The organism is Jiella sonneratiae, from assembly GCF_017353515.1.
In the GTDB taxonomy this organism is placed as follows: Bacteria; Pseudomonadota; Alphaproteobacteria; order Rhizobiales; family Rhizobiaceae; genus Jiella; species Jiella sonneratiae.
The window spans coordinates 1-55,058 of the sequence record NZ_JAFMPY010000025.1 but is presented as its reverse complement, the minus strand read 5'-3'; the positions used below and the strand labels follow the sequence as shown (position 1 = coordinate 55,058).

The following is a 55,058-nucleotide window of genomic DNA, read 5'->3' as shown; positions in this document are numbered from 1 at the left end:
AGGCGCGGCACGGCGACGCCGCGCTGCCGGAGCTTTCTCTCGTCGACATGCGCCGCCACCCGCCGCTGCGCGGACACTTCGTCTCTCCGGTGCTCAAGACCTCCATCCGCGAGGCCTTCGCGCGGGGCGAACAGGCGCTGCTCTTCCTCAACCGGCGCGGCTATGCGCCGCTGACGCTCTGCCGGGTCTGCGGGCATCGCTTCCAGTGCCGCAACTGTTCGACCTGGCTGGTCGACCACCGCCTCCGGGGCATCCTGCAGTGCCACCACTGCGGCTTCTCGATGCCGCGGCCGGAGGCCTGTCCCGAATGCGGGACGCTCGACCATCTCGTCGCCTGCGGGCCGGGGGTCGAACGCATCGCCGAGGAGATCGTCGAGGATTTTCCCGAGGCCCGCACCATCGTGCTTTCCTCCGACATCGCCGGCGGCCCGCGGCGGCTCAGGCGCGAGCTCGAGGCCGTCGCCGACGGCGAGACGGACATCGTCATCGGCACCCAGCTCGTCGCCAAGGGCCATCACTTCCCGAAGATGACGCTGGTCGGGGCGATCGACGCCGATCTCGGCCTTGCCAATGGCGATCCGCGCGCCGCCGAGCGCACCTTCCAGCTGCTGCATCAGGTCACCGGCCGGGCGGGGCGGACGGGGCTGGCGAGCCGCGGCCTGATCCAGACCTACCAGCCGCAGCATCCGGTGATGCAGGCGCTCGTCGCCGCCGATCCCGAGAGCTTCTACGAAAGCGAGATCGACGAGCGCCGCCGCTCCGGCCTGCCGCCCTTCGGCCGGCTCGCCGCGATCATCGTCTCGGCCGACAGCCGCAAGGATGCCGAGAGCCACGCCCGCGAGATCCGCGCCGCGGCGCCGGAGACGGCGGAGATCGAAATGCTCGGGCCGGCCGAGGCGCCGCTCGCGGTGGTGCGCGGGCGCCATCGCTTCCGCCTTCTCGTCGAGGCGAGCCGCCGCGCCCCGCTGCAGGCCTATCTGCGCGAGACGCTCGCGCGGGCGCCGCGCCCGCGCGGGTCGGTGCAGCTGCAGATCGACGTGGACCCGCAGAGCTTTCTGTGAGACATGCGGTAAACGCATGAGGGGGCGAAGTTCTGGGAGGGTGCCCGAGATGGCGAATCTGCGACGCGACCTGAAGCTGGCAATGGCGGCGTCTGCCGTGCTGATCACCGCAGTCGGCGCCTTTGCGCAGGGGCAGGGGCAAGGGCAGGGGCAGCCGAAGGCCGCGGCGACCGGCGGGATCGATCTCGAGAGTTCGCCCTTCGCCCCGCCCAAGCCCGGCCAGAGCCAGGACCCGTCCTCGGGGCTGACGCCGCGCGGGCTCACCCTCGGCGAGCTCGACTGGGCGCCGATCGCCAGCCGCTGCACCTTCGTGCGGGCCGGCGGCGGAAACGGCGACGCGGCCGATGCCGGCAAAACGGAGCCCGGCAAGGGCTTCGGCCGCTTCGTCTTCGTCACCATGGTGGCCGACTCCGCCGGCGAGGGCCAGCCGCTGGAGCGCGGCTACGTCATGGCGAACGGCCTGGTGCGCGAGCTCGAGCGCGGCAAGACCTCGGCCGGCAAGGAAAAGTCGGTGGTCACCAACTGGCGCGCCGCCGGCGAGCCGCGCATTTCCGTCGGCCTGATCCTCACCGGGACCGCCAAGCTCAACGACCAGACGCAGTATACCGGGACGATGACGGTGTTCTGGGGAGACAAGAAGGAAGAGGTCCCGGTCCGCGGCAGTTGCGGGTAACGCGGCAGCTGCGGACGACGGACGTCTCATACGGTTTCCGGCAGATCACGTCGTGATGCCGGTAACAAAGACGCTCATCCGCCGCACGGGCTTGATACGAGCCCCGCTCTGATCGAGCGGATCTCGTCTCACGGCTCCGGTCGAATGCCCGCGATCCTTTCCGCAAGGCCCGACGCGCTATGGCAAAAACAGGCGGACCGGAGGCGGGGGCCTCCGGTCCTGTCGGCACCGCCGGGCGAGGGTGAACCCGCAGCGCCAAGGGAAAAAGCATTGGAACAAGGCTCGGGGGATTAAAAAGTCCTCGGGCGGCACAGGCCGCCGCGTCGGTCATGGCGCGGCGCCTCCGATGCCGTTCGCCGGGCGGCGGGGAGCGGGATGCCGCCGCGGGCTACTTGGCGGCGACGACCGACAGCGCCGCCATCTGCTTGCCGCCGGTCTGGTACTTCACCTTCACCCGCTCGCCGGTCTTGTAGGACGTCGCGGCGAAATCGGCAGGCAGGGTGAACTTCTTGCCGTTGGTCAGCGTCAGCATGTTGGCGGCGGTGTCGATCGACTTGATCTTGCCGGTCGCGACATGCGTCGAGGTCTTGGCGGCCACGTGCTTCATCGGCGTCGCGCTCGACGTCGCGGTGGCGGACTTGCTGCTGCCCGCCATCGCGTCGCTCGACATCGTCGGCGAGGCGGCGAAGGCCGAGGTCGCGGCGATCAGGCCGGCTGCCAGTGTTGCGGAAAGGGTGAGACGACGCATGGGTTCATCCTCGTCGATGGCCGGCCGTGCGCAACGGGGCGCGATCGAACCGGCCGCATCGAAGCCGTCAGGTCGCGTCGCGTCGCGGCCTCGCAAAAGAGTGCCGCCGGCGCTTCCCGGCTTCGCCCCAATCGCTACGACCGCCGCTAACGCCGGGCAAATTAAGAACAAATAATCTTCACCGGCCGCAAAACCTCCGCAATTCCGAAGAGGGGCGATGGATCGGCGCGTCCGGTGCGAAGGGGAATGGGAGGGACTTCCGCACGTTCCTTCATCGTCGGTCGGGAAGTGGACTTGCCCCGGGAAAGTGGAGAGCGATTTCGATTTTTGGCGACCTCTTTCTGGCATTGCAGCGGGCTGATGAAGTCGGGCGCCGAATGGCGTCGGACGGGATTGCAGAAGCCGTCGAAGTGAAGCATCGGCCGATCGCCACGGTGGCCTGGGCTCGGCTGTGGACGATGGTTCGCCAGACCATTGCGGCCTTCAGCGTCTCGAAGCACGTCTCGCCCAGGGCGTTATCGAAGCAATTTCCCGGGCCGGACATCGAGATCGGGACAGCGTGCTTGTTCAACTCGGCCAGGTAGTCGATGGAGCAGGAGTGGCTGCTGCGATCGCTGCGGTGGATCAGCCCTGCCGGCGGCCTGCGAAGGGCAATAGCACGATGCAGAGCGGCCACGAGATCGGAGGAACCCGATGCGCCACCTCCTGTCATATGCGTTGGCAGCCAGTTCCAGCGAAAACCGCGTTGACACCCACGAAGCCAGCTTCTAAAGGTCCGGCCGTGCCCAGGTGGCGGAATTGGTAGACGCGCACGGTTCAGGTCCGTGTGCCGCGAGGCGTGAAGGTTCGAGTCCTTTCCTGGGCACCATTTCCCTGTCCGAGACGGTCCAATACGGTCCGGATAGCAGCCAAAACTCCGCAAAAGCTGGATTTCTTTTCCGCATTGTCCGGGTGGTGTGTTGGTATGATCCTGCCCCGAAAAGTGGACGGGGTCAGCCGCCATACGTTCCGTGGGTCGTGTCCCCGCCCGTTCTCTAATCGCTTTGGTCAAGAGCTGATCTCATCGCTGATCCTTGTGCGTGCCGGGCTCTTGGGTTCTCTCCGCGGTCACCGTAGTAGGCGCCGCATGTTTGCGTTCAGGGTCGGGCGGATCGAAGTGGTGTGCGCGGTCATGGCCGCAGTCCTCGGAACGATCTTGCCCTCGCCGCGCGTCCCGGCTGGACGCATTCGGGTGTGGCGAAGTCAGCGTTGCGGATCTGGCACGTTCAGATGGTAGCCTGTTCCCGGAATGGCATTCCGGTGCGCCACATGGCGTGCAGGGTGACGGCCAGCTTCCTTGCCAACGCGACCTTTGCCTTCCGCGGTCCGGTTCGTTCCGCGATGGCCTTGGCCCAGTCGCGCAGGCGCCCGCCACCAAGATTCCGGCAGTAGATTGCGTTGGCCGCCTCGAAGAGGCATTTCCTGGTGAAGGCATCGCCGCGCTTCGAGACGCGCCCGTTCCGGCTGATCTCGCCTGACTCGTAACGGCGCGGCGTCAGGCCAAGGTAGGCCCCGGCACTCGACGAACGACGGAACCGCCCGGCATCGTCGAAGGCCGCGACAACCGCCATCGCAGTAATAGGTCCGACGCCCGGTGTGGTCATCAGAAGACGGACGGTCTGGTGGCGTCTGGCAATCACCCGAATCCGGCGATCGAGATCGGCTATCCTGGCCAGGATGTCGCGTCGGGCGCGCATCAAGGCCTCGAAGATAGGGACGAGCTCGGGCGAAACCGCGAGATCCCTCGCGATGATCTCCTCGGCGCGGCGCTTGAAGCCGCCGACCCGCTTTCCGAACATCACGCCAAAGGTCTTCAAAAGCCCCCGGACTTCATTCTCCAGCCGGACGCGCATGCCGACCAGCGTGTCCCTGGCCGTCAGTAAGGCGCGGGTCACGTAGGCGTCGTGGCTCTTGATCTGCACGGCCCGGAACCAGCCGGTCCGGACGATCTGCGCGAGGCCACGGGCATCCAACCTGTCCGTCTTGTTGGGCATCATCTTCAGCACGCCATTGGCATGACGGGCATCGAGGCAGACGACCGGTAGACCCCGCTCAGTCAGCGCGTTCCAGAGCCAGACAGCCAGCGGACCCGTTTCCATGCCGACGCGTCCTATGTCCTCCGGCTGCCGTGCGAGCCATGCCGAGATCGCGTCGGGGCAGGTCTGCACCTTGGCTTCTGCCAAGACCGTTCCCGCGCCATCGACCACGCAGATCGCCGTCAGGTCTTGTGATACATCAAGAGCAGCAAATACAGTCATCGTCGCCTCCATGTTCGGCGCCCGGCGACACACCGAGCTGCAGTCATCCTGCACTACGATATGCAGTGTCGGGGACATGGCGATTACGCTAAGTGGTGTAGCTCGGCGGTAGCGTCGCCGATCACGTCCGCGCCCTTCATTGCGCTGTAGGACGGGATTGGCGGCGCGGTGGTCACCAGCGGTTTCCGGGTAGGCTTGGGTTGCGAGACCTAACCGCAACCGGAGATCCCCTGATGACCGATGACATGATGAGCCTTCGTAGCCTTCTGGAGAAGACCCCGGACGCCGATCTTCTGCGCGAGATGATCGGCTTTGCCGCCGAGCGTCTGATGGAGCTGGAGGTTGGCGCTGCGACCGGCGCTGGCTATGGCGAGAAGAGCGCCGAGCGCCTCGCCCAGCGCAACGGCTACCGCGACCGAGATTGGCAGACGCGTGCCGGCACGGTCGAGCTACGCATTCCGAAGCTGCGCAAGGGGAGCTACTTTCCAGGTTTCCTGGAGCCACGACGCATGGCCGAGAAGGCCCTGACCGCTGTCATTCAAGAGGCGTATGTGCAGGGCATCTCGACGCGCTCGGTCGACGATCTCGTCAAGGCGATGGGCATGACCGGCATCTCGAAGAGCCAGGTGTCGAGGCTCTGCGAGGAGATCGACGGCAAGGTGAAAGCCTTCCTCGAACGGCCGATCGAGGGCGACTGGCCCTATCTCTGGATCGACGCCACCTATCTGAAGGTCCGTCGTGGCGGTCGTATCGTATCGGTCGCCGTCATCATCGCTGTCGGCGTCAACACCGACGGCCGACGCGAGGTGCTGGGCATGGAAATCGGCACATCCGAGGCGGAGCCGATCTGGACCGAGTTTCTGCGCAAGCTGACCCGCCGTGGTCTGCGCGGCGTGAAGCTCGTCGTGTCCGATGCGCACGAGGGCATCAAGGCGGCCGTCACCAAGGTTCTGACGGCGACATGGCAGCGATGCCGGGTGCACTTCATGCGCAACGTGCTGGCCCATGCCGGCAAGAGCGGACGGCGCGTCGTGTCGGCCTTCATCGCCACCGCCTTCGCTCAGGAAACGCCCGAGGCCGCCAGCCTGCAATGGCGTTCCGTCGCCGACCAGATCCGGCCGAAGGTGCCCAAACTCGCCGCCATCCTCGACGACGCCGAGCCCGACGTGTTGGCCTACATGACCTTCCCCAGAGAGCATCGTGCCAAGCTGCACAGCACGAATCCCATCGAACGGCTGAACGGCGAGATCAAGCGGCGCACCGATGTCGTCGGCATCTTCCCCAATGACGAGGCCATTCTGCGTCTCGTCGGCGCTTTGCTGCTCGAGCAGAACGATGAGTGGGCCGTTCAGCGGGCTAGGTATATGACACTGGAATCCGTCGCTCCCTTGAGCGATGATCCTCTCATCAGCCTGCCAGCCGTGGCCCGCTGATCAATCCGGCCTAGCCGGAACCGCGGTGCGACGCCGTCAGCTACACCACGACAGGGGACACGAACGTTCCGTGTCGGCCGGTGATCTGAATCCTATCGCGGAATGCAGGCGGTGTGCATTCTCGAAGCCTTCGATGTCGGCGAAGAGGTTGCGGCGCGCTTCGTCTCTCGTGGCGTAGACGCGGTGATGCACGCGAGCAGCTGAGCCTTTCGCAGGTGCGAAAAATCGTGTATGGGCTCGCGCGAGCCTCGATCGCTACAACCCCGATCGCCGAGAATCTGCGCCCTGCCGGCCGGCGGGGCTCTTTGCGCGCCCGAAAGACACCGGATATTCCCATGAAGCTTCGCAATATCGCGATCATCGCGCATGTCGACCACGGCAAGACCACCCTCGTCGACAAACTTCTCGCCCAGTCCGGCACGTTCCGCGACAATCAGCGCCAGGAAGAGCGGGCGATGGATTCCAACGACCTCGAACGGGAGCGTGGCATCACCATCCTCGCAAAAGCGACGTCGGTCGAGTGGAAGGACACCCGGATCAACATCGTCGATACGCCGGGCCACGCCGACTTCGGCGGCGAGGTCGAGCGCATCCTCAATATGGTCGACGGCGCGGTGATCCTCGTGGATGCGTCGGAAGGGCCGATGCCGCAGACCAAGTTCGTCCTCGGCAAGGCGCTGAAGGTCGGCCTCAAGCCGATCGTCGCGATCAACAAGATCGACCGTCAGGACGAGCGGCACAAGGAAGTGCTCGACGAGATCTTCGATCTCTTCGTCGCTCTCGACGCGACCGAAGAACAGCTCGACTTCCCGGTCCTCTACGGCTCGGGCCGCGGCGGCTGGATGGCCGAGCAGCCGGAGGGGCCGCAGGACCAGGGTCTCACCCCGCTGTTCGATCTGATTTTGAAGCACGTGCCGGAGCCGGACACCGCCGGCAAGGACGAGCCGTTCAAGATGATCGGCACGATCCTCGAGGCCAATCCCTTCCTCGGCCGGCTGATCACCGGACGCATCCAGGCCGGCTCGATCAAGCCGAACCAGGCGGTCAAGGTGCTCGGCCGCGACGGCAAGCAGCTGGAATCCGGCCGGATCTCCAAGATTCTCGCCTTCCGCGGCCTCGAACGCGTCCCGCTGGACTATGCCGAGGCGGGCGACATCGTCGCCATCGCCGGCCTTTCCAAGGGCACCGTCGCCGACACCTTCTGCGATCCGCAGGTCGCCGAGCCGCTGCACGCCCAGCCGATCGATCCGCCGACGGTGACGATGTCCTTCATCGTCAACGACTCGCCGCTCGCCGGCACCGAAGGCGACAAGGTGACGAGCCGCGTCATTCGCGACCGCCTGTTGAAGGAGGCCGAGGGTAACGTCGCGCTGAAGATCGAGGAAGCCGCAGACAAGGATTCCTTCTACGTCTCCGGCCGCGGCGAACTGCAGCTCGCCGTCCTCATCGAGACGATGCGCCGCGAAGGGTTCGAACTCGGCATCTCGCGGCCGCGGGTCGTCATGAAGGAGGGCGAGAACGGCGAGATGCTCGAGCCGATCGAGGAGGTCGTCATCGACGTCGACGAGGAGCATTCCGGCGTCGTCGTCCAGAAGATGTCGGAGCGCAAGGCCGAGATGGTCGAGCTGCGCCCGTCGGGCGGCAACCGCCAGCGCCTGGTCTTCCATGCGCCGACCCGCGGCCTGATCGGCTATCAGTCGGAGCTTCTGACCGACACCCGCGGCACGGCGGTCATGAACCGCCTGTTCCATTCCTACCAGCCCTACAAGGGCGAGCTCGCCGGCCGCAACAACGGCGTCCTGATCTCGTCCGAAGACGGCGAGAGCGTCGCCTACGCGCTGTTCAATCTGGAAGACCGCGGCCCGATGGTCATCGATGCCGGCGTGAAGGTCTATGCCGGCATGATCATCGGCATCCACACCCGCGACAACGACCTCGAGGTCAACGTCCTGAAGGGCAAGAAGCTGACCAACATGCGCGCTTCCGGCAAGGACGAGGCGGTGAAGCTCACCCCGCCGATCCGAATGACGCTCGACCGGGCCCTTTCCTGGATCCAGGACGACGAGCTGGTCGAGGTGACCCCGAAGACCATCCGGCTGCGCAAGCTCTACCTCGACCCGCACGAGCGCAAGCGCTTCGAAAAGAGCCGCAAGGCCGCCTGACGGCGTTCGGCGGCGGTTCCGCCCGAAGCGTCCGGCCGGCCGCACGTTTCGGCCGGCCTTTATTCGCGGCTTTTGCACTGCGACATCTTGCCTCGCGCCGGTTTCTCGGCGTTAAGAGGGACTGCGCCAATTGGCGCGGTCGACGACACAATTTGCAAGTGCCACGTTCATGCAGGACAGGTTCTGCCGGCAACAGGGCGAGGTGAAAACGGAAGGTCGCAATGGACGACGTTGACGGCAGGCTTCGGCTGGACGAGCAGCTGTGTTTTGCGCTCTATGCCGCGACGAACGCCGTGACGCGGGCCTATCGGCCGCTTCTCGCCGAGCTCGACCTGACCTATCCGCAATATCTGGTGATGCTTGTTCTGTGGCAGGACGGCCGGTCGACCTCGCGCGACATCGCATCCCGCCTGCAGCTCTCGGCCAACGCCATCAGCCCGCTGCTCGATCGGCTCGAGGAAACCGGCCTGATCGCCCGCATCCGCGACAGCGCCGATCGCCGCGTCGTCCACATCGAGCCGACCGAACGCGGCATCGCGCTGGAACGCGCCGCCTATGACGCCCAGCAGGTGGTTGAATGCCGCACCGGGCTCGAAGCTGGCGAACTCGGCCGCCTACGGGACGAGCTCGCGGCGATGGCGGCCCGCATGGCCGCACAGGGGACGGCGAAGGCCGACTGAGGCGGCGCCGGCGGACCGGAGATGACGCGGGGACCGTTCAAACCCCGCACCGTCGTCTTCAGTTCTTCGGCCCGTCGATCCGCGGCGGGGCGACGGGGTCCGAAGCCGGAAAGGTCTCGTCGAGAGCCTCGTCCAGCTCCTCTTCCTCGTGCCTTGCCTCCTCGGCCGACTTGTGTGTCTTCCTCTCGGCCGCAGGATCGTCGGCGGGTGCGCCCCGTCTTTCGGGCGAATGGGTGTCGATGCCGGTCATGGCGGGCTCCGTGTCTCAAATACACGACCCGAAACGCGTCGACGCGGCGAGGGTTCGGCAATCGCGCCCGGCCAACCAAATCTTCATCGACGCGCGGTCCCGGCGCAATCCGGCGAAGTCTGGCCGATCCGTCGGAACGCTTGGCATCGAGACAGGCCGCCGCCGCGCCGGCGCTAGTGGTCCGATTCCGACATTTGGTACCGTCCTGTGAAGACCGCGACACAAATGTCGGAATCGAAAGGCCAATAGCCAAGTATATGATCCTAGTGGATTTTTCGAATTTGACATTTGATACGACGCCTCACCCGATCGGGACTCAAATGTCAAATTCAATCCACTAGTCGGTTCGCCCGCCGCGTCGACCGGACGCCGCCTCAATCAGTAGCCGGCGCTGCGGTCGACGACGTTGCCGAGCGGCTCGCCCCGTTCCTGCGCCGCGATCTGGCGCATGATGAGCGGTGCCAGGGCATCGGGATCGGACAGCGCCGCGGCATGCGGCGTCACGAAGACCTTCGGATGCGACCAGAGCCGGGACTGGGGCGGCAGCGGCTCGACGGTGAAGACGTCGAGCGACGCCTCCATCAGGCGGCCCTCGTCGAGCGCGGCGAGGATTGCGGCCTCGTCCTGCAGCGCGCCGCGGCCGGCATTGATCAGCACCGGCCCGCCGAGCGGCGTGTCGCGCTTCAGCCTGGACAGCAGTCCGGCACCGATGACGCCGCGGGTGTCGGCGGTGAGCGGCAGCAACACGACGAGGATGTCGGTTTCGGCAAGGAAAGGCCCGAGGCCCTGTTCGCCTGCGAAGGTCGCGACGCCAGCGACGGTCTTTTCGCTGCGGCCCCAGCCGGCCACCCTGAAGCCCATCACGCGCAGCTTCTCGGCGGCGTCGAGGCCGAGGACGCCGAGGCCCATGATGCCGACGGTGATCTCGCGGGCCGCCGGCTGGACACGCTCGTGCCAGATCTTCTGCGTCTGCTGCTGGCGGTAGGACCGGCCGCGTCGAAGATGGTCGAGCACACGCCAGACGACGTATTCGCTCATCCGTTCCTTCAGGTCGTCCGCGACGATGCGGACAATCGGCACGTCCGGCAGCTGGCGATCGGCGAGGATGTGATCGACGCCGGCTCCCAGCGAAAACACCGCCTCGAGCTGCGGAAGCGTCGCGAGGAGGCCGGGCGGCTGCTTCCAGACGACCGCGTGGGTAATCGGCTCGCTGCCGGCGTCGGCGGGATCGAGGACGATCAGGCGCTCCGGGGCGGCGTCGTGCAGCGCCTGCCACCATCGCGACGGGTCGAAGCCGGTGACGGAGAGGAGGATGGCCATCACGTGCCCTCCTGATCGTCGAAGAGCGTGCCCTGCAGCGCCTGTGCGCGCGCTCTGCCCTTGCGGGCGAACCAGTGGAGCCCGGTGATCAGGAAGCCGTTGAGGACGCGGCCCTCGTCGACCGCGGCGAGGATGTCGTCGACCGGCGCGAGGATCGGGTGGATGTCCTCGTGCTCGTCCGCTTCGCCGGCTTTGTAAGCAAGGTTCGAGGCGTCGACGATGGCGAGGTAGAAATTCGCGTGTTCGAGCAGCATGCCGGGCGAGGGAAGCAGCGAGAAGCAGCGCTCGATCGCCAGCGCCTCGAGGCCGGTTTCCTCCGTCAGCTCCCTCGCCGCCGTCTCGTCCGCCGTCTCGCCGGGATCGACGAGGCCGGCCGGCAGTTCGATCGCGGCGCCGTTCGGCGTCAGCTTCGCCGCCCCGAGCCGGAACTGGCGGATGACCACGATCGAATCGCGCCTGGGATCGTAGGGAATGATGATCGCGACCTCGCCGATCGTCAGAAATTCCCGCTTCATGGGACCGATCGGCCGGCCCTCGCCGAGGCGGGCGTGTCTGAGTTCGGCGACGCTGTAGTCGCGAAAGCCGCTGTAGACGGTTTCTTCGCAAAGAAATTCGACGTCCAGCGGCTGGTCGCGAAGCTGGTCGCGATAGTGTCCGCTCATTCCGAAACCACTCCCGTCGGCGCCGCCTTGATGTCGAAGGCGGCGGCCATCAATGCCTTCGTGTAGTCGGTGCGCGGACGATCGAAGATCTCCGCCGCCGGTCCGCGCTCGACCACCACGCCGTTTCGCATGACGATCACCTCGTTGGCCAGCGCCCTGACCACCTTGAGATCGTGGGAGATGAAGAGATAGGCGAGGTCGTGCTTCTTCTGCAGGTCGCGCAGGAGATCGACGACCTGCGCCTGGACGCTCATGTCGAGCGCCGAGGTCGGCTCGTCCAGCATGACGAAACGCGGATTGAGGATCATCGCCCGGGCGATCGCGACGCGCTGGCGCTGGCCGCCGGAGAACTCGTGGGGAAACCTGAAGCGCGCCGCGGGATCGAGGCCGACCTCGCGCAGCACCTCGACGACGCGGGCGTCGCGCGCATCCGGCGACAGGTTGCGTTCGTGGATCGACAGCCCCTCGGCGACGATGTCGGCGATCGACATGCGCGGGCTCAGCGAGCCGTAGGGATCCTGGAAGACGATCTGCATCTTTTCGCGCAGCGGCCGCATCGAGCGGAAGGAGCGGTCGTCGATGCGCTCGCCGTCGAAGCGGATCTCGCCCGTCGAGGAGATCATCCGCGAAAGCGCGAGGCCGAGCGTCGTCTTGCCGGAGCCGGACTCGCCGACGACCCCGACGGTCTGGCCGGCGCGAAGCGTCAGGTCGATGCCGTCGACGGCCTTCACGTAGCCGCTGGTCCGGCGCAGCAGCCCGCTCCTGATCGGAAACCAGACCTTGAGGTCCTTCGCCTCCATCACCACCGGGGCGTTGGCGTTGGCCGCGGGCGGCCGGCCCTTCGGCTCGGCGGCGAGGAGATGGCGCGTGTATTCGTGGCCGGGCGCCTCGAAGATCCGCCGCGTCGGCCCCTCCTCGACGATCTTGCCGCGATACATCACGCAGACCCGGTCGGCGATGCGCCGGACGATGCCGAGATCGTGGGTGATGAACAGCATCGCCATGCCGTGCTCGGCCTGGAGCTTCTTCAACAGTTCCAGGATCTGCGCCTGGACGGTGACGTCGAGGGCGGTGGTGGGCTCGTCGGCGATGAGGAGATCGGGATCGTTGGCGAGCGCCATGGCGATCATCACGCGCTGGCGCTGGCCGCCGGAGAGCTGGTGCGGATAGGCGCCGAGCCGCTCCTCGGCGTTGCGGATGCCGACCTGGGTGAGGAGTTCGAGGGTGCGGGCCCGCGCCGCCTTCTCGCTAAGGCCGCGATGCAGCTTCAGCACCTCGCCGACCTGCTTCTCGATCGTGTGCAGCGGGTTGAGCGAGGACATCGGCTCCTGGAAGATCATCGAGATGCGGTTGCCGCGCACCTTGCGAAGTTCCTTCGTGTCGCCGCCGATGAGGTTTTCGCCCTCGAAATAGATCGCGCCCGTCGGGTGGCTGGCCGCCGGATAGGGCAGGAGCTTGAGGATCGACAGGGCGGAGACCGACTTGCCGGATCCCGACTCGCCGACGAGGGCGAGCGTCTCGCCCTTGGCGATCGAAAAGGAGACGCGGTCGACGGCGAGCGTCGCCTTGGCGCCCTGGCCGAAGGCGACGGAGAGGTCGTCGACGGAAAGGAGGGCGTCGGATGCCGATACGGATGCTGTATTGGCAGTAATCACGCGAGGAACATCCTTCCGTTGATCGGCACGCATGGATCTGTCAGTTCGACGGGGCGGGCAATCAAGGCCACTGGTCCATATCACCCACATCGTTTGCCGAGATGCGCTTCGCCGAGGCCGGAACACGGAGGCGCTCGTCCGAGGAGACGATGACGTTGCAGTTGCGCGCAACTGCCGTGGCGACATGGATCGCATCGGGCGTCTTGTTGCCGATCGCTGCGCGCAGCTCTGCAGCCTCGCGCAGAATGTCGCGCGTTATCGGAACGACGGTCAGGGTCTCGTCGCTGACCAGAAATTCGTCGTAGGTTGCGACGAGAGCGTCGTCTCCCTGACGCAGGGGTCCGACAAGCACCTCCGAAAGTGTCAGTTCGCTGGTGAAGAGTTCGGCCAGGCCGGGCTTCACCATCTCGAATACGCGCACGACCGTGTCGTGATCGTTCTCGACAAAGCTGATCAGGGCGTTGGCGTCCAGATAGACCCTCCATCGCGGCATCGTCAGTCCCACTCGTCGCGAAGGGACCGGACACGGGCGACGGCCTCCTCGACCGTCGTCTTCTTGTGAGCGGCGATGCCATGGAACCGGAGGTAGCGGGGGAGGGGCGCGCCGGTCTCGACGGTCACGCGCACCCGCTCTCCTGCGCCGATGCCGCGCCGAACCTCTTCCGGCAGGTTGTCCACCGGGTAGTCGTCGACCACGATTTTGGTCTGTTCGCTCATGAGGTCATCCTCCGCGCCTTACCTGAGGCTCTTCCTCGGGTCGAAGGCGTCGCGCACCGCCTCGCCGATGAAGACGAGCAAGGATAGCATCAGGGCGAGCACGATGAAGCCGGAAAAGCCGAGCCACGGCGCCTGCAGGTTGTTCTTGCCCTGGGCGAGCAGTTCGCCGAGCGACGGCGAGCCGGGCGGCAGGCCGAGGCCGAGGAAGTCGAGCGCCGTCAAGGTGGTGATCGAACCCGAAAGGATGAAGGGCAGGAAGGTCAGCGTCGCCACCATGGCGTTGGGCAGGAGGTGGCGGAACATGATGGTGAAGTCGCCGACGCCCAGCGCCCGTGCGGCGTTGACATATTCGAAGTTGCGGGCGCGCAAGAATTCCGCCCTGACGACGCCGACGAAGGCGACCCAGGAAAACAGCATCATGATGCCGAGCAGCACCCAGAATCCGGGCGGCAGCACGGCGGCGATGATCAGGAGCAGGTAGAGCACCGGGATCGACGACCAGATCTCGATGAAGCGCTGGAAGAGAAGGTCGACCCAGCCGCCGAAATAACCCTGGATCGCCCCGGCCGAGACGCCGATCAGCGCCGAGCCGACGGTCAGCGCGAGGCCGAACAGCACCGAGATGCGGAAGCCGTAGATCACCCGGGCGAGAACGTCGCGCACCTGATCGTCGGTGCCGAGCCAGTTCATGTTGCCGATGGTGCAGCCCGGGTCGTCGACGCCCTTCGGATAGCCCTGGCAGCGCTCCTCCTTCGACAGCATCCAGAAGGGCGGCGAGGGGGCGGGCGTCGGCGGCTCGAGGTTCTTGGTGTCGTAGGAATAGCGGATCGGCGGCCAGATCATCCAGCCGTTCGAGTTGATCTCTTCCTGGTTCACCGGATCGCGGTAATCGGTGACCGGCAGGAAGCCGCCGAACACCTCCTCCGGATAGTCGACGAAGACCGGATAGTAGAAGTCGCCCTTGTATTCGACGAGGAGCGGCCGGTCGTTGGCGATGAATTCGGCGAAAAGCGTGAGGATGAACAGGATGCCGAAGATCCAGAGCGACCAGTAGCCGCGCCTGTTCGCCTTGAAGTTCCGCCAGCGCCGCTGGTTGATCGGCGACAGCCGCGGCCGCTTGACCATCTCGCCTTCCGGGGCGAGCTGGGCGATGCCGCTCGTCTGTTCGCGGGCGATCTCGGCCGCCCGTTCCTCCGGCAGCTCGCGGCCATGGTTTTCCTGCTTCAGGCGGTCGCGGAGAGCGTCGTCCATCATCAGACCTCCCGCCGCAAGGCTCTGGCCGAAAACCGGTTGCCACTTTTCGCAGCCATGCTCAGACCTCCCGCTTCTCGAAGTCGATGCGCGGATCGACCCAGGTGTAGGTGAGGTCGGAGATCAGCGTCGTCAGGAGGCCGATCAGCGAGAAGATGTAGAGCGTCGCGAAGACCACCGGATAGTCGCGCTTGTAGATCGAATCGAAGCCGAGATAGCCGAGGCCGTCGAGGGAGAAGATCGTCTCGATCAGCAGCGAGCCGGTGAAGAAGGCGGAGATGAAGGCCCCCGGAAAGCCGGCGATGATGATCAGCATGGCGTTGCGGAAGACGTGGCCGTAGAGCACGCGGTGTTCGGAAAGGCCCTTCGCCCGGGCCGTCGTCACATATTGCTTGCCGATCTCGTCGAGGAAGGAGTTCTTGGTCAAAAGCGTCGTCGTCGCGAAGGCAGACAGCGACAGCGCGATCAGCGGCAGGGTCAGGTGCCAGAAATAGTCCGGGATCGTCCGGGTGATACAGGCCCCGGCGTCGAACTTCGCCGACCAGGGCGCGCACCAGGCGCCGCTCACCCCGTCCGACAGAAGGCCGCGCAGCGGGAACCAGTCGAGGAAGGAGCCGCCGGCGAAGAGCACCATCAGCAAAACGGCGAAGATGAAGCCCGGGATCGCATAGGCGACGATGACGATGCCCGACGTCCAGACGTCGAAGGTCGAACCGTCCTTCAGCGCCTTGCGGATGCCGAGCGGGATCGAGATGAGATAGGACAGGAGCGTGATCCACAGGCCGAGCGAGATCGACACCGGCATCTTTTCGAGGATCAGGTCCCACACCCCGATCGAGCGGAAGTAGCTCTCGCCGAAGTCGAAGCGGGCATAGTTCCAGATCATCAGGGCGAAGCGCTCGAGCGGCGGCTTGTCGAAGCCGAACTGCTGTTCGAGCTTCTTGATGAAGGCCGGATCGAGCCCCTGCGCGCCGCGATAGCCGGAATCCTGGCTCGACGCCGAGGACGAGCCGAAGTCTGAGCTGACGCCGGACACGCGGTCGGCAGCGCCGCCGGCTTCGCCCCTGAGGCTCGCCACGACCTGCTCGATCGGCCCTCCCGGCGCGAACTGCACGACGACGAAGGAAATGGCCATGATCCCGAGGATGGTCGGGATCATCAGGAGCAGTCTGCGAAGGATGTAGGCGCCCATGAGGGGTCTTTTCGTCTCCGGTCGTCGCCCGCCGGGTCGGCGCGGGGCGGCAGTCAGCCGTGTTTCGCCCTTGTAAACCATTCCGGCGGCATGGCGCAAAACCGCGCCGCAGCGGGCGCGATCCTGACCGCGCCTTGCTTGCTCAGGCCTTGCCGAGCGCCTTCGCCTTGTCGGGATCGATCCACCAGAGCCGCTCGACCGGCCAGCCGTAGTCGGGTTTGGGCTCCTTGAATCCGAAGATGTCCCAGTAGGCGGCGCGACGAACGTCGGTGTTGATGTTGGGAAGCCAGTCGAGCCGCCAGCGCAGGACCCGGTCGAGGACGCGAATGGCCGTGACGAGTTCCTCTCGGCTTTGAGCCGCGCCGGCTTTGTCGATCAGCTTGTCGACGGCGTCGCTCGCCATGCCCGGATAGTTGTAGCTTCCCGGCCTGTCCTTGGAGTTCGATCCGAAGAACAGGGCCAGACTTTCCTTCGTCGGTGTTGCGCCGAGCGAAAAGGCCGCGAGGATCATGTCGTAGTCGAAGCGGTTGACCCGTTCCTGATATTGGGCGGCGTCGACGAGGCGGATCGAGGCATCGAGGCCGATCTTGCGCAGCGTGTCGAAAAACCGCGAATAGACCCGCACCTGCTCCTGGCCGGTAGTCAGGAACTCGATCTTGAAGACTTCGCCGTTGGCACTGGCCATCTGGCCGCCCTTTTGCTTCCAGCCGGCCTCGCCGAAAAGACGGATCGCCTCGCGCATTAGCTTGCGGTCGAGACCCGACGCATTGCTCACGGGCTGGGTCCAGACCTCGCCGAAGACCTCGTCTGGAATGCTTCCGCGAAGCGGCTCGAGCAGCTTGAGCTCCGCTGCGGACGGTTCGCCCATTGCATGGAATTCCGAACCCTGGAACGGTGAATCGGAGTGGATACGCAATCCGAACAGGAGATTGGCGTTCGTCCACTCGAAATTGAAGCACATGTTGATCGCACGGCGTATGCCGGCGTCAGCGAAGCGCTCACGCCGCTGGTTGAGCGCCCAACACTGGAAGCTCGGCAGCTTCCCGTCCGGAAACTCGCGCTTGACGACGGCGCCGCGCCGGACGGCGGGGAAGTCGTATCCGGTCGCCCAGTCCTTGGTCGTAAACTCCTCGCGAAAGGTGATGACCCCCTTTTTGAAGGCCTCGAATGCCGGCTGGCGATCGCGGAAGAAGTCGATCCTCAGGGTCTGGAAATGGTCAAGGCCGCGGTTGAAGGGCATGTCCTTCGCCCAATAGTCGTCGCGCTTTTCGTATTCGATATAGCGGCCATATTCGAAACGGCCGATCTTGAAGCCGCCGCTGCCGGGGATGATCTCATTGGCGATGTCGGTGAGTTTGCGGCCGTCGAAAAAGGCCTTCGGAATGATCGGCATTCCCAAGGCAAGCAAGGCGTCCTGGTAGCTCTGACGCTCAGAGAATATCAGCCGGACGGTGTCCGGATCGTTCGCAACGATCTCGTCCAGCTCGCGGAGCGTAACCTGAAGGCTCGGATGGCCGTCCGCTTTCAGCGCTTTGTAGGTGAAAACGATATCCTCGGCCGTCACCTTTGCCCCGGTCGAGAACAGCGCCTGCGGCCGCAGGCGAAACTTGAAGCTGCGCTTGTCCTTCGACACTTCGACGCTTTCAGCGAGCGCGCAGTACAGCGCGTCGGGCTCGTCGAGCGAAGATGTCATCAGCGCGTCGTAGAGATTTTCGATCCGGGGCGGTGCGTTGCCGCGGAGGACGAAGGTGTTCAACGTGTCGAAGGTAAAGGGCGACTGGTTCAGCACCCAGGAGGAGACGGCCATGTCGAACTGGCCGCCGGCGGGAGCATCGGGGCTCGCATAGTCGAAATGGCTGTAGTCTGCGGGATATTTCAGTTCGCCAAAGGCTGAGAGCCCGTGCAGCGGTGTGTCGGTCTTGACGTCGGCGAAGCCCCGGCCGGGCAGGGCCGCCGCCGCCGCCGCGCCGAGCGCCAGTTGGCCGAAGCTTCGGCGGGTGAGCCGCAGCACCGTCCCCATCAGTTCGCCGCGTCCTTCTGCGGCGACTTTTCGGCGGATTTCGCCCACCAGGCGAAGGGATCGACCGTCGAATAGGCCGGGTGCCTGCCGGTCATGCCGAACTTGTCCCAATAGGCGAGCCAGGTCTCGGCCTTGTACCACTGCGGGACGACGTAATATTCCCAGAGCATCACCCGGTCGAGCGCGTGCGTCGCGGCGACGAGGTCCTCGCGGTCCTTGGCGTAGACGATGTCGTTGACGAGCTTGTCGATCGCCGGGTTCTTGATGCCGGCATAGTTGCGGCTGCCGGGAGAATCGGCGGCCTGGCTCGACCAGAAGTCCCGCTGCTCGTTGCCCGGCGACAGCGACTGCGGATAGTACTTGATCCCGACCAGCTCGAAATTGAAGTTGGTCAGCCGCTCGATATACTGGTTGCTGTCGACGATGCGGATCGAGGCGTCGATGCCGAGGCGCTTCAGGCTGTCGGCGAAGGGCTGCAGCGTGCGCGCGTCGGTCGGGTCGTCGCCGAGCATCTCGATGGTAAAGGGCTCTCCGGTCTTGGCATTGACGAGACGCGAGCCCTTCCGCTCGTAGCCCGCCTCCTTCAGGAGTTCGTAGGCCTTGCGCAGGTTTTCGCGGGTCGACTGGTTGTCGGTGTAGACCGGCAGTTTGAATTCCTGCGTGAAGACTTCCGGCGGGATCTCGGATTTCAGCGGCTCGAGGAACTTCAGTTCCCGCTCGTCGGGCAGGCCGCGCGAGGCGAGCTCGCTGTTGTCGAAATAGCTCGTCATCCGCTGGTAAAGGTTGAAGAACAGCGTGCGGTTCATGTCCTCGAAATTGTAGGCCAGCGTCAGCGCCTCGCGCACCCGCCGGTCCTGGAACTTCGCAAGGCGGTTGTTGAGGACGTAGGCCTGCATCGACTCGACCTGGTGGTCGGGGATCGTGGTCTTCTTCACCTCGCCGTTCTTGAAGGCCGGAAAGTCGTATTCGGTCGCCCAGCGCCGCGAGATGTTCTCCACCCGGTAGTCGTCGAGGCCGCCCTTCTTGAACGCCTCCCAGGACGCGTTGGAATCCCGCAGATAGGTGTAGTCGATGGTGTCGTAGTTGTAGCGCCCCTTGTGCGGCGCGACGTCGGCGGCCCAGTAGTCCTTGACGCGGTTCCACTCGATCGACTGTCCGGTGACGAAGCGGCCGATCTCGTAGGGGCCGGAGCCGAGCGGCGGCTCCAGGCCGGGCTGCGAGATGTCGCGCTTCTTGCCGTCCGGGCCGGTGCCTTCCCACCAGTGCTTCGGCAGCACGGTGAGATCGCCCATGATGTGCGGCAGTTCGCGGTTGCCGGTCTGGTCGAAGGTGAAGGTCACCTCGCGCTCGCCGGTCTTTTCCGCCTTGACGACGTTCTTGTAGTAAGCCGCCCATTGCGGATGCAGCTTCTTCAGCGTGTCGAAGCTCCAGATCACGTCCTCGACGGTGATCGGCTGGCCGTCGTGCCACTTCGCCCGCGGATCGAGCCGGAAGGTCACCGACGACTTGTCCTCGGGATAGCGGACCGCCTCGGCGATCATCGCATAGACGACGGAGGGCTCGTCGGTCGACTGCTCCATCAGCGTGTCGTAGAGCAGCCCGCCGCCGAAATTGGCGAGGCCCGCCGCCGGCGTGCCGCGCACCACGAAGGGATTGAAGCTGTCATAGGAGCCGACGGCGATCTGGTTCAGCGTCCCGCCCTTCGGCGCGTCGGGATTGACGTAGTCGTAATGCTGGAAGTCGGCCGGATATTTCGACGGCTCGGCAAGCGACATCGACGTCCGCCATTCGCCCGCCTCGGCGTCCGGCGCCGCGGCCTTCGCCGCCGTGTCGGAAGCGCTCGTCGCGGAGGCTGCGTCGTTCGATCCGGCGGCGGCGGACCCCTGTTCCTCGGCCCGTGCGGCGGTGAGGGCCATGACGAAGGCCATGCATGAGGCGGCGAGAAGGCGGGTGGCGCGCGTCGTGATCGGCAAGGGCGGGGCTCTCCGTCTGGCGTTGCGATTGCGTCCTACCGTTCTCGCCGCTCTTTATGGCGACCATGGGAGGACTTTGCCAAGTGACGAAAGTTTCATCGATATTCCGTGAGGCCGGCGGCCTGCCGGGCGGAGGCCGCATGGCACCGCTCGGCTCGGCGCGATGCGGGTACGAAAAAGCCCCGGCACTGACCGGGGCTTTCCGAATGACCGCGGGCGGCAGGCCGCAGCCCGCTACTCGCCCTTCTTCTTGCCGCTCTCGTCGAAGCTCGCGAGATAGGCGATGACGTTGTCGATGTCCTTCTGGTCCTTCAGGCCGGGGAACGACATCTTGGTGCCGGGCGCCACCGCCTTCGGATCGGAGAGCCAGGAATGCAGCTCCTCCACCGTCCAGGTCGGATGGTCCTTGGCGTAGGTCTGCAGCGCCGAGGAGAAGCTGTAGCCGTCGACGGCGGCGATCTTCTCGCCGAGGATGCCGTTCAGCTCGGGACCGATCTTGTTCTTCGCGCCTTCGCCGATCGAATGGCACGCCTTGCACTTGTTGAAGACCTTCTCGCCCGCGGCGGGATCGCCGGCGACCTCGGTCGCGCCGGCATCGCCACCCGCCGCTTCGCCGCCGGCGGCGGCACCGCCCGCGGCGGCCGGAGCTGTCTGACCGCCGGAAGCGTCGGCTGCCTGACCGCCAGCCTCACCGCCGGCCTCACCCTTCGGCTGGGCAGCCGCCTGCTGTTCCTGCGGCGCCGCGGCCTTGTCGCCGGATGCCGCGGCGTCGGCGGCCGGCTGCGCCGGCTGCTCGCCCTTGGCGCCGTCCGCCGGCGTCTTGACCTCGGTGGTCTTCTCGCCGCTCTCGGCCGGCGGCGCTTGCGGTGCCGCGCCGGCCTCGGCCGGCGCCTGCGCCGCCTCGCCGCCGGCATTGGCGCCGGATTCGGTGGTGGTCGCAGCGTTGGTCTCGGTCGCGGCCTTATCGCCGCCCTCGGCTGCGGCTTCGCCTTCGGCGGGCGCCTCCGGCAGCGGCGCCGGGCTGTCCGACAGAGTGTGCAGATAGGCGATGACGTCGGCCCGGTCCTCGGGCTTCGGCAGGCCGGCGAAGCCCATCGCCGTGCCCTTCACGTAGCCCTTGGGGTTCTTCAGGAAGTGATAGAGGTGGTCGTAGTCCCACTTCTTCGAGCCGCCTTCGGAAAACTCCTTCATGCCGGCCGAATAGTTGAAGTCGGAGACCGAGGCGACCGGCCGCATGACGACGTCCCACAGATGCGGGCCGACCTTGTTCGGGCCGCCCTTCTCGCCGGAGTGGCAGGCGCCGCACTTCTTGAAGATGTTGGCGCCGTTGTCGGCGCTGGCCTTCTGCAGGAGGGTGGCGATCGGCGGGTCTTCGGCCGCGGCCTTCTCGCCGCCGCCGGAGGCCTCGGACGGTTCGGCGGCGACGATCTCGTAGCCTGGCTTTTCGGGGGCCTCGGAATGGAACAGCCCTTCGGCGAGAATGCTGCCGCCGAAGACGACGAACACGGTGCCGAGAATGGCGCCGAAGATCTTGTTGGCCTCAAACGAATCCATTGGCGGGACTGACCCTCCCCATCATTTGCCATCACCTGCCGCTTAGGGCAGACCCCCACTGAGACGGGCGGACCGTAGGTGTTTTGCCGATTCAAGGCAACACCTGTAGAAAGCACGCCGCCGGGCACTTTTGTCACTTTCCAAACTTCGGCTCAAGCATCCGGCGAGAGGATCATCGGTTCAGGCAACGCGTCATGTCGACACTCATTCTCATCCCCGCCCGGCTCGGTTCGACGCGCCTGCCCAGGAAGGCGCTGGCCGACATCGCCGGCCGGCCGATGGTGGTCCGCGTCGCCGAGCGGGCAGCGGCCGCCGCGGCCGGCCGCGTCGTCGTCGCCACCGACGCCGAGGAGATCCGGGCGGCGGTCGTTTCGGCGGGTTTCGAGGCGGTGATGACCTCCGTCGAGCATCAGTCGGGCTCCGACCGGATCTTCGAGGCGCTGCAGGCGGTCGATCCGCGCGGCGAGGCCGAGACGATCATCAACGTCCAGGGCGACCTGCCGACCATCGATCCGGAGACAATCCGCCGCTCCGTCGCGCCCTTCGAGGACGCGCGGTGCGACATCGCGACGCTCGCGGCGGTGATCACCCACGAGGCCGAGCGCGACAATCCCAACGTCGTCAAGCTGGTCGGCTCGCCGATCGGCCCGCGGCGGCTGCATGCGCTCTACTTCACGCGGGCGCGCGCGCCCTGGGGCGAGGGGCCGCACCACCATCACATCGGGCTCTACGCCTATCGCCGCGAGAGCCTGGAGCGCTTCGTTTCGCTGGCGCCCTCGACGCTGGAGAAGCGGGAGAAGCTCGAACAGCTGCGGGCGCTGGAAAACGGGATGCGAATCGACGCCGAGATCGTCGATACCGTGCCGCTCGGGGTCGACGGTCCGGACGATCTCGTGCGCGCCCGCGAAATCTACGGAGCATGACCATGGCCGACGACCGTCCGTTGATCGCCTTCCAGGGCGAACCCGGCGCCAATTCCGACATGGCCGTCGGAGACGTCTTCGGCAGCGCCTACGAAGCGCTGCCATGCCCCTCCTTCGACGACGCCTTCGCGGCGCTCAAGGCGGGATCGGTCGAGCAGGGCGGCCGGGACCGGCGGGTCGAGCGGGCGATGATTCCGATCGAGAACACGCTCGCCGGCCGGGTCGCCGACATCCATCTCCTGATGCCGGATTCCGGGCTGCAGATCGTCGGCGAATACTTCATGCCGATCCATTTTCAGCTCATGGCCCTGCCGGGCGTCGCAAAGAGCGAGATCCGCACGGTTTCCAGCCACATCCACGCGCTCGGACAGTGCCGCAAATATCTGCGCTCGAACGGCTGGAAGCCGCAGGTCTCCGGCGACACCGCCGGGGCGGCGCGCGAGGTGGCCGAGGCGCGGGACCGGACGCGGGCGGCGCTGGCGCCGCGGCTCGCGGCGCAGTATTACGGCCTGTCGATCCTCGAAGAGGACGTCGAGGACGCGGCGAACAACGTCACCCGCTTCGTCATCCTCGCCAATCCCGAGCACCAGCCCTACACCGACCCGGACGAGCGGCGGGTGCGGCTCTGGGCGCCGCGTGATCCGGTGCTCGGCGAGGACGGCCGCCAGATGATCAGCCGCGACGTGGTGACGACCTTCGTGTTTCGGGTGAAGAACATCCCGGCGGCCCTCTACAAGGCGCTCGGCGGCTTTGCCACCAACGGCATCAACATGACCAAGCTCGAGAGCTACCAGCTCGGCGGCTCCTTCTCTGCGACGCTGTTTTACGCCGACGTCGAGGGCCATCCGCACGACCCGGCGCTCGGCCGGGCGCTGGAGGAACTGAGGTTCTTCTCCGCCGAATATCGCAATCTCGGCGTCTACCGGGCGGCGGAGAACCGCCAGGCGCTGCTGTTGCCGGGGGAGTGAGGGGCTTCCTTCCGGGGCCGCAACCTCGTCAGCCGGCAGAAGACCCTCGCCCTTCGAGGCTCCGCTTCGCTCTGCTCAGCGTCGCACCTCAGGATGAGGGGGATGTGCGGGCACCGCGCGATCCGCTTCCCGAGCGAGGTGCAGGATCCGTTCGGGCAAATCTGCGGTCTCGAGGAAGGGCGCATGGCCCTGGCCGGCAATCTCGATCGCTGCAAGGTTAGGGTGGCGGGTTTTCATCTCGGCGACGGTCTCGACGGAAAACAGCGCCGAATGCCCGCCGCGGATGACGAGGAGCGGCACGGCCTTCAACAGGTCGAAGGCCTCCCAGAGTTCGGGCAGCGGCTGGTCGAGATCCATGGTGCGGAGCGGCAGGAGCAGCGCCGGGTCGTAGTCGCCATGGATCCGGCCGTCGCGCGCGACGAAACCGGCCCGCGCCATGCGCTCGAAGTCGGCGCGCGGCGACGCCGGAAAGCCCGCGGCGTTGGCCGCGACCACGGCGTCGACGGCGCTCTCCCAGTCCGCAAAGGATTCGGTGACGCCGACCGTGTCCCGGATGAGCTTCAGCCCCGCCGTCTCCAGCCGCGGACCGGCGTCGTTGAAGACCGCCCCGGCGATGACGTCGAGGCGCATCGCCGCGATCAGGTGGATGACGAGCGTTCCGCGCGAGGTGCCGACGAAGACGGCGCGGGAAATGCCGAGATGGTCGAGGCCCGCCAGCGTGTCGGCGGCCTCCGCCGGGACGCTGTAGGCCTCGGCGTCTTCGGCCCATTCCGAGAGGCCGCGGCCGCGATAGTCGACGGCGACCACCGCGCGGGCGGGATCGCGTTCCCGCACATGGCGGGCGAAGGCGGCGAAGTCGCGGGAGTTGCGGGTGAGGCCCGGCAGGCAGACGAGCGGCAGCGGGGCCGCCGCCCTGCCGGGAATCTCCCCCCAGGCGCGGCCGGCAAGGCGCAGCCCGCCATGCTCGAAGAAGAACGGCTCGCCGTCACTCGTCGCCATCCCGGCTCCTCAAGCTCCGTCGCGGCGGCAGGTCGCTGCGCGCTTTGCCGGGCAAGCTATCGCGGCAGCGGCCGGTTTCGAGCCGGCCGGTGCGATCTGCGCAATCTGCGCAAAGCCGCGTCCGCGCGCTCCTTATCCCCTGCGGCCGTTGACGAGATCGCTCTCGATCGAGAAGGGCGCGCCGAGGCGGATCTTGTAGACCTCGTAATTCTCCATGATCCGCTGCACGTAGTTGCGCGTCTCGGTGTAGGGGATGCGCTCCACCCAGTCGACGACCTGGTCGAGCGACATGCGGCGCGGATCGCCGAAGCGCTCGATCCACTCGCGCGCCCGGCGCGGTCCGGCATTGTAGGCGGCGAAGGTCAGCACGTAGGACCCGTCGAAATTGTCGATCTGGTCGCCGAGATAGCGTGCCCCGAGGGCGGCGTTGTAGCCGGGGTCGGAGGTCAGCCGCTGCGGCGAATAGGACACGCCGATCTTCTGCGCCATGGTCTTCGCCGTGCCCGGCATCAGCTGCAGCAGGCCGAGCGCCCCGGCCGCCGACCGCGCCTGCGGGTTGAAGCCGCTTTCCTGCCGGGCGATCGCATAGGCGAGCGCCTTGCCGGCCGCCGAGATGTTGGCATTGGCGGGGATGACGCCGGTCGGGAAGGCGAGGGCCGGGGCGTCGACGCCCCGCCAATAGGCGATCTTGCCGATCGAGAGCACGAGATGATAGTCGCCGCGCCGCTCGGCCATCACCGCGAGCAGGCCGAGCTCGCCCGGGCTCTGGAGCTCCTCGGCGAGGTCGCGGTAGAGGATGTCGGCGCGCCAGTCGGAGCCGATCGCCTCGAGCCGCTGGATCGCCCGCACCGCCTCTCGCGAGGAAAAGCGCTGGCGCTCGCTGCTGCTGGGGCTCGGGAACTCGATGGCGCCGGGGCTGTGGCCGAGGCGCGCGGCCGCGAGCTGGCCGTAGAAGGTCGCCGCATAGTGGGCGGCGCGCTGGTAGTAGCCGCGGGCATCGCCGCCGCCGCCGGCTTCCGCCGCCCGGCCGAGCCAGTAATAGCCGCGCGACAGCGACAGCGGCTTGTTGGACATTCTCAGGATGCTGGCGAAGTGCCGCGACGCCGTCGAGGCGTCGCCGAGGAAGCGCAAAGCGATCCAGCCGGCATGGAACTCGGCCTCCACCGCCTCGGCCGAATCGAGCGCCGAATGGCCGGCGGCGATGCGGTAGGCCATCTTGGTCTTGCCGAGGTCGAGGAGGTCGCGCGCGACGATGCGCCGCTCGTTCCACCAGGCGTCGGGATCGATCAGCACGGCCGGGTCGCGCGGCACGTTTGCCAGGATCTCGGCCGCCTCGTCGACCTTTCCGGCCTTGCGGTCGTATTCGACGCGGGCGAGGAGATAGCCCGGGTCGGAGCGCTGCGAGCGCGGCACGGCGGCAAGCAGCCGCCCGGCATTCGCCTGGTTGCGGATGACGGCGGCGCGGGCGGCATAGAGCTCGTTCGCCCCGGCGAGTTTGGCGGCGCGCGCGGCATCGCTCACCCGCTCGCGGTAGAGCAGCATGTCCATGCGGTGCTTGTGGTCGGCCGGCCCGAGCAGCGTGCCGAAGGTCGAGAGCATCTGGCGCTCGGTCGAGGCGTCCATCACCTCGTTGCGCCAGGTCGCCGAGACTAGCTGCTTGGCGCGCTTCACCTCGCCGACGCCGAGCCAGGCCTTGGCGAGCGCCATGGCGCCCTCGGGGCTTTCCGGCGCGGTGTTGGCGAAGGCGGCGAGCACCTCGCGCGGGCCGTGGTTCTCGCGCCAGATCGCCTTTTCCGAATTGATCCGCAGCGCCTTCATGCCGGGCCAGCCGGAGAGCGAACGCGCCGCGTCGGCGATCTCCACCGCCGGCACGTCGCGGCCGCCGTTGAGCGCGATCGCCCAGGTCAGGATGTCGCGGTCGAGCGTGCCGGGGGTCATGCCCTCGCGGATCGAGCGGGCGCGCACGGCGTTGCCGTCCGACAGCGCCTGCAGCCCGTCCTTCAGGTCGCCGCCGATCGCCGAGACCGGCCGGACCATCTGCGGCACCGCCGCGATCGAGGCGGTGAAGGCGGTGGCGTCGGCCGAAAGCTCCTCGGGCGGCCGACGCGGGATCGGCACCTCGCCCGGCACCGGCGCGCCGAACCGCGCCGTGTCGAGGCCGGTATCGGCGTCGAAACCCGCCGGGCGCGCGGCCGGCACCGGGCCGACCTGCGGCAGCAGGTCCGGCTGGGCGAGGGAAGGCTGCGCCAAGAGCGATGCCGCCAGCGTCATTGCGAGGCATCGGGCGGCGCGCGGAAGTCTCTGCATGGACGTTCTCATCGGCTGGCGAACAACGGTCTGAAGGCCGGCGGGTTCTTTCTCCGGCATGGTTGCCAATGCTCTCACGATCGCCGTTAAGCTCGTGTTACCGCGGCCATTGTCGCTGATCCGCGAGCGATTGACGAGGCCGCTTGTTTCGGCCGGCGAGCTTCAATATGTTCGCGCGACCAGCGAAAGGTCTGCGACGCTACGCGTCCCGCGCGGGAGCGGTCGCTTTCGAGGTCGCGCGGCGATGGCTGGAAGCTTTCCCGACGTAAGAACGAGCTCTTCGGCACGGACCGGGAGCGGTGGGAGTGAATGATGTTCAATGGCTCGATTCCGGCGCTGGTGACGCCGTTCGACGAAGAAGGCGGCTTTGCCGAGGACGTCTTTTCGCGTTTCGTCGAATGGCAGATCTCAGAAGGATCGACCGGCGTCGTGCCGGTCGGCACCACGGGCGAGAGCCCGACCCTCAGCCATGACGAACACAAGCGCGTCGTCGAAGTCTGCGTCAAGGTCGCGGCCGGTCGCGTTCCCGTGATCGCCGGTGCCGGCTCCAACAACACCGACGAGGCGATCGATCTCGCGAAATTCGCCGAAAAGGCCGGCGCCGACGGGCTTCTCGTCGTCACGCCCTATTACAACAAGCCGAACCAGCGCGGCCTTTACGCCCATTACGCGGCGATCGCCCGGGCGGTGTCGCTGCCGATCCTGATCTACAACATTCCGGGTCGCTCGATCATCGACATGACGCCCGAGACGATGGGCCGGCTCGCCGCCGACTTTTCCAACATCGTCGGGGTCAAGGACGCCACCGCCAAGGTCGACCGGGTCTCCGAGCAGCGGCAGACCTGCGGCACCGACTTCGTCCAGCTGTCGGGCGAGGATGCGACCGCGCTCGGCTTCAACGCCCATGGCGGGACGGGCTGCATCTCCGTGACGGCGAACGTCGCGCCGCGGCTCTGCGCCGAGATGCAGGCCGCCTGCGCCCGCGGCGACTATCCTTCGGCGCGCGAGATCCAGGACCGGCTGATGCCGCTGCACAAGGCGCTGTTCATCGAGCCGAGCCCCACGGGGGTGAAATACGCCCTCGACAAGCTCGGCAAGGTGAAGAATTCCGTCCGCCTGCCGCTGGTGCCGGTGGAAGCCTCGACCGCCGAGACGATCGACCGGGCGCTGCGCCACGCCGGCCTGCTGAACTGACCGCGGCCGTCCGGGCGACGCTCGTTTAATCCCGCTCCGGCGGTCTGCCCGACCACGAAAGGGATGTGCGCCCGGCGCGCACGTCGTCATGCCATGGCCAAGAAGAAATCCACCGCCTCGAACGTCGCGGCCGAAAACCGCAAGGCGCGGTTCAACTACGAGATCGTCGACACGCTGGAGGCCGGTCTGTCGCTGACCGGCACCGAGGTGAAGTCGCTGCGCGACGGCAAGGCCTCGATTGCCGAGGCCTATGCCACGGAGGAGCAGGGCGAGCTCTGGCTGATCAATTCGAACCTGCCGGAATATCTGCAGGCGAACCGCTTCAACCACAATCCGAAGCGCCGTCGCAAGCTGCTGGTCCACAAGACGCAGCTCAACCGGCTGGCCGGCGCCGTCCAGAAGGACGGCATGACGCTCGTGCCCCTGAAGATCTATTTCAACGACCGCGGCGTCGCCAAGCTGGAACTCGCGGTCGCAAGGGGCAAGAACGCCCCCGACAAGCGCCAGACCATCAAGGAACGAGACTGGAACCGCCAGAAGCAGCGGATCCTGAAGGAAGGGTGAGGGCAGGGGAACGCCGGGCCGCGCCCGCGGCGTGACGCGCCTCTGCCGCCGCGGCGGTTCCGCCGGGCCCGCCGCCGCCCTCGGCCTCGTGCGGCTGAGCGAAGGCGATCATCCCGCAGACTGCAAGGATCGGCCCGCCCCATGCCCGTCATTGGAATCATCTCGGATACCCACGGCCTGTTGCGGTCTGAAGCACTCGTGCCGCTTCAGGGCGCGGCGCACATCATCCATGCCGGCGACATCGGAGCGGAGGAGATCGTTCCGCGGCTCGAGGAGATCGCGCCGGTCACGGCGATCCGCGGCAATGTCGACAAGGCGAAATGGACGCGCGCCTTTCCCGAGACGGCGTCGGTCGAGCTGTTCGGCCAGCGCTTCTTCGTCATCCACGACCGGGGTGATCTTGCCTTCGATCCTGCGCCGGAAGGCTATCACGCCGTCATTTCCGGTCACTCGCACAAGCCGGGCATCGAGACGGTCGACGGCGTACTCTTTCTCAATCCCGGCAGCGCCGGGCGCAGGCGATTCAAGCTGCCGGTGACGGTCGCTACCATCGTGATCGAGGATGGGGCGATGACGCCGACGATCCACGCGATCGGTTGATGGTCCGGTTCAGCCGTTCGGTGTCGTCGCAGGAAGATCGCCCGGCAAATCTCGGAATCGAGGACCGTCAGCGAAGTTTATGATCCTCGTGGATTTTTCCGAATTTGACACTTGATGCGACGCCTCACCCGATCGGGACTCGAATGTCGAATTCGATCCGACAGGCCGCCATCGCGAACGGCCAGCGCCGCGCCGGCTACCCGTAGAGCCGCTCGTCCCACCAGACCGGCTCGGGCAGTTCGTGGGTGATGCGACGGACCTCCGGATGGCGGGGATTGATGAGGATGTTGCGCTCGATCCGGGCCGGAATCGACGGGACGATCAGCAGCGCGGTGCGTCCCTGCTCATGCCAAGTCACGCCAAACGCCTTGCAGATGCCTTCGTCCGCGCCGTCCCAGCCGGGGTGAGACTCCGGCTGGAAGACCTCGTAGCTCGTGCCGTTCGGGATGGTGATCCAGATGTAGTGCTGGTTCGGCGGCAGCACCTGATTGGCGTGGACGAGTTTCTCCAGCATCGCCGTGGAATAATGCTCCGACGTGTAGATCACCGGGCTACCGGCGGTGTTCCAACGTCCCGGATAGAGGCGGGAGCCCTCGCTGTCGAAGATCGGATAGGCGCCGTCGGGATCGCCGATGCGGTACGCGGTGAGAACGCGGTCCGTCCGGCTGCCTCTCACACGCCGCCGCCATAGGCCGCCCGTCCGAGCAGATTGACGACGAGATCCGCGCCGGGGCTGGTGCCGAGCGCCACGTCGAGGGGCGGCTTGCCCTCCAGCATGGGATGCGGCCGGCCGAGAAATTCGCGGGCCTTTTCCGGGCTTTTGAAGACCTCCAGCGCAAAGCCGAAGACTTTGGCGAGGCGTGCCAGGCGATCACCCTCTTCGCTCGTCAGCCGCTTGTCGGCCGATCTGCGCCGGCGTTCCAGGGTCGCCTTGGGAACGAGGCGGAACTTGAACTGCGCGTCGTCGGGCGCCACGGTCTCCGCCAGCCGGTCGAGCGCCGCCACCGGCAGACCGGCCTCGATGGAGGCGACGACGGCAAGCCGCGTCGCTCTCGGCGGGAGAGCGACGCCGAGCAGCGCCTCGATCGATGCGGGCTGGAAGGCCATCGGACACTCCGTCTCAGTTGAGGCAAATGTGCGCCTCGTCTGAGGGGATTGCAAGGCGGCTGCCGCGTTTCGCCGCCGGGCGCATCTCCCGCTCGTCTTCGCCGGGGAGGCGGGATGGCACGAGCCGCTCGCGCCGGCGCTTCACGTTTCCAGAAACGCCGCCGCCTCTGTGAACACCGCCTCGAACATCGCCGTCGTCAGCCGGCCGGTGTTGGTGTTGTAGCGCGAGCAGTGATAGGTCGGGAAGAGCCGCAGCCCGGCGAGGTCGCTCGCTCCGCCGTGGCGGAACGGGTGGGCGGCGATGCGGCCGCCGAGCGCCCGGACGGTCGACTCGTGGGCGATCTTGCCGAGGGTGACGACGGCGCGGAGCTCGGGAAAGCCCGCGAGCGTCGGCGCCAGGAAGCCGCGGCAGGCATTGATCTCGGCCCCGACCGGCTTGTTCTGCGGCGGGACGCATCGCACCGCGTTGGTGATCGCCGCCCCGTAGAGCTCGAGCCCGTCGTCGGGTCGGGCGTCGAAGCGGTGGTTGGCGAAGCCGAATTTCGACAGCGTCGCATAGAGGAGGTCGCCGGCATAGTCGCCGGTGAAGGGCCGCCCGGTGCGGTTGGCGCCACGCAGCCCCGGCGCGAGGCCGACGACGAGGAGGCGCACCGCCTCCGGCCCGCCCTGCGGCAGGAAACTCGGCACCGGCGCGTTGTGCCAGGCCGGCTCCTTCGCCCGCCACTCGTTCCGGAAGGCGGCGAGGCGCGGACAGAGCGGACAGTCGCGGGGCGGCTCGGCCGGAGTTCCGGCGAAGCGATGCGCCGCGCCGGGGCGGGCGGCCATCGGGGGCGTTCGGGTCGGCACGGTTTCGGCAGCCGGGATGCGGCTCAGTAGTCGTCGTCGTCCTCTCCGACGGGCTCGGCCCGACGGGCGGCGCGGGCCTCGCGCTCGGCCGGATTGCGGCCGATCTCGCCGCGCAGCGTGACGATGTCGATGAAGTGGTCGGCCTGGCGCCTGAGATCGTCGGAGATCATCGGCGGCGATGAGGTCAGCGTCGAGACCACCGAAACCTTGCGGCCCCTGCGCTGCAGCGCCTCGACCAGCGACCGGAAGTCGCCGTCGCCGGAGAACAGCACGAAGTGGTCGACCGTCTCGACCAGCTGCATGGCATCGATCGCCAGCTCGATGTCCATGTTGCCCTTGATCTTGCGGCGGCCGGACTGGTCGGTGAATTCCTTGGCCGGCTTGGTGACGACGCGGTAGCCGTTGTAGTCGAGCCAGTCGATCAGCGGCCGGATCGACGAGTACTCGTTGTCCTCGATCAAAGCCGTGTAGTAGTATGCCCGAAGCACATAGGCCTGACGCTGGAACCACACCAGCATCTTCTTGTAGTCGATATCGAATCCAAGATTTTTTGACGTCGCGTAAAGATTGGCGCCGTCGATGAATAGAGCAAGTTTCTCGCGCTGATCAAACATTTTTTGCAACTCGGGTTGGAAAATCGGGTAAAATTCGCAGGAAAAACGGCAGATTTGCAGCATCGCCGGGTCGTTCCACTTCGTGAAGCGGCCGTAGCAGGTTTTCGTGGGCGGCGGCAAGAGCGAAGCGCTGTCGCCGATCGTTTCCGGTCCGGTGTTCCGGGCCGTCGCAAGACTGCACGGGTGGAAGATCGTAAGTCCGGCACTTGCCCCGCAGGTGCGAAACGTCTATGTGCGGGCCTTCGCCAGCAGAATTGACTTGTTTCAGGAGACAGGCATGGCCCGCGTCACCGTCGAAGATTGCGTCGACAAGGTCGAGAACCGGTTCGAGCTGGTCCTTCTCGCCAGTCACAGGGCGCGCCAGATCTCGCAAGGCCAGACGATAACCGTCGATCGCGACAACGACAAGAACCCGGTCGTCGCGCTTCGCGAGATCGCCGACGAGACGCTTTCCCCGGGCGATCTCAAGGAAGACCTGATCCACTCGCTGCAGAAGCATGTCGAGGTGGACGAGCCGGAGCCGCGGCCCGACCAGGACCGCCGCGACGAGAATCAGCGCCTCGTCGCCGCGGCGGCGGCGGAGGTTCCCGCCCATGTCGAGCCCGCGGCGGAGGACGCCGAGGCGGTTTCCTTCGACCGGATGTCCGAGGAAGACCTGCTTGCCGGCATCGAGGGCCTCGTGCCGCCGGAAAAGACCGACGATTATTGAGATTGCGGGTGCCAGGCCTCTTCAAGGGCGGCACCATAAGGCACTATATTGGGGGTGTCGTCCGACCGTGACGGCGCCCCCTTTTCGTTTCACGCTCACCCCAGGGACCATCGCCACAAGCCCATGATGCGGCAGTACGAACTCGTCGAGAAGGTCGCGGCCTACAAGCCGGAGCTCGACGAAGCGCTTCTCAACCGGGCCTATGTCTACGCCATGCAGAAGCACGGCTCGCAGAAGCGCGCCAGCGGCGATCCGTATTTCTCGCATCCCCTCGAAGTCGCCGCGATCCTCACCGAGATGCATCTCGACGAGGCGACGATCGCCGTGGCGCTCCTGCACGACACGATCGAGGATACCGACGCCACCCGCAAGGAGATCGACCATCTCTTCGGCCCGAAGATCGGCCAGCTGGTCGAGGGCCTGACCAAGCTGAAGCGGCTCGACCTCGTCTCCAAGAAGGCGGCGCAGGCGGAGAACCTGCGCAAGCTGCTCTTGGCGATCGCCGACGACATCCGCGTCCTTCTGGTCAAGCTCGCCGACCGGCTGCACAACATGCGCACGCTCGGCCCGATGGCGCCGGAAAAGCGCGCCCGCATCGCCCAGGAGACGATGGACATCTATGCGCCGCTGGCCGGCCGCATGGGCATGCAGGACATGCGCGACGAGCTCGAGCAGCTGTCCTTCCGCCATCTCAACCTCGACGCCTTCGAGACGATCACCGCGCGGCTCGCCGAGCTGAAGGACCGCCATGCCGAGACGATCGCCGCGATCGAACGCGACCTGACCGCCAAGCTGAAGGAGAACGGCATCCAGGCGACGGTCTCCGGGCGCCAGAAGACCGCCTATTCGGTGTTCTCCAAGATGCAGCGCAAGGCGCTGTCCCTGGAACAGCTCTCCGACATCTTCGGCTTTCGGGTGATCGTCGACGGCGAGGAGGCCTGCTACCGGACGCTCGGCATCGTCCACCGTTCCTGGCCGATGGTGCCCGGGCGGTTCAAGGACTACATCTCGACGCCGAAGCAGAACGACTACCGTTCCCTCCACACCACCATCGTCGGGCCCTCGCGCCAGCGCGTCGAACTGCAGATCCGCACCCGGGCGATGCACGAGGTCGCCGAATACGGCGTCGCCGCCCATGCCGTCTACAAGGACCGGGCGGCGTCCGGTGCGGTGCACCTGTCGAAGGACTCCAATGCCTATGGGTGGCTGCGGCGCACCATCGAGCTGCTCGCCTCGGGCGACAATCCGGAAGAGTTTCTCGAACACACCAAGCTCGAGCTGTTCCAGGACCAGGTGTTCTGCTTCACCCCGAAGGGGCGGCTGATCGCCCTGCCGCGCGGCGCGACGCCGATCGACTTCGCCTATGCCGTCCATTCCGAGGTCGGCGACGCCTGCGTCGGCTGCAAGATCGACGGTCGCATCATGCCGGTGGTCACCGAGCTCGCCAATGGCGACGAGGTGGAGGTGATCACGGCGAAGGGGCAGACGCCGCCGCAGGCCTGGGAGAACATCGCCGTCACCGGCAAGGCGCGGGCGGCGATCCGCCGCGCGGCGCGCACGCAGATCCGCAAGCAGTATTCCGGCATTGGCCAGCAGATCCTCGAGCGCACCTTCGCGCGGGCCGGCAAGGCGTTCTCGCGCGACGCGCTGAAACCGTTGCTCGGCAAGCTCGGCCACCGGGAGATCGAGGACGCGCTCGCCGCCGTCGGCCGCGGCGAGCTGAAGTCGACGGACGTTCTCAGGGCGGCGTTTCCGGATTTTCAGGAGAGCCGGGTCACCAAGGCGATGGAGCGGGCCGAGGACGAGGGCTGGTTCAACCTGCGCACCGCCGCCGGCATGATCTTCCGCATGCCCGGCCGCGCACGGGTCAAGCCGCGCAGGAACGGCAACGCCATCCCGATCCGCGGCGCCGGCGACGACATGCCGGTGCGCTTCGGGCCCGACGGGGCGGTGCCCGGCGACCGCATCGTCGGCATCATTGAGCCGGGCAAGGGAATCACCATCTATCCGATCCAGTCGCCTGCCCTGACCGCCTATGACGACGAGCCGGAGCGCTGGATCGACGTCAGGTGGGACATCGACGAGGCGATGAGCGAGCGCTTTCCCGCCCGCATCGTCCTGTCGGCGAAGAACGAGCCGGGCTCGCTCGCCGAGATCGCAGAGACGATCGCCGTCAACGACGCCAATATCCACAATCTGTCGATGGTCTCGACGGCGCCGGACTTCACCAAGATGATCATCGACGTCGAGGTGTGGGACATCCAGCACCTCAACCAGACGCTCCGCCAGCTGCGGGCGAAGTCCTGCGTCGCCGACGTCACCCGGGTCAACGGCTGAGAAGCTGGCTTGAACGGCAGGCGGCCGCCGGATAACGAGGGCCGCGGGCGGCGAAGGGAGCGAGCATGACCAACGAGGACGTCCTCGATATCTTCCGGCAGGCGGGGGCCTATCTCGAGGGGCACTTCATCCTGACCTCGGGCCTCAGGAGCCCGGTCTTCCTGCAGAAGGCCCGCGTCTTCATGCATCCGACCCTGACCGAAAGGCTCTGCCGGGCGCTGGCAGAGCGCATCCGCAACGAGACCGATGGGGCGATCGACTTCGTCGTCGGCCCGGCGGTCGGCGGCCTCATTCCCGCCTACGAGACCTCGCGCCATCTCGGCAGCCCGGCGATCTGGGTGGAGCGCGAGAACGGCGCCTTCCGGCTGCGGCGGTTCGAGATCGCGCCCGGCGCGCGGGTCGTCATCGTCGAGGACATCGTCACCACGGGCCTGTCGATCCGCGAGACCGTCGCCTGCATGCGCGATCTCGGCGCCGAGGTTGTCGCCGCGGCCTGCATCATCGACCGGTCCGCCGGCAAGGTCGACGTCGGCGTGCCGCTGATCGCGCTTGCCGAATACGAGGTGCCGGCCTATCCGGCCGATGCGCTGCCGCCGGAGCTCGCCGCAATCCCGCCGGTCAAGCCCGGCAGCCGCTCGCTCTGAGGCGCCCTCGCGCCACCCGGCTGCACGAAACCCGACGCCGCGACGAAAGCGGACGAGAATTTCGCCGCAAAGCCATGCCCTAAGCCTTGCCCTGTGGCAGACTGCCGGCGGCGCCCCAGGGGCGAGGGCTGCGATCTGCAGGGCGGCGGAATTCGGCGTCGGTTCGATCGCTTCGGAGTTGGCGGACCTCAATGTTGTTTCGGCGGCGCGTGCCCGAAGGCCGGTGGGCGCGATTGCGCACGTTCCTCTGGCCGCGGCGGTCGTTCCGGCGCTCCTATCGCTACTTCGTCAAGCGCGTCGTGCGCCTCGACGCGGCGCCCCACGCCGTCGCGGCGGGCTTTGCCGCGGGCGTCGTCGCCTCCTTCACGCCCTTCGTCGGCTTCCACTTCCTGATCGCCTTCGCGATCGCCTATCTGATCGCCGGCAACATGGCGGCGGCAGCGCTCGGCACCGCCGTCGGCAACCCCGCGACCTTCCCCTTCATCTGGGCGGCGACCTACGAGGTCGGTCATTTCCTCGCCGATCGCGACGCCGGACCGGCACCGCATCCGGCCGCCTTCGGTTCGATGCTGTCGCCCTCCAACCTGCTTTCGATCTGGGAGCCGGTGGTGAAGCCGATGCTGATCGGCTCGCTGCCGCTCGGCATCGCCTCCGGCACCCTTGCCTATGTGCTGGTGCGTTCGGCCGTCGTCAGCTTCCAGGCGCACCGCCGGCGCAAGATCGCGAGCGGCAGGACGCCGGCGGCCCGAAAGGCGGCCGGGGCTCTCGAGGCCACCGCCGACGCGGGCTTCTACGTCGCCCGCAGGGACGGCGGGCCGGGCGGCGCCAAGCCCGACAAAGTTTGATCGCAGCGCCGTTGCGGGGCGCCCGTCAACTGGTTAGAAGGCGCTCTGCGGCGGGCCCGCGCGACGATGAATTGACGAGAAGAGAGTGCGATGGTCGACCAAGCCGAACGGACGGAAAAGGGCGGCTTCGGCGAAACCGTCTGGGTCATCATCCAGGCGCTCATCCTCGCGCTGGTCATCAGGACCTTCCTCTTCCAGCCCTTTTCCATTCCGTCGGGGTCGATGATGCCGACGCTGCTCGTCGGCGACTATCTGTTCGTGACGAAGTGGAGCTACGGCTTCTCGAAATACTCCTTCCCCTTCTCGCCGGACATCTTCGAAGGGCGGGTGCTTTCCTTCGAGCCGCATCGCGGCGACGTCGTGGTGTTCCGCAAGCCGCACGAGGAGGACGTCGACTACATCAAGCGGCTGATCGGCCTGCCGGGCGACCATATCCAGATGCGCGAGGGAATCCTCTATCTCAACGGCAAGGCCGTGCCGCGCGAGCCCTCCGGCGCGTTCACCTTCGAGGACGGCACCACCGCCAGGGAGTTTCGCGAGACGCTGCCGAACGGCGTCTCCTACGTCACGCTCGACCTTTCGCCGAACTCGCCCGGCGACAACACCCGCGAATTCGTCGTGCCGCCCGACCACTATTTCATGATGGGCGACAACCGCGACAACTCGCTCGACAGCCGTTTCGACGTCGGCTACGTGCCGTTCGAGAATTTCGTCGGCAAGGCGCGCGTGATCTTCTTCTCGATCAAGGACGACGTGTCGCCGCTCGAAGTCTGGCAGTGGCCGACCGACCTGAGGCCGAGCCGCTTCTTCACATGGCTCGGATGAAGCGCGAGCGGGCCCTCGAAGAGCTCGAACGAAGGATCGGCGTGCCGATCCGCGACAGGGACCGCTTCGAACGCGCGCTCACCCATTCGAGCCTGACCGGCGAGGGGGCGACCAGAAGCTACGAGCGGCTGGAGTTCCTCGGCGACCGGGTTCTGGGGCTGGTCATCGCCGAGCGCCTGTTCGCGCAGTTTCCGGAGGCCGACGAGGGCGAGTTGTCGCTGCGGCTCAACGCGCTGGTCAGCGCCGAGGCCTGTGCCGAGATCGCCGACGCGATCGGCCTGTTCGACTATGTCCGCCAGGGCGGCGACCTGAAGAAGCTGAAGGGCGAGCGGACGAAGAACATCCGCGCCGATCTCGTCGAGTCGCTGATCGCCGCCATCTATCTCGGCGAAGGGCTCGAGACGGCGCGCGACTTCGTCACCCGCCACTGGGGCGAGCGGCTCGATGCCGACGTGGTGGCGCGGCGCGACGCCAAGACGGCGCTGCAGGAATGGGCGCATCAGCGCGGGCCGTCGCTGCCGCGCTACGAGACGACCGACCGCTCGGGGCCGGATCACGAGCCGGTCTTCACCATCCGGGTCTTGATCGAGGGCGTCGAGTCTGCCGAGGGGCAGGGCCGCTCGAAGCGGATCGCGGAACAGGAGGCAGCCGCCGCCGTGTTGCGGCGCGAAGGGGTCTGGAAGGACGCGGATTGAGCGACGAAGCGGAGCAGGCACCGGCAAACGCCGAGGCAGCGGGCGAAGCCGCGGCAGCGACTTCTGCCGCGGGCAAGGAGACGGGCGCGGCCGGGGCACGACGCTCCGGCTTCGTCGCGCTGCTCGGGGCGCCGAATGCCGGCAAGTCGACCCTCGTCAACCAGCTCGTCGGCACCAAGGTGTCGATCGTCACCCACAAGGTCCAGACCACCCGGGCGCTGGTGCGCGGCATCGCCATGCACCGCAACGCCCAGATCGTCTTCGTCGACACGCCGGGCGTGTTCAGGCCGAAGCGCCGGCTCGACCGGGCGATGGTCAAGACCGCCTGGTCCGGGGCGCGCGATGCCGACGTGGTGCTGGCGATCGTCGATTCGGAACGCGGCGTCAGCGAGGATGTCGAGCGGATCCTCGGCCGGCTCTCCGAAAGGCAGACGACCCGGGCGCTGCTCCTCAACAAGGTCGACCGGATCAAGCGCGACCGGTTGCTCGGCCTGACCAAGGAGCTCACCGACAGGGCCGCCTTCGACCGGGTCTTCATGATCTCCGCCCTCGACGGTTCGGGCTGCGGTGATCTGATGGACTGGCTTGCGGCGACGCTTCCCGAGGGGCCGTGGTACTATCCGGAGGATCAGGTCTCCGACCTGCCGATGCGCCAGCTCGCCGCCGAGATCACCCGGGAGAAGCTCTATCTGAGGCTGCATCAGGAACTTCCCTATGCCAGCCACGTCGAGACCGAGCTCTGGGAGACCCGGCCTGACGGGTCGGTGCGGCTCGAACAGACGATCTATGTCGAGCGCGACAGCCAGAAACGCATCGTGATCGGCCACAAGGGCGAGACGATCAGGGCGATCGGCGAGGCGGCGCGCAAGGAGATCACGGAAGCGGCGGAGCAGAAGGTCCACCTCTTCCTCTTCGTCAAGGTGCGCGAGAACTGGGGCGACGACCCGGAGCGCTACCGCGAGATGGGGCTCGACTATCCGAGCTGAGATTATAGGCGCGTCAGGCGATGGAATGGCGTGAGGAGGCGATCGTTCTCGGCGTCCGGCGCCATGGCGAGACCAGCGTCATCGCCGAAGTGATGACGCGCGGCCGCGGGCGCCATCTCGGCATCGTCAGAGGCGGGCGCTCGCGGCGCCAGCAGCCCGTCCTCCAGCCGGGCAACTCGGTCGAGGCCTCCTGGCGGGCGCGGCTCGACGAGCACATGGGCACCTTCCTCATCGAACCGGTCACCCTGCGTGCCGCCTCGCTGATCGAAAGCGCCGCGGCGCTCAACGCCATTCAGCTCGCCGCGGCGCATCTGAGGCTCCTGCCCGAGCGCGATCCGCACCCGCGCCTTTATGACGGGCTTTCCGTCATCGTCGAGCATCTCGATGCGCCGCACAAGGCTGCGGCCCTGATGCTGCGGTTCGAAATCGCGCTTCTGGAGGAACTCGGCTTCGGACTCGACCTCGCCCGATGCGCCGCCACCGGCCAGCGCCACGATCTCGTCTACGTGTCGCCGAGGACCGGCCGCGCCGTCAGCCGCGAGGCCGGTGCGCCCTGGCACGACAGGCTGCTGCCGCTGCCGCAGTTCCTTGCGGAAGAGGGCAGCGCCGAGGACGCCGGCGCGCTTGCGCAGGCGTTCCAGCTGACGGGTTACTTCCTCGCCCGCAACGTCTTTACGCCGCGCGGCATCAAGGAGCCCGACGCGCGACACGGGCTTTTGGCTGCTCTCGGAAGAGGCGGCGTCAGGCCGCCTCGCAATCCGGCGGCCGAGGGATGATCGCGGCAATCTCGTCGCGCTTGCGATCGGTTTCCAATTGCAGGTCGTATGATCTCTGGAGATTCAGCCACAGCTCCGGCGTCGTGCCGAAATAGCGCGCCAGCCTGAGGGCCGTGTCGACAGTGACGGGGGTTTCCTCGCGCGCCAACCGCTCGATCCGGGTCCGCGGAACATGCAATGCTTTCGCCAGGCCATAGGGCGCCATCGCAAGCGGCGCGAGAAAGTCCTCTCGCAGAATCTCGCCGGGATGAATGAGCGGTAGTTTCAGATCCATTCCATGAACTCGATTTGGTTCAGGCAGCCGCTCCATCAATGGTAGTCGACGATTTCGATGTCTTCCGCTCCCTCGTCGGTCCACCGAAAGCAGATGCGCCACTGATCATCGATGCGGATGGAGAACTGCCCGTTACGATCACCCTTCAGCGCCTCCAAGCGGTTCCCCGGCGGCGACGCCAAATCACTCAGACGCGCTGCATCTGCCAGATAGCGGAGTTTGCGTTGCGCAGGCCGGATGAGGTCTGCCGGAAACCCCTTCACCGATCGACCGGCCGCCAGGAGTTCGATCGCGCGGCCTTTCCAAGAGCGGATCACGGCAACGCCCTCATAGTATCATGATAAGATACGTGGGTGTCGTTGTCCAGTTGAACTGGTCTGCCGATATCACACCGCCAGCGCCAGCCGCTCCACCGGCGTCTCGCGGATCGGCCAGTGCATGAGCGCGGCGAACAGGCCAAGCGCCACGCCGAGCCACCAGACCGGGTCGTAGGAGCCGGAGAGCTCGTAGAAATAGCCGCCGAGCCAGACGCCGAGGAACGAGCCGATCTGGTGCGACAGAAACACCAGCCCGCCGAGCAGGCCGAGATATTTCGTGCCGAACATGATCGCCACCAGCGCGTTGGTCGGCGGCACGGTGGAGAGCCAGAGCAGCCCCATGACGACGGCGAAGACGACGACCGTCGCCGGGGTGATCGGCGTCATCAGGAAGACCGTCACGACGATCGACCGGAAAATGTAGATCCAGGCGAGGAAGTGCGGCTTCGACACCCGCTGGCCGATGAGGCCGGAGGCGATCGAGCCGACGATGTTGAAGAAGCCGATCAGCGCCATCGCGATCACCGCCCATTTCGGCGCGATGCCGACATCGGCGAGAAAGGCCGGGAAATGCGCGGTGATGAAGGCGACCTGGAAGCCGCAGACGAAGAAGCCGGCGGTCAGCAGCATATAGCTCTTCGTCGCGAAGGCCTCGCGCAGCGCTGCGCCCATCGTTTGCTCGATCTCGGGCGCGAGATCCCGGCTCGTCCGGCCGGTGCCGCGCAGCGCGAAGCCGAGCAGCGGGACGAGGAGCATAACGGCGGAGAGGACGAGGAGGGCGTCGGACCAGCCATAGCTCTCGATCAGCGCCTGGGAGAGCGGCGCGAAGAGGAACATCCCGGCCGAGCCCGCCGCCGTGCCGAGGCCGAAGACGAAGGAACGCTGTTCGGCGCTCACCCGCCTGGCGAAGGCCGCGAGCACGATGCCGAATGATCCCGCCGCGACGCCGAGGCCGACGAGGACGCCGGCGCCGACCGTCAGGAAAAAGGGCGAGGGGGCGACGGCTGTCAGCGCAAGGCCGGCGGCATAGAGGAGACCCGAGAGGATCAGCACCCGCGCCGTGCCCCATTTGTCGGCGATCGCGCCGAACAGCGGCTGGCCCGCGCCCCAGCAGAGATTCTGGATGGCGATGGCGAAGCCGAACTCGTCGCGGCTCCAGCCGGTGTCGGTCAGCATCGGCAGCTGGAAGAAGCCGATCGCCGAGCGCGGGCCGAAGGTGAGGAGGGCGATCAGGCAGCCGGCGCCGATGGCGGCGAGTTCGGCGTTCCGGGGGCCTCGTCTGGTGGCGATCGCGTCCATTGATCCCGGCTCCCGGTCTGAGAAAGGTGAGACCGACCACTATCGTCAAGCGGCCCCGAAACCTATCGCATTTTGGTAATAGCGCGGATCAACGAAAGACATGGGCGGGGCAATGCAGCACGAGGCTGTCGCCGCGATCCGCGACGTCGCGGCGCTGCCGCGATCGCAGAACCGGAAGGTGAGGGATGGCTCGGGAACTGGTGATCCATATCGGACACGGAAAAACCGGAACGAGTTTCATCCAGTCGACACTCGCCATCAACCGCGCTCGCTTGGAAGAATTCGGCTGGACCTATCCGCAGCATCCGAGTTTTGCGGTCGCCGCAAAAGGCTTCGTCAGCAGCGGCAACGGCGCCGTGCTGCTCGGCAGCGATTTCGCCGCCGACAGGCGAATCGTCGTCTCGGGCGAGAGCTTGTTCCACCAACTGGCAAAGGATGCCGCGATCGAGCAGCACCTGCTGCGTCACGACTGCCCGGTCAGGGTGATCCTCTACGCGCGAAACGTCTTCGACATGCTCGTCTCGAGTTGGGGGCAAAGCGTCAAGCGGGGCGGAAAGTCCGACGATCTGAACACCTTTCTGCGCGACCGCCGCGACGGACATCACGCCCGCGTTCTGTGGTGGATCGATGCTGCGGGCCGATACGGTTTTCCGCTCGCGCTCGCCAATTACTCGAACCGCAAGGCGGCGCTGTTCGACCACTTTGCAGTCGCGGCATTCGGAGAGGCGGCGCCGGAGCTGCTGCAGGAGATGACCTATCCGAAGGAGCCGGTGAACCGCTCGCTGACCGAAAGCGAATACCGGCTGCAGGCCGCCTTCAACAGACACGTGACCCGGTCGGCGTCGTATATCAGCGACCAGCTGGTCAACAGGCTCCCGACCATCCGCGCCGAGATCCCCTATATCGAGAGGGCGAGCTACGAGGCCGTCGCCGCAAGATACCGCCGCACCGTCGACGCCATCAACGCCAAGCTCGATCCGGCCGACCATCTGCTGATCGAGCCGTACGAGGCGCTGGAGAGATCGTTCAACCCCAAGGCGGGAGACGCGATCACGCTGTCCGAGCGGCAGATGGACGTCCTGGCGGCATCGATCGGGGCGAAGCTCCAAGGCCTGCTGGCACCGGAGGACGCCCGCTGCCTCAGGGATGCCGCGCTGAAGATCGCCGCGCGTCAGCGCCCGGGGGCCGGCGACGTCCTGGCGCTGCTCAGAATCGCACAGCGGGTGCTGCCGGAGGACGAGGCGACCATGCGTGCGGTCGAGGATCTCGAAGCGACGCTGAGAAGCAGGGAGGCGTCTGCGGACGACACGCGGTGGCAGGCGGTGTCCGCACGGCTGCGCGGATGGTTCGGCCTGCGGCGCTGATGCCGGACCGCGCTCTGAAGGGCAGCCGACGTGCCCCGTTCTTTCGGTGCACCACAGGGATCGGGCACCGGGTCCGATCGATCGTGCCGCGACGACCGGGCCGACGAGCACCGGGGCTCACGCAGGAGGCAGGAGAATTTCTCGCATCTCCTCCATGCATATGGGTAGGAGCGAGATCCCGCGGCCTTTCGCTTCGTCCCGCTTGCCGATAGAACGCCGTCCGGCGAGGAAACGGACGAAGACCCGTGGAACGATACGAGACGATCGCGGAGCTCAGAGGGGCGCTCGGTGCCGCCCGGCGGGCCGGCAAGACCGTCGGCCTGGTGCCGACCATGGGCTTCCTGCATGCCGGGCATCTGGAACTCGTCCGCCGCGCCATGCTGGAGAACGACGTCGTCGTGGTGTCGATCTTCGTCAATCCGACGCAGTTCGGCCCGAGCGAGGACTTCGCCACCTATCCGCGCGACCCGGACCGCGACCTCGCGCTCTTGCGCGAGGCGAAGGTCGACGTCGTCTTCGCCCCGACCGTCGAGGAGATGTATCCGCGGCCGCTGCAGACGTCGGTGTCGCTGAAGCCGCTCGGCGAGATCCTGATCGGTAAGGTCCGCCCGGGCCACTTCGCCGGGGTGGCGACGGTGGTGACGAAGCTGTTCAACATCGTCCAGCCCGACAAGGCGTATTTCGGCGAGAAGGATTTTCAGCAGCTCACCGTCATTCGCCGCATGGTCGCGGATCTCAACCTGCCGGTCGCGATCGTCGGGGTTCCGACCGTCAGGGAGCCCGACGGGCTCGCCATGTCGTCGCGCAACGTGCGGCTCACGCCCGGCGGGCGGCACGCTGCGCGGGTCCTGTCGGCGGCGCTCGCCGAAGGCGCGGCGATGATCGAGGCCGGCGAGCGCGACCCGGCCCCGGTTCTCGCGGCGATGCGGGCGCGGTTCGGCGCCGAGCCGGGCGTGACGCTCCGCTCGCTCGACATCCGCGCCGCCGAGACGCTCGACCCCGCCCCGCGGATCGACGGCCCGGTGGTGATCCTCGTGACGGCCGAGGTCGGTCCGGTGCTCCTCATCGACCAGCGCACGGCAAGGCCCGGGCCGGGCTGAAGGACAAGGAGACGGGAGACATGCCATGAGTGCAGAAAAGCCGCTGCGGCGCCGGACGGCGCCGGCGATCCGGGCGATGAAGGGCGGCCAGCCGATCGTCTCGCTCACCGCCTACAATGCGGCCTTCGCCCCGCTCGTCGATCCGCTCTGCGACTTCATCCTCGTCGGCGACAGCCTCGGCATGGTCGAGCACGGCATGGAATCGACCGTCGAGGTCGACCTCGACCTGATGATCGCCCATGGCCGCGCGGTGGTGCGTTCGACGACCGAGGCGCTGATCGTCGTCGACCTGCCCTTCGGTGCCTACGAGGCGTCGCGCGAACAGGCGTTTTCCTCCGCCGCGCGGGTCATGGCCGAGACCGGATGCGGCGCCGTCAAGCTTGAGGGCGGCGTCGCGATGGCCGAGACCATCGCCTTCCTCGCCAGCCGCGGCATCCCGGTGATGGCCCATGTTGGGCTGACGCCGCAGGCGGTGAACATGCTCGGCGGCTTCAAGAGCCAGGGCCACGACGAGGCGGCACGCCGGAAGATCGTCGCCGACGCGGTGGCCGTCGCCGAAGCAGGGGCCTTCGCCGTGGTGGTCGAGGGGGTCGTCGCGCCGCTTGCCGCCGAGATCACCGGGGCGGTGGCGATTCCGACCATCGGCATCGGGGCGTCGAGCGCCTGCGACGGGCAGATCCTCGTCATCAACGACATGCTCGGGCTGACGCCGCGCGTGCCGAAGTTCGTCAAGCGCTACGGCGCGATCGGCGAGGCGGTGAGCGAGGCCGTCAAGGCCTATGCCGCCGAGGTGCGCCAGCGCAGCTTCCCGGCCGAGGAACATACCTACAAGCCGAGGGGCTGATCGCGCCGGCGATTGCCTTCCGCCGGCGATCGGCGCCGCCGCTCGCCGCGGTCAATGGCCCGGCATCGGCTTGCCGGAGGCGGCGCCGCGCGGGGCGAGAAGGGTGAGCGCGCAGCCGGCAAAGGTGATGGCGGCAAGCATGATCCAGGCCTCGTCGATCGCCTCGACGAGTGCGGCCTTCTGGATCAGCGGCAGGACCTTGTCCTGGATGTCGGGATCGTTGGCGAGGGTCGCCGCGTCCTTCAGCCGGTCGAGGGGCAGGCCGACGATGACGAAAGCCTTCGCGTCGCTGTCGACCAGGCGCTGAGCCAGGGCTTCGGCGATCACCGGGGAGCGGCCGTAGATCACCGTGTCGATCAGCGCGATGCCGATGGCGCCGCCGAGATTGCGCATCAGGTTGAAGACGCCGCTGGCATCGGGCACGGCCTCCGGCAGGAGCCCGCCGAGGGCGAGCCGCGTCGGCGGCAGGAGGCAGAACATGATCGCCCCGCCGCGCACCACCTGCGGCCAGAACATCCCGTCGAAATCCGTCTGGCGTGTCGCAAAGCCGCTCATTGCCAGCCCCGCCCCGAACAACAGGAATCCGCCGAGGGTCAGGAGGCGCGCATCGGCCCGCTGTTCGAGCGCGACGGCGAGCGGGGCGGTCAGGAGCTGCGTGACCCCCGTGACCAGCATGACGATGCCGATTTCGAGCGGCCCGTGCTCGCGCATGAATGCGAGGAAGACCGGCATCAGATAGACCGACCCGTAGAGCCCCATGCCGAGAATGAAGCTCAATCCGCAGCCGACGGCAAAACCCCGGTCGCGGAACGTCCGGAGCTGGACGATCGGCGTGCCGGCGCCGAGCATGCGGGCGACGAACCAGGCCCCGGCGAGCAGGCTGGCGCCGAGGAGGCCGAGGACCGGGGCGGACAGCCAGCCGTCGTCGGGCGCCTGTTTCAACCCGATCTGAAGGCTCGCGAGAGAAAGCGCGAGGAGCGCCAGCCCCCCGACGTCGAGGCTGCGCAGCAGCGTCGGGTGGCCGGCCTCCCGCCGCAGCGTGGCGAGGCCGAGGAGAAAAGCCAGGATGCCGGGCACGACGTTGACGAGGAACAGCCAGTGCCACGAGCCGGTCTCGGTGATCCAGCCGCCGACGATCGGGCCGACCGTCGGCGCCAGCACCGCCAGCATGCCGGCAAGGGTCGTCGCGACGCCCTGGAACCGCAAGGGGAACAGGAGGAACACCGCGGAGAACACCAGCGGGATCAGCATGCCGCCGGAAAAGCCCTGCACCACCCGCCCGGCGATCAGCGTAGCGAAGCCCGTGCTTGCGGCGCAGCCGATCGAGGCGAGGGTGAAGACGCCGACTGCGGCGGCGAAGAGCCGCCGCATGCTGATCGCCCGGGTCAGGAGGCCGGTCAGCGGAATCGCGATGATCTCGGCGATCAGATAGGCCGTCTGGATCCAGCTCATCCGATCGTCCGCGATGCCGAGCGCGGTCCGGATCGCCGGCAGCGAGGTGGCGACGACCTGGATGTCGAGCACCGCCATGAACATGCCGAGGCACATGGCGGCAAAGCCGAGCCAGGTGCCGACCGACAGCCGTTCGGCCTGCGCTTCTTCCGCGGTGGGGTCGGGCGCCGTCATCGCGGCGCCGTCCGGGATCGGCGGCGGGACGTCATCCGCGGGTCCGTTGCAGCGCGGACGTCTCGGCCGGGATCCGGATCATCAGTACCGCCGCGTTGAGAAGCGAGAACAGGATGGCGATCGCCCAGAGGCCGAAGACGGCGGGCAGGAGGAAAATTTCGCAGACCACCACGACGTAGTTCGGATGCGGCAGGAAGCGATAGGGTCCCGTTGCGACGAGACGCTCGCCGGGCAGGACGATGATGCGCGTCGTCCAGCGCCTGCCGATCGAGGCGAGGGTCCAGAAACGCAGCAACTGGACGAGGACGAAGAGCGCAAGAAGCAGAAGATCGACCGGCCTGCCGGGCGAAAAGATCCACAGGGCGGCGAGCCAGGCGGCATGCAGGGCGACGATCGCCGGATAGTGCCCGGCGCCGACCTCGTATCCGCCGCTTTCGAGAAGCCGCCGCGTGTTGCGCGCGGCGACGACGAGTTCGAAGAGGCGCTGGGCCGTCACGTAGGCGAGGATCGCCACGGCGAGCGGGGCGGCGGCGTCGACCATGTCAGGCATCCAGCCGGACGAAACTCCCGGTGAAGCCCGGACCGAGCGCCGCGAGGAGGGTCCGCCCGGCGAGCCCGGCCGCGAGTTTGCGTTGAAGCACGAAGAGCACCGTCGGCGCCGACATGTTGCCGAACTCCCGCAGGACCCGACGTTCGACATCAAGGGAATTTTCGGGAAGGTCGAAAGCGGGTTCGAGCGCCTCGACCACCTTCGTTCCGCCGGGGTGGAAGACGTAGCCCTCGACATCCGACAGAGTTTCGCCGCCCTTGGCGAGCATCGCGCTCGCGGCGGGGCGCATGCGCTCGGTGACGAGGGTCGGGATCGACGTCGCGAAGACGGCGCCGAAGCCGACGGGGTCGACGTTCCAGCCCATGACGTCGAGGGTCTTCGGCCAGAGATGCTCGCCGGACGCAAGGATTTTCGGGCCGGTCCCGTCACCGCCGGCTGCAAGGACGAGGGCCGCGGCGCCGTCGCCGAACAGCGCCGTCGCGACGATGTTGCTCTTGGTCAAGGCGTCGTCCCGGAAGGCGAGGGTGCAGGTCTCGACCACGACCAGCAGGACCTTGGCGCCGGGTTCGGCGCCGGCGAGGCGCGCGGCCAGCGCGAGACCGGTGGCGCCGCCGGCGCAGCCGAGGCCGAAGAGCGGCACCCGGCGCACGTCCGGGCGAAAGCCCAGCTTCCCGTGGGCGCGGGCCTCGAGGGTCGGCGTTGCGATGCCGGTCGAACTGACCGTGACCACCACGTCGATCGCGTCGGGGGAAAGCTCGGCCGCGGCCAGCGCCTTCGTCGCGGCATCGACGAAAAGCGCGGTCGCGCCGTCGAGATAGGCGTCCGTGCGCTGCTGCCAGTTCTGCGGCCGGTAGAACCAGTCGATCGGCTGGACCGAGTAGCGCATCTCGATCCCGGTGTTCTCGAAGACCGGCCGCAGCCGCTCGAAATCGGTGAACCGGCCGCCGAAGACCTCCTCGGCATAGGAGACGACGTCGGTCTGCGACAGCCTGTGCGGCGGGACGGTCGTGCCGAGGCCGAGAATTCGCGGGAGAGCGGCGTCAGACCGTTCGGCTTTCGGCTCGCCGTTGCGGGCGACGCCCGGAAGGCGGCCCGGGACGGGCCCGCGGAAGGGACGCGACGGATCATCGCGCGGCGTTCGTTCGAGAACCGTGCGGCTCATGGCAGATGGCTTCCGGCTGGCCGCGCAAAGCGGCGTTGACAAGACGTCAACTCATTGAGTTTTCAGGTCGTTCCGTTGCCGCACCCGGCGCGAATGGTCGCAGGCCTTGGGCCTCTCTTCACGCCGCGCATCTGCGCGCCGGCCAGCGCCGGCTGCGCATGACTCCAGCGGCCGCGATCACCGGCGCCGGTCGCCGCATGCGGGCGAAGGGGAAGGTCAGCGCCGCCGGGCGGATGGGGTTTGCGTCCCCGGCCGCGGGATTCACGGTTTCGTAAGCATGATGGCCGCATGTGTTTGGCGGGAAATCCCGGCTGCTCACACGGGTCTTGCGCAGCGGAACGGATCAATCGCGTGGATCGCACGGCGCCATGAAGTTTCTTTCCATTGCCACCGCACGGATTGTCGGCCGGTCGAAGCGCACCGAGCGCCCGCACCCGCAGCACCACCGGTCGCGCACCTTTCTCACCTCGATCATCTTCTTCTCGGTGTTCTCGACGATCCTCGGCCGGCTCGTCTGGTTCGGCGTGACGGGGCAGAACGGGATCGACGGCATGTTCACGTCGAGCCTGCCGGTGTCGGACCGGCCGGACATCGTCGACCGCAACGGCCAGATCCTCGCGACGGATCTAAAGACGGCCTCGCTCTATGCCGAGCCGCGGCGCATCGTCGACGCCGACGAGGCGACCGAGGCGGTGCTGACCGTGCTTCCCGACCTCGATGCCGGCGTCCTCTACAAGAAGCTGAACTCGAAGGCGGGCTTTGCCTGGCTCAGCCGCGGCCTGACCCCGACGCAGCAGCAGGCGATCTTCAATCTCGGCATTCCCGGCATCGGCTTCCGCACCGAACGCCGCCGCTTCTATCCCGGCGGCGCCGAGGCCGCGCACGTCCTCGGCCTCACCAACATCGACAACCACGGCATCTCCGGCATGGAGAAATATCTCGACGACAGCGGCTTCAGGGCGCTGCAGGCGACCGGCCTCGCCAGCCAGGACGGGCTCAGCGCCTTCAAGCTGTCGATCGACCGCAACGTCCAGCATGTCGTTCATCAGGAGCTCGTGCGGGCGATGCAGGAATACCGGGCGATCGCGGCCGGCGGCGTCGTCCTCGACGTCGATACCGGCGAAATCATCGCCATGGCCTCGCTGCCCGACTACGACCTGAACGAGGCCGGCAACGCGCCGCTGCAGAAGGAAAACCTCAACCGGATGTCGGCGGGCACCTTCGAGATGGGCTCGACCTTCAAGATCTTCACCACCGCGATGGCCCTCGACTTCGGCGTCGTGTCGATCAATTCCCGCGTCGCGACGACCCCCTTCACCGTTGCCGGCCACACGATCCGCGAGTTTCACAACGAGGGCAGTTCGCTGACCGTCCCGGAGATCTTCAAATATTCCTCCAACGTCGGTTCGGCGCGGGAGGCCGACATGGTCGGCGTCGAGCGCCACCAGGAATTCCTCACCCGGCTCGGCCTGCTCTCGAAGATGCAGACCGAGCTGCCCGAGGTCGCGATGCCGACCCAGCCGAAGAGCTGGAAGAAGATCAATTCGATGACCATCGCCTTCGGCCACGGCGTCTCGACGACCCCGCTCAACACCGCCGTCGCCGCGGCGGCGCTGATCAACGGCGGCTACTATATCCCGCCGACCTTCCTGCCGCGCAGCGTGGAAGAGGCGAACGCCATCCGCAAACAGATCGCCAGGCCGACGACGTCGCAGGACATGCGGGCGATCTTCAAGCTGAACGGCGAGGAGGGCACCGGCCGCCAGGCGAATGTCGAGGGCTACCATGTCGGCGGCAAGACCGGCACGGCCGAGAAGGTCGAGCACGGCCGCTACAACCACGACAAGCGCTTCAACGCCTTCGTCGGCGCCTTCCCGATCGACAAGCCGCGCTACATCGTCATGTCGATCATCGACGAGCCGAAGGTCGAGAAGGGCAAGCCGAACGCCCAGGCGGGCTGGAACGCCGCGCCGATGGTCGGCAACATCGTCCGCGGCGCCGCGACCTTCCTGAACGTGAAGCCGGACTTCGGCGAGGTCGGCGCCGGCCTGATGCGGGGCTTCTGATCTCCGGCATCGCCGGGGCGCCGCTGGGCGTCGCCGCTGGCGCTGACCTTCGAGCGATTGCCGTCGGGGACGAGGCGTGACCGCGGCGGGCGGCGGGGCGTCGGACAGATCGGCCCCAAGCCCCCGAAACCTCAGATCGCCCGCTGGTTCACCCGCTCGGAGAGCTGCGCGGCGGTCTCGACCCGTTCCGAATAGCGGTCGGTGAGGGCAAAAGACCGGCCGCGCGTCATGTAGGTGAACTTCACCAGTTCCTCGCAGACGTCGACGATCCGGGCGTAATAGGCCGACGGCTTCATCCGCCCGGCCTCGTCGAACTCGTTAAATGCCTTCGGGACCGACGACTGGTTGGGGATCGTCACCATCCGCATCCAGCGGCCGAGGATGCGCAGCTGGTTGACGGCGTTGAAGCTCTGGGAGCCGCCCGAGACCTGCATCACCGCCAGCGTCTTGCCCTGGGTCGGCCGCACCGCGCCCTCCGAGAGCGGGATCCAGTCGATCTGCGCCTTCATGATGCCGGTCATCGCCCCGTGCCGCTCGGGGCTCACCCAGACCATGCCTTCCGACCATCGCGTAAGCTCGCGCAGCTCCGCGACCTTCGGATGGTCGGCGGGCGCTGCATCCGGCAGCGGCAGGCCGTGCGGGTCGAAGCTCTTCACCTCGCAGCCGAGAAAGGCAAGGAGCCGGCCGGCCTCCTCGGAGACGAGGCGCGAATAGGAGCGCTCCCGAAGCGAGCCGTAGAGCGTCAGGATGCGCGGCGGATGGCCCGGATCGCCCGGCGCGGCATAGGCGGCAGGATCGATCGGCGCCAGCGCGCCGGCGGCAAGGTTGGGAAGGTTGGAGAGCATCGTTTCGAGCGGCCGTCCGTGCCGGTCAGTTGCGGGCGGGCACAACGTCGCCGCTCTCCTTGGCGAAGGCGCCGATATCGGCGTTGGGCAGGATGTCGAGGACCTTTTCCGACGGCCGGCACAGCCTAACGCCCTTGTCGGTGACGACGATCGGGCGGTTGATCAGGATCGGGTGCTCCATCATCGCCTGCAGGATCTCCTCGTCGGAAAGCTGCGGATCGTCGAGGCCGAGCTCGCGATAGGGCGTGCCCTTTTCGCGCAACAGCTCGCGCGGCTTCATGCCCATCATGTCGAGCAGCTCGATCAGCGTCTCGCGGCTCGGCGGCGTCTTCAGATATTCGATCACCTCCGGCTCCTCGCCGGACTTTCGGATCATCGCCAGCGTGTTGCGGGAGGTCTCGCAGGCGGGGTTGTGGAAGATCGTGACGGTCATCGGAGGCTTTCGTTTCGAATGGCGGATCAGTCGCCGCTGAGGGCGCCGCGGATGGTCGGCCGGGTGCCGGGATTGAGCAGCCAGCCAAATAGCGCGGTGGCCAGCACGGCGCCAAGGCATTCGGCAAGGACGAAGGCCGGGACGTCGACCGGCCGGATGCCGGAAAACGTGTCGGTGAAGGCGCGGGCGAGCGCGACGGCCGGATTGGCGAAGCTCGTCGAGGCGGTGAACCAGTAGGCGGCGGTGATGAAGAGGCCGACCAGCCAGGGAACTGCGCGGGCATCGAAGCGCAGGCCGCCGAGAATGACGCCGACCAGCCCGAACCCCGCGACCACCTCCGCCCACCACTGGGCAGGGCCGGTCCGCACGTGGGTCGACAGGGAAAAAGGCGAAAGGCCGAACATCAGATGCGCGGCGAGCGTCCCCGCAAGCCCGCCGGCGAGCTGCGCGGCGACGTAGCGCCAGGCGTCGTCCCGGCCGATCGCGCGCCGCAGCCAGAAGGCGAGGGTCACCGCCGGATTGAAGTGCGCGCCGGAGATCGGCCCGAGAACGGTGATCAGAACGACGAGGATCGCCCCGGTCGGCAGGGTGTTGCCGAGGAGCGCGAGGGCGGCGTCCTCCGTCAGCCGCTCGGCCATGATCCCCGAGCCGATGACGGTCGCAACGAGGAGGCCGGTGCCGAGCGCTTCGGCGGCAAGCCGGCGGGGCAGGTCGAAGGGCGGCGGCGCGCTCATGGCTTCGCCGCCATTTTCGCCGCCTGCGGGGCACGGCGCGCCGCTGCATCGGAAGCGCCGCCCGCCGCCGGCGCAGAGCCCGTCGCAGGGCCACAGCCCGCCGCGCCGACGCCGCAGATCTCCGGATGCCCGCCGCAGCAGTCCTCCGCCAGGAAGCCGAGCAGCGCCCGCATCGCCTCGAACTGCACCGCATAGCGCACCTGCCGCCCCTCGCGCCAGGAATGGACGAGGCCGGAGCGGTCGAGCCCCGCCAGATGAAAGCTCATCCGCGTCGGCATGATCGCCAGCCGCTCGGCGATCTCGCCCGATGGCAGGCCGCCCGGCCCGGCCCTCACCAGCAGCCGAAAGGCCCGCAGGCGGTCGGCATGGGCAAGAGCGGCAAGCGCGGTGACGGCGCGGGTGTCTTCCATGAATGCGAGTATACAAGGATTGTTGGAGAATGAAAGGGCGTGGTTGGTTGGCGAGGGGGGCGGTGCAGAGTGATCGCCGCGACGCTGGGATGCGACTGCGAAAGTGGCGTGCCGGCAAACGCAAAAGCCCGCTGGTCCACGCCGTCACCAGACGGTCGGAGCGGGGGGGGGGGGACGGATCGACGGGGAGGCGCAACGTCGATCCCATTCGGTGAGATGGTGTCCGTCGCCGAAACCTGCCCTTGTCACCGACGCAGCGTTCGCGATCCCAGGTCTCGATCTCTCGCCTCGCCTTCGAGCATGTGGGTCAGTTCGTCGACCACGCAGATGCGATGGTCGCGAAACTGGAAATAGGCGATCACTTTGAGACGAACCCGCTCGCCCGAGAGCTTCACGGCCTCGGCGACGTGCACCGTTGCGGCCGAGGCGCCGTCGGTGACGACATGTTCGAAACTGACGCTTGCCGAGACGACACTCTGCCGGAGAGCCTCGTGATGTGCGAGGAAACCTGCATAATCCAACTGCTCGCCATCGACATACTGGACGTAGTCGGGCGTCAGCAGTTCGGCAAAGTCCTTCGGCGCCGCTGCCGGGTCGGTGAATGCGGCGAACATCCGTCGCAGGAGATCGTGAACCTCGTCCCGCGTCATCGCATCATCGGTCATGTCAGGGGTCCCATGCGTCGTCGTCCATTGAGAGAGGGTCGACGCTAGGCTTTCCATGGCGGCGGTACTAACGTATCGATGCCATTCGATACGGTTTTGAGGCCATGTCCGATTCCCTTCAAGATCGAATGCGCCTCGTTGCTTGCGACGACCCGATCATCGTCGCCGTTCTTCGCGAGCAGATCGAACGGCGGCAGACGCCGAGGCACAGCCATGAGCGGGGCCAGCTGCTGGGCAGCCTGCACGGGGTGATCAGTGTGGGCACCGATCAGGGCCATTGGGTCGTGCCGCCCGTTAACGCCATTTGGCTTCCGCCCCGTCTGGAGCATTGGCTTACCTCGGATGGCGCGTTTCGCGGCTGGAGCGTCTATGTCGCACGGCCGTCCTGTGAAGCCTTGCCGCGCTCTGCACGCGTCATCGGCCATTCTGGCCTCCTCCACGAAGCGGTGCTGCGTGCGGCCGCCTGGACGGAAGGTCCTCTGTCTCCCGCGCAAAGTCATCTTGCGAGCGTCATTCTGGATGAGATCGCCTCGACGCCTGAAGAGCCCCTCGGGTTGCCGATGCCCGCAGATCCCCGGTTGCAACGCATCGCGCGAGCGCTCGCGGATGCTCCATCCGAGCAGCGACGCATGGAGGAGTGGGCCGCCTGGGCGGGCCTCGCGCCACGCACGCTCAGCCGCCGCTTCGTTCTGGAGACGGGCCTCACCTTCAGCGCGTGGCGTCGGCGCTGCCTCCTGCTGCGGTCTGTGGAGATGCTGATCGCCGGAGAGTCCGTGACAGCGGTTGCCATCGATCTCGGCTACGAAACCGTCAGTTCGTTCATCGAGCTGTTTCGCAGGCAATTCGGAACGACGCCGGGTCGCTATCTGAAGCGATCTTCCGGCTAGCTTCATCGCACCGCAGAGGCCGGACCATCGAGCCTTGGCGGATGGCGGCTCTGTCGCCTTCGCGGAAGGCAAGCCGAGGGGGTTTCACTGGTGGAGCCGCCGCCTCGGTTCCGGACGATACGCGCCACCCGCCGCTTCGTCATTCTCGGGACAGGGCCCTGCAAGCTTCACACATTTGTCGAGAGACCGTCGCGGCCAGGTTGCATGCCGAGGCAGGCCGCTTGAAATTCGCCGAAAGCGCTGGAAATGCGTCATCCTCGGGCTTGTCCCGAGGATCTACTGCCGGCTCGGCGACAAAATCCATGCAGTTTGGCCCCGGACCGCGAAGTGCCCAAAAATCAACCCGCAGTAGATCCTCGGGACAAGCCCGAGGATGACGACGTGGCGATGTCGGCGCCCGAATGTCATCCGTCTTGGCAAACCGTTCTGATTGAAGCCGGCATCCGCGTCGAAGGATCCGGCGAGATGAGTGCAGCTCGCAGGCCCCCGTCCCGAGAATGACGGAGCGTCGAGGCCGGCGCTCAACCATACGCGGATGCCTGCGAAAACGCGCCCTCTCTCCCCTTTGTGGGAGAGAAAGCGATTTCATCGTCTTAGGCGCGAAGCGGCTAAGCGTTAGAAATCGCAAGAGAGGGGTTTCACCGTGGCCGCCCACGCAACGCGGCCTGAGGATGCGCCCCCCTTCGTCTCGGTCGCGGCGGCGGAACCGGGGAAACCCCTCTCTTGCCATTCTCAAGGTTTGGACGACGATGCGCGCCGCCCAACTCCTAGGTCGCATCCCCATAACCGGGTTCACGTTCGGTGGTTGATTTGATTCAATCTCCTTTGAAAGGAGATTGCCATGCGCCGTCACGAACTGAGCGACCAGGAATGGGAGATCATCGAACCGCATCTG

Annotated in this window: 53 protein-coding genes, 1 tRNA gene and 1 pseudogene (1 of these 55 running past the window's edge); 24 read left to right on the top strand and 31 right to left on the bottom strand. The window is 67.0% G+C overall.

The window, feature by feature from the left end; all coding sequences use genetic code 11:
- Positions 1-1,061, top strand: the 3' portion of a protein-coding gene (locus J1C47_RS19180) for a primosomal protein N' (protein ID WP_425354581.1). 1,147 nt of this gene lie to the left of the window's left edge; the window shows 1,061 of its 2,208 coding nt (coding positions 1,148-2,208); the start codon falls outside the window, past its left edge; its stop codon occupies positions 1,059-1,061.
- 49 nt (positions 1,062-1,110) lie between these two features.
- Positions 1,111-1,734 (top strand): hypothetical protein, encoded by a 624-nt coding sequence (locus J1C47_RS19175; RefSeq protein ID WP_207352400.1) that lies wholly within the window; start codon positions 1,111-1,113, stop codon positions 1,732-1,734.
- Between the two features lie 388 nt (positions 1,735-2,122).
- Here the strand turns inward: J1C47_RS19175 and J1C47_RS19170 are convergent, their stop codons facing one another.
- On the bottom strand, positions 2,123-2,482 hold the full coding sequence (locus J1C47_RS19170) for a DUF1344 domain-containing protein (protein ID WP_207352399.1): 360 nt from the start codon (positions 2,480-2,482) through the stop codon (positions 2,123-2,125).
- Positions 2,483-3,265: 783 nt separating this feature from the next.
- Here J1C47_RS19170 and J1C47_RS19165 point away from each other — a divergent pair.
- Positions 3,266-3,350, top strand: a tRNA-Leu gene (locus tag J1C47_RS19165).
- Positions 3,351-3,747: 397 nt separating this feature from the next.
- On the opposite strand, the gene J1C47_RS19160 is transcribed toward J1C47_RS19165, so the two are convergent.
- On the bottom strand, positions 3,748-4,779 hold the full coding sequence (locus tag J1C47_RS19160; RefSeq protein ID WP_207352398.1) for an IS110 family RNA-guided transposase: 1,032 nt from the start codon (positions 4,777-4,779) through the stop codon (positions 3,748-3,750).
- Between the two features lie 233 nt (positions 4,780-5,012).
- On the opposite strand from J1C47_RS19160, the gene J1C47_RS19155 reads away from it, so the two are divergent.
- Positions 5,013-6,212: an IS256 family transposase gene (locus tag J1C47_RS19155; RefSeq protein WP_207352397.1), complete on the top strand. Its 1,200-nt coding sequence runs from the start codon at positions 5,013-5,015 to the stop codon at positions 6,210-6,212.
- A 36-nt stretch (positions 6,213-6,248) separates the two neighbouring features.
- Here the strand turns inward: J1C47_RS19155 and J1C47_RS24245 are convergent.
- A pseudogene (locus tag J1C47_RS24245) lies at positions 6,249-6,407 on the bottom strand (IS3 family transposase); the annotation flags it as partial.
- A gap of 140 nt (positions 6,408-6,547) precedes the next feature.
- Between J1C47_RS24245 and typA the strand changes: the two are divergent.
- Positions 6,548-8,374 (top strand): translational GTPase TypA, encoded by a 1,827-nt coding sequence (typA, locus tag J1C47_RS19150; protein ID WP_207352396.1) that lies wholly within the window; start codon positions 6,548-6,550, stop codon positions 8,372-8,374.
- 221 nt (positions 8,375-8,595) lie between these two features.
- Positions 8,596-9,054, top strand: coding sequence for a MarR family winged helix-turn-helix transcriptional regulator (locus tag J1C47_RS19145; RefSeq protein ID WP_207352395.1), 459 nt, complete (start codon positions 8,596-8,598; stop codon positions 9,052-9,054).
- A 58-nt stretch (positions 9,055-9,112) separates the two neighbouring features.
- On the opposite strand, the gene J1C47_RS19140 is transcribed toward J1C47_RS19145, so the two are convergent.
- The 11 genes from J1C47_RS19140 to J1C47_RS24145 form a co-directional block, all read right to left on the bottom strand.
- Positions 9,113-9,304 (bottom strand): hypothetical protein, encoded by a 192-nt coding sequence (locus J1C47_RS19140; RefSeq protein ID WP_210382372.1) that lies wholly within the window; start codon positions 9,302-9,304, stop codon positions 9,113-9,115.
- A 378-nt stretch (positions 9,305-9,682) separates the two neighbouring features.
- Positions 9,683-10,624, bottom strand: coding sequence for a 2-hydroxyacid dehydrogenase (locus tag J1C47_RS19135; protein ID WP_207352394.1), 942 nt, complete (start codon positions 10,622-10,624; stop codon positions 9,683-9,685).
- A complete protein-coding gene (locus tag J1C47_RS19130; RefSeq protein WP_207352393.1) occupies positions 10,624-11,286 on the bottom strand; it encodes an NUDIX domain-containing protein in 663 nt (220 codons plus the stop codon). Before J1C47_RS19130 ends, J1C47_RS19135 begins: the two co-directional genes overlap by 1 nt.
- Positions 11,283-12,941, bottom strand: coding sequence for an ABC transporter ATP-binding protein (locus J1C47_RS19125; RefSeq protein WP_342592020.1), 1,659 nt, complete (start codon positions 12,939-12,941; stop codon positions 11,283-11,285). Before J1C47_RS19125 ends, J1C47_RS19130 begins: the two co-directional genes overlap by 4 nt.
- A gap of 61 nt (positions 12,942-13,002) precedes the next feature.
- The gene (locus J1C47_RS19120; RefSeq protein ID WP_207352391.1) at positions 13,003-13,434 is read right to left on the bottom strand and encodes a type II toxin-antitoxin system VapC family toxin; all 432 of its coding nucleotides are present in this window, start codon (positions 13,432-13,434) and stop codon (positions 13,003-13,005) included.
- Between the two features lie 2 nt (positions 13,435-13,436).
- Positions 13,437-13,658, bottom strand: coding sequence for a hypothetical protein (locus J1C47_RS19115; RefSeq protein WP_207352390.1), 222 nt, complete (start codon positions 13,656-13,658; stop codon positions 13,437-13,439).
- Between the two features lie 18 nt (positions 13,659-13,676).
- Positions 13,677-14,783: an ABC transporter permease gene (locus J1C47_RS19110; protein WP_245396677.1), complete on the bottom strand. Its 1,107-nt coding sequence runs from the start codon at positions 14,781-14,783 to the stop codon at positions 13,677-13,679.
- A gap of 187 nt (positions 14,784-14,970) precedes the next feature.
- Positions 14,971-16,101 carry a microcin C ABC transporter permease YejB gene (locus tag J1C47_RS19105; RefSeq protein WP_207352389.1) on the bottom strand — a complete coding sequence of 377 codons (1,131 nt, stop codon included), beginning with the start codon at positions 16,099-16,101 and terminating at the stop codon, positions 14,971-14,973.
- A 142-nt stretch (positions 16,102-16,243) separates the two neighbouring features.
- Positions 16,244-18,121 carry an extracellular solute-binding protein gene (locus J1C47_RS19100; RefSeq protein ID WP_207352417.1) on the bottom strand — a complete coding sequence of 626 codons (1,878 nt, stop codon included), beginning with the start codon at positions 18,119-18,121 and terminating at the stop codon, positions 16,244-16,246.
- Positions 18,121-20,037, bottom strand: a complete 1,917-nt coding sequence (locus tag J1C47_RS19095) for an extracellular solute-binding protein (protein ID WP_207352416.1) — start codon at positions 20,035-20,037, stop codon at positions 18,121-18,123. Before J1C47_RS19095 ends, J1C47_RS19100 begins: the two co-directional genes overlap by 1 nt.
- 291 nt (positions 20,038-20,328) lie before the next feature.
- Positions 20,329-21,648 carry a c-type cytochrome gene (locus tag J1C47_RS24145; protein WP_207352388.1) on the bottom strand — a complete coding sequence of 440 codons (1,320 nt, stop codon included), beginning with the start codon at positions 21,646-21,648 and terminating at the stop codon, positions 20,329-20,331.
- A gap of 194 nt (positions 21,649-21,842) precedes the next feature.
- Here J1C47_RS24145 and J1C47_RS19085 point away from each other — a divergent pair, with 194 nt between their 5' ends.
- Together J1C47_RS19085 and J1C47_RS19080 are read left to right on the top strand one after the other, a co-directional pair.
- Entirely contained in the window at positions 21,843-22,571 is a 729-nt protein-coding gene (locus tag J1C47_RS19085; protein WP_207352387.1) for a 3-deoxy-manno-octulosonate cytidylyltransferase, read from the top strand.
- The gene (locus J1C47_RS19080) at positions 22,568-23,539 is read left to right on the top strand and encodes a prephenate dehydratase (protein ID WP_207352386.1); all 972 of its coding nucleotides are present in this window, start codon (positions 22,568-22,570) and stop codon (positions 23,537-23,539) included. Before J1C47_RS19085 ends, J1C47_RS19080 begins: the two co-directional genes overlap by 4 nt.
- Before the next feature lie 75 nt (positions 23,540-23,614).
- Here the strand turns inward: J1C47_RS19080 and J1C47_RS19075 are convergent, their stop codons facing one another.
- The gene (locus J1C47_RS19075) at positions 23,615-24,538 is read right to left on the bottom strand and encodes an alpha/beta fold hydrolase (protein WP_207352385.1); all 924 of its coding nucleotides are present in this window, start codon (positions 24,536-24,538) and stop codon (positions 23,615-23,617) included.
- 132 nt (positions 24,539-24,670) lie between these two features.
- Positions 24,671-26,845, bottom strand: coding sequence for a lytic transglycosylase domain-containing protein (locus tag J1C47_RS19070; protein WP_425354580.1), 2,175 nt, complete (start codon positions 26,843-26,845; stop codon positions 24,671-24,673).
- A 312-nt stretch (positions 26,846-27,157) separates the two neighbouring features.
- Between J1C47_RS19070 and dapA the strand changes: the two genes are divergently transcribed.
- The 3 genes from dapA to J1C47_RS19055 all read left to right on the top strand — a co-directional run bounded on the left by dapA (position 27,158) and on the right by J1C47_RS19055 (position 29,203).
- Complete coding sequence (dapA, locus tag J1C47_RS19065) at positions 27,158-28,039, top strand: 4-hydroxy-tetrahydrodipicolinate synthase (protein WP_207352414.1); 882 nt, start codon at positions 27,158-27,160, stop codon at positions 28,037-28,039.
- Between the two features lie 93 nt (positions 28,040-28,132).
- Complete coding sequence (smpB, locus tag J1C47_RS19060; RefSeq protein ID WP_207352384.1) at positions 28,133-28,603, top strand: SsrA-binding protein SmpB; 471 nt, start codon at positions 28,133-28,135, stop codon at positions 28,601-28,603.
- Positions 28,604-28,744: 141 nt separating this feature from the next.
- Positions 28,745-29,203, top strand: a complete 459-nt coding sequence (locus tag J1C47_RS19055; RefSeq protein WP_207352383.1) for a metallophosphoesterase family protein — start codon at positions 28,745-28,747, stop codon at positions 29,201-29,203.
- Positions 29,204-29,399: 196 nt separating this feature from the next.
- On the opposite strand, the gene J1C47_RS19050 is transcribed toward J1C47_RS19055, so the two are convergent.
- The 4 genes from J1C47_RS19050 to J1C47_RS19035 form a co-directional block, all read right to left on the bottom strand.
- Positions 29,400-29,879: an RES domain-containing protein gene (locus J1C47_RS19050; protein ID WP_207352382.1), complete on the bottom strand. Its 480-nt coding sequence runs from the start codon at positions 29,877-29,879 to the stop codon at positions 29,400-29,402.
- On the bottom strand, positions 29,876-30,310 hold the full coding sequence (locus tag J1C47_RS19045) for an antitoxin Xre/MbcA/ParS toxin-binding domain-containing protein (protein ID WP_207352381.1): 435 nt from the start codon (positions 30,308-30,310) through the stop codon (positions 29,876-29,878). Before J1C47_RS19045 ends, J1C47_RS19050 begins: the two co-directional genes overlap by 4 nt.
- Before the next feature lie 141 nt (positions 30,311-30,451).
- Positions 30,452-31,135: a uracil-DNA glycosylase gene (locus J1C47_RS19040; RefSeq protein WP_207352380.1), complete on the bottom strand. Its 684-nt coding sequence runs from the start codon at positions 31,133-31,135 to the stop codon at positions 30,452-30,454.
- Between the two features lie 44 nt (positions 31,136-31,179).
- On the bottom strand, positions 31,180-31,770 hold the full coding sequence (locus J1C47_RS19035; RefSeq protein WP_207352379.1) for a LabA-like NYN domain-containing protein: 591 nt from the start codon (positions 31,768-31,770) through the stop codon (positions 31,180-31,182).
- Between the two features lie 277 nt (positions 31,771-32,047).
- Here J1C47_RS19035 and rpoZ point away from each other — a divergent pair, with 277 nt between their 5' ends.
- The 8 genes from rpoZ to recO all read left to right on the top strand — a co-directional run bounded on the left by rpoZ (position 32,048) and on the right by recO (position 39,587).
- Positions 32,048-32,479 (top strand): DNA-directed RNA polymerase subunit omega, encoded by a 432-nt coding sequence (rpoZ, locus tag J1C47_RS19030; RefSeq protein ID WP_207352378.1) that lies wholly within the window; start codon positions 32,048-32,050, stop codon positions 32,477-32,479.
- A 123-nt stretch (positions 32,480-32,602) separates the two neighbouring features.
- A complete protein-coding gene (locus J1C47_RS19025) occupies positions 32,603-34,816 on the top strand; it encodes a RelA/SpoT family protein (protein ID WP_207352377.1) in 2,214 nt (737 codons plus the stop codon).
- A gap of 65 nt (positions 34,817-34,881) precedes the next feature.
- Complete coding sequence (gene pyrE, locus J1C47_RS19020; protein WP_207352376.1) at positions 34,882-35,460, top strand: orotate phosphoribosyltransferase; 579 nt, start codon at positions 34,882-34,884, stop codon at positions 35,458-35,460.
- 191 nt (positions 35,461-35,651) lie between these two features.
- Positions 35,652-36,305, top strand: a complete 654-nt coding sequence (locus tag J1C47_RS19015; protein ID WP_207352375.1) for a DUF2062 domain-containing protein — start codon at positions 35,652-35,654, stop codon at positions 36,303-36,305.
- 90 nt (positions 36,306-36,395) lie between these two features.
- Positions 36,396-37,130: a signal peptidase I gene (gene lepB / locus J1C47_RS19010; protein WP_207352374.1), complete on the top strand. Its 735-nt coding sequence runs from the start codon at positions 36,396-36,398 to the stop codon at positions 37,128-37,130.
- Positions 37,118-37,825: a ribonuclease III gene (gene rnc / locus J1C47_RS19005; RefSeq protein WP_207352373.1), complete on the top strand. Its 708-nt coding sequence runs from the start codon at positions 37,118-37,120 to the stop codon at positions 37,823-37,825. Before lepB ends, rnc begins: the two co-directional genes overlap by 13 nt.
- Positions 37,822-38,811 (top strand): GTPase Era, encoded by a 990-nt coding sequence (gene era / locus J1C47_RS19000; protein WP_207352372.1) that lies wholly within the window; start codon positions 37,822-37,824, stop codon positions 38,809-38,811. The genes rnc and era overlap by 4 nt, the downstream gene beginning before the upstream one ends.
- A gap of 20 nt (positions 38,812-38,831) precedes the next feature.
- A complete protein-coding gene (gene recO / locus J1C47_RS18995) occupies positions 38,832-39,587 on the top strand; it encodes a DNA repair protein RecO (RefSeq protein ID WP_207352371.1) in 756 nt (251 codons plus the stop codon).
- On the opposite strand, the gene J1C47_RS18990 is transcribed toward recO, so the two are convergent.
- The 3 genes from J1C47_RS18990 to J1C47_RS18980 all read right to left on the bottom strand — a co-directional run bounded on the left by J1C47_RS18990 (position 39,553) and on the right by J1C47_RS18980 (position 41,477).
- Positions 39,553-39,861 carry a HigA family addiction module antitoxin gene (locus J1C47_RS18990; protein WP_207352370.1) on the bottom strand — a complete coding sequence of 103 codons (309 nt, stop codon included), beginning with the start codon at positions 39,859-39,861 and terminating at the stop codon, positions 39,553-39,555. The genes recO and J1C47_RS18990 overlap by 35 nt on opposite strands.
- Positions 39,862-39,896: 35 nt before the next feature.
- A complete protein-coding gene (locus J1C47_RS18985) occupies positions 39,897-40,178 on the bottom strand; it encodes a type II toxin-antitoxin system RelE/ParE family toxin (protein ID WP_207352369.1) in 282 nt (93 codons plus the stop codon).
- Positions 40,179-40,247: 69 nt separating this feature from the next.
- The gene (locus J1C47_RS18980) at positions 40,248-41,477 is read right to left on the bottom strand and encodes an MFS transporter (protein ID WP_207352368.1); all 1,230 of its coding nucleotides are present in this window, start codon (positions 41,475-41,477) and stop codon (positions 40,248-40,250) included.
- 185 nt (positions 41,478-41,662) lie between these two features.
- Here J1C47_RS18980 and J1C47_RS18975 point away from each other — a divergent pair, with 185 nt between their 5' ends.
- The 3 genes from J1C47_RS18975 (at position 41,663) to panB (ending at position 44,785) form a co-directional block, all read left to right on the top strand.
- Positions 41,663-42,841: a hypothetical protein gene (locus J1C47_RS18975; protein ID WP_207352367.1), complete on the top strand. Its 1,179-nt coding sequence runs from the start codon at positions 41,663-41,665 to the stop codon at positions 42,839-42,841.
- Positions 42,842-43,086: 245 nt separating this feature from the next.
- Positions 43,087-43,941, top strand: a complete 855-nt coding sequence (gene panC / locus J1C47_RS18970) for a pantoate--beta-alanine ligase (protein WP_207352366.1) — start codon at positions 43,087-43,089, stop codon at positions 43,939-43,941.
- A gap of 25 nt (positions 43,942-43,966) precedes the next feature.
- Entirely contained in the window at positions 43,967-44,785 is an 819-nt protein-coding gene (panB, locus tag J1C47_RS18965) for a 3-methyl-2-oxobutanoate hydroxymethyltransferase (protein WP_207352365.1), read from the top strand.
- A gap of 51 nt (positions 44,786-44,836) precedes the next feature.
- On the opposite strand, the gene J1C47_RS18960 is transcribed toward panB, so the two are convergent.
- The 3 genes from J1C47_RS18960 to J1C47_RS18950 are packed head-to-tail and all read right to left on the bottom strand — an operon-like array spanning position 44,837 to position 48,123.
- Complete coding sequence (locus tag J1C47_RS18960) at positions 44,837-46,411, bottom strand: DHA2 family efflux MFS transporter permease subunit (protein WP_207352364.1); 1,575 nt, start codon at positions 46,409-46,411, stop codon at positions 44,837-44,839.
- Between the two features lie 31 nt (positions 46,412-46,442).
- The gene (locus J1C47_RS18955; RefSeq protein ID WP_207352363.1) at positions 46,443-46,952 is read right to left on the bottom strand and encodes an isoprenylcysteine carboxyl methyltransferase family protein; all 510 of its coding nucleotides are present in this window, start codon (positions 46,950-46,952) and stop codon (positions 46,443-46,445) included.
- Between the two features lies 1 nt (position 46,953).
- Positions 46,954-48,123 carry a type III polyketide synthase gene (locus tag J1C47_RS18950; protein ID WP_207352362.1) on the bottom strand — a complete coding sequence of 390 codons (1,170 nt, stop codon included), beginning with the start codon at positions 48,121-48,123 and terminating at the stop codon, positions 46,954-46,956.
- A gap of 368 nt (positions 48,124-48,491) precedes the next feature.
- On the opposite strand from J1C47_RS18950, the gene J1C47_RS18945 reads away from it, so the two are divergent.
- Positions 48,492-50,189 (top strand): peptidoglycan D,D-transpeptidase FtsI family protein, encoded by a 1,698-nt coding sequence (locus J1C47_RS18945; protein WP_207352361.1) that lies wholly within the window; start codon positions 48,492-48,494, stop codon positions 50,187-50,189.
- 131 nt (positions 50,190-50,320) lie between these two features.
- On the opposite strand, the gene arsH is transcribed toward J1C47_RS18945, so the two are convergent.
- The 5 genes from arsH to J1C47_RS18920 all read right to left on the bottom strand — a co-directional run bounded on the left by arsH (position 50,321) and on the right by J1C47_RS18920 (position 53,276).
- Positions 50,321-51,034, bottom strand: coding sequence for an arsenical resistance protein ArsH (gene arsH, locus J1C47_RS18940; RefSeq protein WP_207352360.1), 714 nt, complete (start codon positions 51,032-51,034; stop codon positions 50,321-50,323).
- Between the two features lie 25 nt (positions 51,035-51,059).
- The gene (arsC, locus tag J1C47_RS18935) at positions 51,060-51,467 is read right to left on the bottom strand and encodes an arsenate reductase (glutaredoxin) (protein WP_207352359.1); all 408 of its coding nucleotides are present in this window, start codon (positions 51,465-51,467) and stop codon (positions 51,060-51,062) included.
- A 26-nt stretch (positions 51,468-51,493) separates the two neighbouring features.
- Positions 51,494-52,201, bottom strand: coding sequence for an aquaporin (locus J1C47_RS18930; protein ID WP_207352358.1), 708 nt, complete (start codon positions 52,199-52,201; stop codon positions 51,494-51,496).
- Positions 52,198-52,611: an ArsR/SmtB family transcription factor gene (locus tag J1C47_RS18925; protein WP_207352357.1), complete on the bottom strand. Its 414-nt coding sequence runs from the start codon at positions 52,609-52,611 to the stop codon at positions 52,198-52,200. Before J1C47_RS18925 ends, J1C47_RS18930 begins: the two co-directional genes overlap by 4 nt.
- A 245-nt stretch (positions 52,612-52,856) precedes the next feature.
- Positions 52,857-53,276, bottom strand: a complete 420-nt coding sequence (locus tag J1C47_RS18920) for a nuclear transport factor 2 family protein (RefSeq protein WP_207352356.1) — start codon at positions 53,274-53,276, stop codon at positions 52,857-52,859.
- A gap of 128 nt (positions 53,277-53,404) precedes the next feature.
- On the opposite strand from J1C47_RS18920, the gene J1C47_RS18915 reads away from it, so the two are divergent.
- Positions 53,405-54,163 carry an AraC family transcriptional regulator gene (locus J1C47_RS18915; protein WP_245396673.1) on the top strand — a complete coding sequence of 253 codons (759 nt, stop codon included), beginning with the start codon at positions 53,405-53,407 and terminating at the stop codon, positions 54,161-54,163.
- Positions 54,164-55,058: the final 895 nt, after the last annotated feature.

What these genes read in the sequence shown, in the direction of transcription:
- J1C47_RS19175 (WP_207352400.1), top strand. Translation starts at nt 1,111, where the DNA reads ATGGCGAATCTGCGACGCGACCTGAAGCTGGCAATGGCGGCGTCTGCC.
- J1C47_RS19170 (WP_207352399.1), bottom strand. Translation starts at nt 2,482, where the DNA reads ATGCGTCGTCTCACCCTTTCCGCAACACTGGCAGCCGGCCTGATCGCC.
- J1C47_RS19160 (WP_207352398.1), bottom strand. Translation starts at nt 4,779, where the DNA reads ATGACTGTATTTGCTGCTCTTGATGTATCACAAGACCTGACGGCGATC.
- J1C47_RS19155 (WP_207352397.1), top strand. Translation starts at nt 5,013, where the DNA reads ATGACCGATGACATGATGAGCCTTCGTAGCCTTCTGGAGAAGACCCCG.
- typA (WP_207352396.1), top strand. Translation starts at nt 6,548, where the DNA reads ATGAAGCTTCGCAATATCGCGATCATCGCGCATGTCGACCACGGCAAG.
- J1C47_RS19145 (WP_207352395.1), top strand. Translation starts at nt 8,596, where the DNA reads ATGGACGACGTTGACGGCAGGCTTCGGCTGGACGAGCAGCTGTGTTTT.
- J1C47_RS19140 (WP_210382372.1), bottom strand. Translation starts at nt 9,304, where the DNA reads ATGACCGGCATCGACACCCATTCGCCCGAAAGACGGGGCGCACCCGCC.
- J1C47_RS19135 (WP_207352394.1), bottom strand. Translation starts at nt 10,624, where the DNA reads ATGGCCATCCTCCTCTCCGTCACCGGCTTCGACCCGTCGCGATGGTGG.
- J1C47_RS19130 (WP_207352393.1), bottom strand. Translation starts at nt 11,286, where the DNA reads ATGAGCGGACACTATCGCGACCAGCTTCGCGACCAGCCGCTGGACGTC.
- J1C47_RS19120 (WP_207352391.1), bottom strand. Translation starts at nt 13,434, where the DNA reads ATGCCGCGATGGAGGGTCTATCTGGACGCCAACGCCCTGATCAGCTTT.
- J1C47_RS19115 (WP_207352390.1), bottom strand. Translation starts at nt 13,658, where the DNA reads ATGAGCGAACAGACCAAAATCGTGGTCGACGACTACCCGGTGGACAAC.
- J1C47_RS19110 (WP_245396677.1), bottom strand. Translation starts at nt 14,783, where the DNA reads ATGGTCAAGCGGCCGCGGCTGTCGCCGATCAACCAGCGGCGCTGGCGG.
- J1C47_RS19105 (WP_207352389.1), bottom strand. Translation starts at nt 16,101, where the DNA reads ATGGGCGCCTACATCCTTCGCAGACTGCTCCTGATGATCCCGACCATC.
- J1C47_RS19100 (WP_207352417.1), bottom strand. Translation starts at nt 18,121, where the DNA reads ATGGGGACGGTGCTGCGGCTCACCCGCCGAAGCTTCGGCCAACTGGCG.
- J1C47_RS19095 (WP_207352416.1), bottom strand. Translation starts at nt 20,037, where the DNA reads ATGGCCCTCACCGCCGCACGGGCCGAGGAACAGGGGTCCGCCGCCGCC.
- J1C47_RS24145 (WP_207352388.1), bottom strand. Translation starts at nt 21,648, where the DNA reads ATGGATTCGTTTGAGGCCAACAAGATCTTCGGCGCCATTCTCGGCACC.
- J1C47_RS19085 (WP_207352387.1), top strand. Translation starts at nt 21,843, where the DNA reads ATGTCGACACTCATTCTCATCCCCGCCCGGCTCGGTTCGACGCGCCTG.
- J1C47_RS19080 (WP_207352386.1), top strand. Translation starts at nt 22,568, where the DNA reads ATGACCATGGCCGACGACCGTCCGTTGATCGCCTTCCAGGGCGAACCC.
- J1C47_RS19075 (WP_207352385.1), bottom strand. Translation starts at nt 24,538, where the DNA reads ATGGCGACGAGTGACGGCGAGCCGTTCTTCTTCGAGCATGGCGGGCTG.
- J1C47_RS19070 (WP_425354580.1), bottom strand. Translation starts at nt 26,845, where the DNA reads ATGCAGAGACTTCCGCGCGCCGCCCGATGCCTCGCAATGACGCTGGCG.
- dapA (WP_207352414.1), top strand. Translation starts at nt 27,158, where the DNA reads ATGTTCAATGGCTCGATTCCGGCGCTGGTGACGCCGTTCGACGAAGAA.
- smpB (WP_207352384.1), top strand. Translation starts at nt 28,133, where the DNA reads ATGGCCAAGAAGAAATCCACCGCCTCGAACGTCGCGGCCGAAAACCGC.
- J1C47_RS19055 (WP_207352383.1), top strand. Translation starts at nt 28,745, where the DNA reads ATGCCCGTCATTGGAATCATCTCGGATACCCACGGCCTGTTGCGGTCT.
- J1C47_RS19045 (WP_207352381.1), bottom strand. Translation starts at nt 30,310, where the DNA reads ATGGCCTTCCAGCCCGCATCGATCGAGGCGCTGCTCGGCGTCGCTCTC.
- J1C47_RS19040 (WP_207352380.1), bottom strand. Translation starts at nt 31,135, where the DNA reads ATGGCCGCCCGCCCCGGCGCGGCGCATCGCTTCGCCGGAACTCCGGCC.
- J1C47_RS19035 (WP_207352379.1), bottom strand. Translation starts at nt 31,770, where the DNA reads ATGTTTGATCAGCGCGAGAAACTTGCTCTATTCATCGACGGCGCCAAT.
- rpoZ (WP_207352378.1), top strand. Translation starts at nt 32,048, where the DNA reads ATGGCCCGCGTCACCGTCGAAGATTGCGTCGACAAGGTCGAGAACCGG.
- J1C47_RS19025 (WP_207352377.1), top strand. Translation starts at nt 32,603, where the DNA reads ATGATGCGGCAGTACGAACTCGTCGAGAAGGTCGCGGCCTACAAGCCG.
- pyrE (WP_207352376.1), top strand. Translation starts at nt 34,882, where the DNA reads ATGACCAACGAGGACGTCCTCGATATCTTCCGGCAGGCGGGGGCCTAT.
- J1C47_RS19015 (WP_207352375.1), top strand. Translation starts at nt 35,652, where the DNA reads ATGTTGTTTCGGCGGCGCGTGCCCGAAGGCCGGTGGGCGCGATTGCGC.
- lepB (WP_207352374.1), top strand. Translation starts at nt 36,396, where the DNA reads ATGGTCGACCAAGCCGAACGGACGGAAAAGGGCGGCTTCGGCGAAACC.
- rnc (WP_207352373.1), top strand. Translation starts at nt 37,118, where the DNA reads ATGGCTCGGATGAAGCGCGAGCGGGCCCTCGAAGAGCTCGAACGAAGG.
- recO (WP_207352371.1), top strand. Translation starts at nt 38,832, where the DNA reads ATGGAATGGCGTGAGGAGGCGATCGTTCTCGGCGTCCGGCGCCATGGC.
- J1C47_RS18990 (WP_207352370.1), bottom strand. Translation starts at nt 39,861, where the DNA reads ATGGATCTGAAACTACCGCTCATTCATCCCGGCGAGATTCTGCGAGAG.
- J1C47_RS18980 (WP_207352368.1), bottom strand. Translation starts at nt 41,477, where the DNA reads ATGGACGCGATCGCCACCAGACGAGGCCCCCGGAACGCCGAACTCGCC.
- J1C47_RS18975 (WP_207352367.1), top strand. Translation starts at nt 41,663, where the DNA reads ATGGCTCGGGAACTGGTGATCCATATCGGACACGGAAAAACCGGAACG.
- panB (WP_207352365.1), top strand. Translation starts at nt 43,967, where the DNA reads ATGAGTGCAGAAAAGCCGCTGCGGCGCCGGACGGCGCCGGCGATCCGG.
- J1C47_RS18960 (WP_207352364.1), bottom strand. Translation starts at nt 46,411, where the DNA reads ATGACGGCGCCCGACCCCACCGCGGAAGAAGCGCAGGCCGAACGGCTG.
- J1C47_RS18955 (WP_207352363.1), bottom strand. Translation starts at nt 46,952, where the DNA reads ATGGTCGACGCCGCCGCCCCGCTCGCCGTGGCGATCCTCGCCTACGTG.
- J1C47_RS18950 (WP_207352362.1), bottom strand. Translation starts at nt 48,123, where the DNA reads ATGAGCCGCACGGTTCTCGAACGAACGCCGCGCGATGATCCGTCGCGT.
- J1C47_RS18945 (WP_207352361.1), top strand. Translation starts at nt 48,492, where the DNA reads ATGAAGTTTCTTTCCATTGCCACCGCACGGATTGTCGGCCGGTCGAAG.
- arsH (WP_207352360.1), bottom strand. Translation starts at nt 51,034, where the DNA reads ATGCTCTCCAACCTTCCCAACCTTGCCGCCGGCGCGCTGGCGCCGATC.
- arsC (WP_207352359.1), bottom strand. Translation starts at nt 51,467, where the DNA reads ATGACCGTCACGATCTTCCACAACCCCGCCTGCGAGACCTCCCGCAAC.
- J1C47_RS18930 (WP_207352358.1), bottom strand. Translation starts at nt 52,201, where the DNA reads ATGAGCGCGCCGCCGCCCTTCGACCTGCCCCGCCGGCTTGCCGCCGAA.
- J1C47_RS18925 (WP_207352357.1), bottom strand. Translation starts at nt 52,611, where the DNA reads ATGGAAGACACCCGCGCCGTCACCGCGCTTGCCGCTCTTGCCCATGCC.
- J1C47_RS18920 (WP_207352356.1), bottom strand. Translation starts at nt 53,276, where the DNA reads ATGACCGATGATGCGATGACGCGGGACGAGGTTCACGATCTCCTGCGA.
- J1C47_RS18915 (WP_245396673.1), top strand. Translation starts at nt 53,405, where the DNA reads ATGCGCCTCGTTGCTTGCGACGACCCGATCATCGTCGCCGTTCTTCGC.